General features: G+C 36.7%; 51 protein-coding genes, 5 tRNA genes, 1 rRNA gene, 1 riboswitch and 1 other annotated feature (2 of these 59 cut by a window edge). Of the genes, 11 read left to right on the top strand and 46 right to left on the bottom strand.

Annotated features, from left to right (window positions below; genetic code table 11):
• Nucleotides 1–152, bottom strand: the beginning of a protein-coding gene (locus HZI73_RS10665; RefSeq protein ID WP_212698218.1) for an ABC transporter substrate-binding protein. The gene continues 1,240 nt to the left of window position 1, outside the view; 152 of the gene's 1,392 nt are visible here — the first part of the coding sequence; the start codon lies at nt 150–152; the stop codon falls past the left edge of the window.
• Between the two features lie 425 nt (nt 153–577).
• On the opposite strand from HZI73_RS10665, the gene HZI73_RS10660 reads away from it, so the two are divergent.
• The gene (locus HZI73_RS10660; RefSeq protein WP_212698217.1) at nt 578–1,576 is read left to right on the top strand and encodes a LacI family DNA-binding transcriptional regulator; all 999 of its coding nucleotides are present in this window, start codon (nt 578–580) and stop codon (nt 1,574–1,576) included.
• Between the two features lie 68 nt (nt 1,577–1,644).
• Here the strand turns inward: HZI73_RS10660 and HZI73_RS10655 are convergent, their stop codons facing one another.
• The 13 genes from HZI73_RS10655 to HZI73_RS10595 form a co-directional block, all read right to left on the bottom strand.
• Entirely contained in the window at nt 1,645–3,936 is a 2,292-nt protein-coding gene (locus HZI73_RS10655) for a glycoside hydrolase family 65 protein (protein WP_212698216.1), read from the bottom strand.
• Between the two features lie 751 nt (nt 3,937–4,687).
• Nucleotides 4,688–6,445 (bottom strand): two-component system histidine kinase PnpS, encoded by a 1,758-nt coding sequence (gene pnpS / locus HZI73_RS10650; RefSeq protein ID WP_212698215.1) that lies wholly within the window; start codon nt 6,443–6,445, stop codon nt 4,688–4,690.
• A gap of 86 nt (nt 6,446–6,531) precedes the next feature.
• Nucleotides 6,532–7,236, bottom strand: coding sequence for a response regulator (locus HZI73_RS10645; protein WP_212698214.1), 705 nt, complete (start codon nt 7,234–7,236; stop codon nt 6,532–6,534).
• A 164-nt stretch (nt 7,237–7,400) separates the two neighbouring features.
• Nucleotides 7,401–8,048, bottom strand: coding sequence for a phosphate signaling complex protein PhoU (gene phoU / locus HZI73_RS10640; RefSeq protein ID WP_212698213.1), 648 nt, complete (start codon nt 8,046–8,048; stop codon nt 7,401–7,403).
• 42 nt (nt 8,049–8,090) lie between these two features.
• Nucleotides 8,091–8,849 (bottom strand): phosphate ABC transporter ATP-binding protein PstB, encoded by a 759-nt coding sequence (gene pstB / locus HZI73_RS10635; RefSeq protein WP_212698212.1) that lies wholly within the window; start codon nt 8,847–8,849, stop codon nt 8,091–8,093.
• 13 nt (nt 8,850–8,862) lie between these two features.
• Nucleotides 8,863–9,975, bottom strand: a complete 1,113-nt coding sequence (gene pstA / locus HZI73_RS26670) for a phosphate ABC transporter permease PstA (RefSeq protein WP_212698211.1) — start codon at nt 9,973–9,975, stop codon at nt 8,863–8,865.
• Complete coding sequence (gene pstC, locus HZI73_RS10625; RefSeq protein ID WP_330619724.1) at nt 9,975–10,946, bottom strand: phosphate ABC transporter permease subunit PstC; 972 nt, start codon at nt 10,944–10,946, stop codon at nt 9,975–9,977. The genes pstA and pstC overlap by 1 nt, the downstream gene beginning before the upstream one ends.
• Nucleotides 10,947–11,071: 125 nt before the next feature.
• A complete protein-coding gene (locus tag HZI73_RS10620) occupies nt 11,072–12,016 on the bottom strand; it encodes a phosphate ABC transporter substrate-binding protein (RefSeq protein ID WP_212698210.1) in 945 nt (314 codons plus the stop codon).
• A 302-nt stretch (nt 12,017–12,318) separates the two neighbouring features.
• Nucleotides 12,319–13,770, bottom strand: coding sequence for an IMP dehydrogenase (gene guaB / locus HZI73_RS10615; protein ID WP_212698209.1), 1,452 nt, complete (start codon nt 13,768–13,770; stop codon nt 12,319–12,321).
• 232 nt (nt 13,771–14,002) lie between these two features.
• Nucleotides 14,003–14,512, bottom strand: a complete 510-nt coding sequence (locus HZI73_RS10610; RefSeq protein ID WP_212698208.1) for a DUF6106 family protein — start codon at nt 14,510–14,512, stop codon at nt 14,003–14,005.
• A 333-nt stretch (nt 14,513–14,845) separates the two neighbouring features.
• Nucleotides 14,846–16,474 (bottom strand): chaperonin GroEL, encoded by a 1,629-nt coding sequence (groL, locus tag HZI73_RS10605; RefSeq protein WP_212698207.1) that lies wholly within the window; start codon nt 16,472–16,474, stop codon nt 14,846–14,848.
• Nucleotides 16,475–16,508: 34 nt separating this feature from the next.
• A complete protein-coding gene (groES, locus tag HZI73_RS10600; RefSeq protein ID WP_212698206.1) occupies nt 16,509–16,793 on the bottom strand; it encodes a co-chaperone GroES in 285 nt (94 codons plus the stop codon).
• Nucleotides 16,794–17,105: 312 nt separating this feature from the next.
• On the bottom strand, nt 17,106–18,002 hold the full coding sequence (locus HZI73_RS10595) for a DNA-3-methyladenine glycosylase family protein (protein ID WP_212698205.1): 897 nt from the start codon (nt 18,000–18,002) through the stop codon (nt 17,106–17,108).
• A 145-nt stretch (nt 18,003–18,147) separates the two neighbouring features.
• Between HZI73_RS10595 and HZI73_RS10590 the strand changes: the two genes are divergently transcribed.
• Complete coding sequence (locus HZI73_RS10590; protein WP_212698204.1) at nt 18,148–18,876, top strand: DUF6062 family protein; 729 nt, start codon at nt 18,148–18,150, stop codon at nt 18,874–18,876.
• 111 nt (nt 18,877–18,987) lie between these two features.
• Here HZI73_RS10590 and HZI73_RS10585 read toward each other — a convergent pair whose 3' ends face one another.
• The 16 genes from HZI73_RS10585 to HZI73_RS10510 form a co-directional block, all read right to left on the bottom strand.
• Nucleotides 18,988–19,863: a DUF2225 domain-containing protein gene (locus HZI73_RS10585; protein ID WP_212698203.1), complete on the bottom strand. Its 876-nt coding sequence runs from the start codon at nt 19,861–19,863 to the stop codon at nt 18,988–18,990.
• Between the two features lie 308 nt (nt 19,864–20,171).
• Nucleotides 20,172–21,215: a S66 family peptidase gene (locus HZI73_RS10580; RefSeq protein ID WP_212698202.1), complete on the bottom strand. Its 1,044-nt coding sequence runs from the start codon at nt 21,213–21,215 to the stop codon at nt 20,172–20,174.
• Between the two features lie 47 nt (nt 21,216–21,262).
• Nucleotides 21,263–22,048, bottom strand: coding sequence for a hypothetical protein (locus tag HZI73_RS10575; RefSeq protein ID WP_212698201.1), 786 nt, complete (start codon nt 22,046–22,048; stop codon nt 21,263–21,265).
• Between the two features lie 206 nt (nt 22,049–22,254).
• Nucleotides 22,255–22,680: a GNAT family N-acetyltransferase gene (locus HZI73_RS10570; protein WP_246552448.1), complete on the bottom strand. Its 426-nt coding sequence runs from the start codon at nt 22,678–22,680 to the stop codon at nt 22,255–22,257.
• 36 nt (nt 22,681–22,716) lie between these two features.
• Nucleotides 22,717–24,849, bottom strand: coding sequence for an S-layer homology domain-containing protein (locus tag HZI73_RS10565; RefSeq protein ID WP_212698200.1), 2,133 nt, complete (start codon nt 24,847–24,849; stop codon nt 22,717–22,719).
• 336 nt (nt 24,850–25,185) lie between these two features.
• Nucleotides 25,186–25,259 (bottom strand) — tRNA-Thr (locus HZI73_RS10560).
• Nucleotides 25,260–25,393: 134 nt separating this feature from the next.
• Nucleotides 25,394–26,038, bottom strand: a complete 645-nt coding sequence (gene sigH / locus HZI73_RS10555; protein ID WP_212698199.1) for an RNA polymerase sporulation sigma factor SigH — start codon at nt 26,036–26,038, stop codon at nt 25,394–25,396.
• A gap of 11 nt (nt 26,039–26,049) precedes the next feature.
• Complete coding sequence (locus HZI73_RS10550) at nt 26,050–26,565, bottom strand: NYN domain-containing protein (protein ID WP_212698198.1); 516 nt, start codon at nt 26,563–26,565, stop codon at nt 26,050–26,052.
• A gap of 177 nt (nt 26,566–26,742) precedes the next feature.
• Nucleotides 26,743–27,102 carry a hypothetical protein gene (locus HZI73_RS10545; protein WP_212698197.1) on the bottom strand — a complete coding sequence of 120 codons (360 nt, stop codon included), beginning with the start codon at nt 27,100–27,102 and terminating at the stop codon, nt 26,743–26,745.
• Between the two features lie 30 nt (nt 27,103–27,132).
• Nucleotides 27,133–27,912 (bottom strand): hypothetical protein, encoded by a 780-nt coding sequence (locus tag HZI73_RS10540; RefSeq protein ID WP_212698196.1) that lies wholly within the window; start codon nt 27,910–27,912, stop codon nt 27,133–27,135.
• A 105-nt stretch (nt 27,913–28,017) separates the two neighbouring features.
• A riboswitch (cyclic di-GMP riboswitch) is annotated at nt 28,018–28,102 on the bottom strand.
• A 230-nt stretch (nt 28,103–28,332) separates the two neighbouring features.
• Complete coding sequence (gene rlmB / locus HZI73_RS10535) at nt 28,333–29,076, bottom strand: 23S rRNA (guanosine(2251)-2'-O)-methyltransferase RlmB (RefSeq protein ID WP_212698757.1); 744 nt, start codon at nt 29,074–29,076, stop codon at nt 28,333–28,335.
• A gap of 49 nt (nt 29,077–29,125) precedes the next feature.
• On the bottom strand, nt 29,126–30,730 hold the full coding sequence (locus tag HZI73_RS10530; RefSeq protein WP_212698195.1) for a putative polysaccharide biosynthesis protein: 1,605 nt from the start codon (nt 30,728–30,730) through the stop codon (nt 29,126–29,128).
• Nucleotides 30,727–31,143, bottom strand: a complete 417-nt coding sequence (locus tag HZI73_RS10525) for a Mini-ribonuclease 3 (RefSeq protein ID WP_212698194.1) — start codon at nt 31,141–31,143, stop codon at nt 30,727–30,729. The genes HZI73_RS10530 and HZI73_RS10525 overlap by 4 nt, the downstream gene beginning before the upstream one ends.
• A gap of 74 nt (nt 31,144–31,217) precedes the next feature.
• A complete protein-coding gene (cysS, locus tag HZI73_RS10520) occupies nt 31,218–32,621 on the bottom strand; it encodes a cysteine--tRNA ligase (protein WP_212698193.1) in 1,404 nt (467 codons plus the stop codon).
• Complete coding sequence (cysE, locus tag HZI73_RS10515) at nt 32,608–33,315, bottom strand: serine O-acetyltransferase (RefSeq protein ID WP_212698192.1); 708 nt, start codon at nt 33,313–33,315, stop codon at nt 32,608–32,610. The genes cysS and cysE overlap by 14 nt, the downstream gene beginning before the upstream one ends.
• A 152-nt stretch (nt 33,316–33,467) precedes the next feature.
• Nucleotides 33,468–33,694: a binding site (T-box leader), on the bottom strand.
• 196 nt (nt 33,695–33,890) lie between these two features.
• A complete protein-coding gene (locus HZI73_RS10510) occupies nt 33,891–34,103 on the bottom strand; it encodes a hypothetical protein (protein WP_212698191.1) in 213 nt (70 codons plus the stop codon).
• Between the two features lie 285 nt (nt 34,104–34,388).
• On the opposite strand from HZI73_RS10510, the gene HZI73_RS10505 reads away from it, so the two are divergent.
• Nucleotides 34,389–37,061: a beta-galactosidase gene (locus HZI73_RS10505; RefSeq protein WP_212698190.1), complete on the top strand. Its 2,673-nt coding sequence runs from the start codon at nt 34,389–34,391 to the stop codon at nt 37,059–37,061.
• A 154-nt stretch (nt 37,062–37,215) separates the two neighbouring features.
• Here the strand turns inward: HZI73_RS10505 and HZI73_RS10500 are convergent, their stop codons facing one another.
• The 10 genes from HZI73_RS10500 to HZI73_RS10455 form a co-directional block, all read right to left on the bottom strand.
• Nucleotides 37,216–39,447, bottom strand: coding sequence for an acetate--CoA ligase family protein (locus HZI73_RS10500; RefSeq protein WP_212698189.1), 2,232 nt, complete (start codon nt 39,445–39,447; stop codon nt 37,216–37,218).
• 154 nt (nt 39,448–39,601) lie between these two features.
• Entirely contained in the window at nt 39,602–40,852 is a 1,251-nt protein-coding gene (locus HZI73_RS10495) for an EAL domain-containing protein (RefSeq protein WP_212698188.1), read from the bottom strand.
• Between the two features lie 228 nt (nt 40,853–41,080).
• Nucleotides 41,081–41,533, bottom strand: coding sequence for a DUF134 domain-containing protein (locus tag HZI73_RS10490; RefSeq protein ID WP_212698187.1), 453 nt, complete (start codon nt 41,531–41,533; stop codon nt 41,081–41,083).
• Nucleotides 41,534–41,553: 20 nt separating this feature from the next.
• Nucleotides 41,554–42,378: an Mrp/NBP35 family ATP-binding protein gene (locus tag HZI73_RS10485; RefSeq protein WP_212698186.1), complete on the bottom strand. Its 825-nt coding sequence runs from the start codon at nt 42,376–42,378 to the stop codon at nt 41,554–41,556.
• Nucleotides 42,379–42,507: 129 nt separating this feature from the next.
• Nucleotides 42,508–42,987, bottom strand: a complete 480-nt coding sequence (gene ispF, locus HZI73_RS10480; protein ID WP_212698185.1) for a 2-C-methyl-D-erythritol 2,4-cyclodiphosphate synthase — start codon at nt 42,985–42,987, stop codon at nt 42,508–42,510.
• A 13-nt stretch (nt 42,988–43,000) separates the two neighbouring features.
• A complete protein-coding gene (locus tag HZI73_RS10475) occupies nt 43,001–44,971 on the bottom strand; it encodes a fructose-1,6-bisphosphatase (protein ID WP_212698184.1) in 1,971 nt (656 codons plus the stop codon).
• 185 nt (nt 44,972–45,156) lie between these two features.
• On the bottom strand, nt 45,157–45,549 hold the full coding sequence (locus HZI73_RS10470; protein ID WP_212698183.1) for a DUF1667 domain-containing protein: 393 nt from the start codon (nt 45,547–45,549) through the stop codon (nt 45,157–45,159).
• A gap of 30 nt (nt 45,550–45,579) precedes the next feature.
• Nucleotides 45,580–46,842 carry an NAD(P)/FAD-dependent oxidoreductase gene (locus tag HZI73_RS10465; RefSeq protein WP_212698182.1) on the bottom strand — a complete coding sequence of 421 codons (1,263 nt, stop codon included), beginning with the start codon at nt 46,840–46,842 and terminating at the stop codon, nt 45,580–45,582.
• 15 nt (nt 46,843–46,857) lie between these two features.
• Entirely contained in the window at nt 46,858–48,291 is a 1,434-nt protein-coding gene (locus HZI73_RS10460; protein ID WP_212698181.1) for an NAD(P)/FAD-dependent oxidoreductase, read from the bottom strand.
• A gap of 514 nt (nt 48,292–48,805) precedes the next feature.
• Nucleotides 48,806–49,369 carry a glycerol-3-phosphate responsive antiterminator gene (locus HZI73_RS10455; RefSeq protein ID WP_212698180.1) on the bottom strand — a complete coding sequence of 188 codons (564 nt, stop codon included), beginning with the start codon at nt 49,367–49,369 and terminating at the stop codon, nt 48,806–48,808.
• 214 nt (nt 49,370–49,583) lie between these two features.
• Here HZI73_RS10455 and HZI73_RS10450 point away from each other — a divergent pair, with 214 nt between their 5' ends.
• The 8 genes from HZI73_RS10450 to HZI73_RS10415 are packed head-to-tail and all read left to right on the top strand — an operon-like array spanning nt 49,584 to nt 53,794.
• Nucleotides 49,584–50,063, top strand: a complete 480-nt coding sequence (locus HZI73_RS10450; RefSeq protein ID WP_212698179.1) for a Na+/H+ antiporter subunit E — start codon at nt 49,584–49,586, stop codon at nt 50,061–50,063.
• 56 nt (nt 50,064–50,119) lie between these two features.
• Entirely contained in the window at nt 50,120–50,314 is a 195-nt protein-coding gene (locus HZI73_RS10445) for a monovalent cation/H+ antiporter complex subunit F (protein WP_212698178.1), read from the top strand.
• The gene (gene mnhG / locus HZI73_RS10440; RefSeq protein ID WP_212698177.1) at nt 50,314–50,610 is read left to right on the top strand and encodes a monovalent cation/H(+) antiporter subunit G; all 297 of its coding nucleotides are present in this window, start codon (nt 50,314–50,316) and stop codon (nt 50,608–50,610) included. The genes HZI73_RS10445 and mnhG overlap by 1 nt, the downstream gene beginning before the upstream one ends.
• Entirely contained in the window at nt 50,607–51,143 is a 537-nt protein-coding gene (locus tag HZI73_RS10435) for a Na(+)/H(+) antiporter subunit B (RefSeq protein WP_212698176.1), read from the top strand. Before mnhG ends, HZI73_RS10435 begins: the two co-directional genes overlap by 4 nt.
• On the top strand, nt 51,140–51,397 hold the full coding sequence (gene mbhE, locus HZI73_RS10430) for a hydrogen gas-evolving membrane-bound hydrogenase subunit E (RefSeq protein WP_212698175.1): 258 nt from the start codon (nt 51,140–51,142) through the stop codon (nt 51,395–51,397). The genes HZI73_RS10435 and mbhE overlap by 4 nt, the downstream gene beginning before the upstream one ends.
• Before the next feature lie 12 nt (nt 51,398–51,409).
• The gene (locus tag HZI73_RS10425; RefSeq protein WP_212698174.1) at nt 51,410–51,796 is read left to right on the top strand and encodes an MnhB domain-containing protein; all 387 of its coding nucleotides are present in this window, start codon (nt 51,410–51,412) and stop codon (nt 51,794–51,796) included.
• 49 nt (nt 51,797–51,845) lie between these two features.
• A complete protein-coding gene (locus HZI73_RS10420; protein ID WP_212698173.1) occupies nt 51,846–52,199 on the top strand; it encodes a cation:proton antiporter subunit C in 354 nt (117 codons plus the stop codon).
• Nucleotides 52,196–53,794, top strand: coding sequence for a complex I subunit 5 family protein (locus HZI73_RS10415; RefSeq protein WP_212698172.1), 1,599 nt, complete (start codon nt 52,196–52,198; stop codon nt 53,792–53,794). The genes HZI73_RS10420 and HZI73_RS10415 overlap by 4 nt, the downstream gene beginning before the upstream one ends.
• Before the next feature lie 2 nt (nt 53,795–53,796).
• Here HZI73_RS10415 and HZI73_RS10410 read toward each other — a convergent pair whose 3' ends face one another.
• The 6 genes from HZI73_RS10410 to HZI73_RS10385 all read right to left on the bottom strand — a co-directional run.
• Nucleotides 53,797–54,348 (bottom strand): DUF421 domain-containing protein, encoded by a 552-nt coding sequence (locus HZI73_RS10410; RefSeq protein WP_212698171.1) that lies wholly within the window; start codon nt 54,346–54,348, stop codon nt 53,797–53,799.
• 128 nt (nt 54,349–54,476) lie between these two features.
• A tRNA-Met gene (locus tag HZI73_RS10405) sits at nt 54,477–54,550 on the bottom strand.
• A 63-nt stretch (nt 54,551–54,613) separates the two neighbouring features.
• Nucleotides 54,614–54,686, bottom strand: a tRNA-Val gene (locus tag HZI73_RS10400).
• A 38-nt stretch (nt 54,687–54,724) separates the two neighbouring features.
• Nucleotides 54,725–54,798 (bottom strand) — tRNA-Asp (locus tag HZI73_RS10395).
• Between the two features lie 76 nt (nt 54,799–54,874).
• Nucleotides 54,875–54,947 (bottom strand) — tRNA-Trp (locus HZI73_RS10390).
• 195 nt (nt 54,948–55,142) lie between these two features.
• A 23S ribosomal RNA gene (locus HZI73_RS10385) occupies nt 55,143–57,671 on the bottom strand; it runs 376 nt beyond the window's last position.

The raw sequence follows: 57,671 nt of genomic DNA, 5'->3' as shown, positions 1-57,671 counted from the left end.
TCTTTATCGTTATTATCTTCTTTATCTGCTTGACTAGAATCTGCATTGGTTGCTGGTTTGTCTGTATCTTCATTTTTCTCTGCGCCACATGCTGTCAATAAGAATACGGCTGTTAATAATAAAGCTAAGGATTTAAAGATTTTGTTTTTCATGTTATCTACCCCTTTTCTTATTAGCGCAATCGCTTGCGCGTTTGATATAAAAGTTAATTATAGGCTTACCTATAATTATAAAACTATACTTTTTTCTCTGAGTTCTTTATCGGATGGAATCCTTATTTAGTCATGATTATCAAATAAATAATTTATCATTTGCCGATGTAAGGATGACATATGCCATCGTGATTCTGTATGATAAATCACTCATTGATAAATTTTATGCAACCGTTTGCGTCACAATTGCAGTATATCACGTTCATTATAAATTGTCAACAAAAAAATCATGTTAAACCAAGCTTTAATTTATTAACTGTCCACAAATGTTGTTATAATGGAAGCTTGGCAAGCATTTTCCTTGCTTTTGTTTCTTTAGTACGCTATAATGTTTGTACAAAATGAAATAAAAAGGATGTGTACTCATGCCTGTGACAATCAAAGATGTTGCCAACCGTGCAAACGTTTCCCCCTCGACTGTATCACGTGTTATCTCAGATAACTCTCGCATCAGCGATGCTACCAAGGAACGTGTTCGTGCAGCAATGGCAGAACTCAATTACCAACCAAATCTTATTGCACGTAGTCTAACAAACCAAACAACACATACGATCGGGCTTTTATTACCTGGTTCAGATTCAGATCTCTTACTTAACCCATTTTTTGTTCAAGCCATGCGTGGCATTAGCGCATACGCTAAGAAAAAAGGCTATTACATTCTCTTTACGCACGCTGAAATAGAGGAAGATGAGGTGGATGTATTAACGGACCTTGTAGGGAGTAAATGGGTAGACGGTATTATACTGACTACGGTAAAAGATAATGATAAGCGTATTGCTTTTTTACAAGAAAAAAAGCATCCCTTTGTTGTGATAGGTCGACCAGATGACGAAAAACTTACCTATTGGGTAGATAATGATAATGTGAATGCCATGTTTGATGTTGTGGATATGCTGATTAAAAAAGGGAAGAAAACCATTGGTTTTATTGGCGGTTCTCATGAGTTTAAAGTAACCAAATACCGCTTGCTAGGCTATCTCAAAGCTTTAAAATCCAATGGTATAGACATGGACCTTAACCTCATATATGAGAAAGATTATACAGAAGAAGCAGCTTACGAAGCCACAATGGATATACTGGGTTATAAACAACCAGATGCCATTGTAACAACCGATGATTTAATTGCATTTGGTGTCCAGCGTGCTCTTCATGAAAAAAATCTTGACCAAGTTTCTTTAGTTGGATTTAACAATACGTTGTTATCTCAATATAAAACCCCTAGTATAACTTCTGTTGATATTAATGCTGAAAAGTTGGGTATGTTTGCCTCTAAGCTCCTTATATCACAGATTGAAAAAGAAGCCATTGAAACAAATAACTATATCATTAATACGAAATTAGTTGAACGGGATTCCACTAAATAAAAAGCGCGTATCAAAACGCTACCCTCGCTACCTAAGAGGAATTGGCTAAAGTTTTGATACGCGTTATTTTATAATGTGATGGCTTGGTCCCTTGTCACCTCAATATGTTGGTCATATACCATAATGGAGAGTGCTTCTCCATCCTCTAAGCAGATGGTTACACGGTCATCTACCGTTACTTTTATCAAACAATCTCTAAAGACAACTCTAAAAGAGTATTTCTTCCATAATTGAGGTAGAAATGGTGCTAGATGCAAGGTGTTATTCACCACTTTAAGCCCGCCAAAACCATGGACAACAGACATCCATGTTCCTGCCATACTTGTAATATGAAGGCCGTCTTCCGTGTCATGATTATAATTATCCAAATCAAGTCTTGCTGTTCTTAAGTATAACCCATAAGCTTTTTCCTCATAGCCTAATTGACTTGCGATAATGCCATAGATACAAGGTGATAGGGATGATTCATGTACTGTTCTTGGCTCATAAAAATCAAAATTACGTTTGATGGTCTCTAAATCATAACGCTCATTGAAGAAATAGATCCCTTGTAATACATCTGCTTGCTTAATAAAGCAAGACCTCAAAATACGATCCCATGACCATTTTTGATTAAGAGGTAAATGCCTTTTGTCTAACTCTTCAACAAGTATCTGTTCTTTATCCATATAACCATCTTGTTGAGCAAAAACACCTTCATCTTCAATAATAGGATAATACATCTTCTGGATAATATCTTGCCATTTTTTTATCTCTTCATCCTTCAGTGCAAGGCGTTTTATGGCATCCTCACAGGTCTCAGGATGTTCTTCTTTCAGATAAGCAAGAGCTTCTTGCGTATATTCCATTGTCCAAGAGGCAATGGTATTGGTGTACCAGTTATTGTTAACGTTGTTTTCATATTCATTAGGACCCGTTACCCCTAGAATCATGTATTGCTCTTTTCGAGGGTTATACGTCACACGATCTGCCCAAAACCTGCTTATTTCCACTAAGACATCGATGCCATACTCTGCTAAATAACCTTTATCACCTGTATAGTTAATATAGTTATAGATGGCGTAAGCAATGGCGCCGTTTCTATGAATTTCTTCAAAGGTAATCTCCCATTCATTATGACACTCTTCTCCATTCATGGTCACCATGGGATAAAGTGCCCCTTTCAAGCCTAAACGAGCAGCATTTTCTTTTGCTTTTTCTAAGTGATTGTAACGGTATATAAGTAAATTCCTAGCAATGTGACTAGGCGCTGTACTTAAGTAGAATGGCAAGCAATAAGCTTCTGTATCCCAGTATGTACTGCCGCCATACTTTTCACCTGTAAAACCTTTAGGTCCAATATTCAACCGCTGATCCTCACCTGTATAGGTTTGATTCAAATGGAAAATATTAAATCGAATCCCTTGCTGGGCTTCGGCATCACCTGTGATGGTAATATCATTCTTATGCCATTTCTCCTCCCATGTGGCTACATGCGCATCAAATAGCTTTTCATAGCCAGATGTATGGGCTCTATTCACTGCTTCTACGGCTTTCATAGCAAGCTTTTCATTGTCATAATCTCTATTAGAAACAGCTGAAAAATATTTTAGAAGGGTTAATGTCTCATCTTTTCCTACCACTTTTTCAATGACATAGCCTACATAATTATCTTTGGATTGGGTCCCATATTGGCATGCAGACCTTTGTCCATTAATTAAGATATCATAGGTCATTGCACATGATAACTGAAACCCTAGCTTTTTGGTTCCCATGGTTAAATAACAGCTGTTATCGTCAACTTTTTTCTCTACTTCTTCCCAGAAAAACTCATCATAATTGGAATCCTCATTGACAACTTTACCATCTAAATAAGGTGTTAGCTTAATGGTTCCTGTGTAGTTTAAAGGTTTAACTGAATAAGCAATAGCACCTATCTCTGAATCCGCCATACTCAAAAACCTTTTGCTACTTACCTGTGTTTTATGATTATTCTTATCAACTGCAATAAAACTTCTTTCTAAATAGCCATGCTGCATGTTAAGCACACGTTTAAAATCATAGACTTCGCATGTTGCCAAATCCAGTTCTAATCCATTAATGTGCACACCAATTCCCAGAACATTGGTACCATTAAGTACCTTTGCAAACCATTCTGGATAGCCATTTTTCCACCATCCCACTTTGGTTTTATCTGGATAATAGATACCAGCATAATAAGTTCCTCTAAGGCTATCACCGGAGTATGTTTCTTCAAAGTTACCACGCATACCCATGTGTCCATTACCAAGGCTCATTGCGCTCTCTGCAACGCGGTTATAGTCAGGGTCAAATCCATCTTCTATAATAAGCCATTCATCAATTTTAAAATACTCTTTCACGTCTTTCACCCACCTAATTATTACTTGTTGTGCAAACGGTTGCGTCAATGTCTAAAATTATAGTATACTTTTGATATAAAATCAAGTATTATTTTATTTTCAAGAATTAATTTACTAAGATTTAAAATTGATTTTACTTACATGGATATAGTTTGATGTTTGGATGTATTAGTTTTTTTCTTGTCATATTGCCGTAGGTGTATGACATACTGGAAACACGTTCATATTAAAGCATTAAAGAAACACTAAATTCATACTAAGTTAATTACCTAAAACTTAAGAACTCCCTACGGTCAGACACTTAAGTTTCTTAACGGTAATTCACTTAGCATTCATTAAGTGTTTCTATTTAATGCTTTAAAAATCACGTATTTCCAGTATGTCATACATCTACTAGGCTAGTACATAAGATAAGCTATATTTTTTCTTTAAGAGCGTACCTATAAACCTATAGTGAGTACTTATCATCTATATATCCCAAAGAAACTATTGGCACCACACTAGTAGATGGATAGGTATTAATTAATAGCGACTTTTAAATAATGACTAGACATTCTTAGCCCATAGCTAGGTCCATTGCGTTAAGAAACTTAAGTGTCTGACCGTAGGGAGTTCTTAAGTTTTAGCTATGGACCTAGCTATGGGCTTAGTATGTCTTACATTATTTAACGGAAGTCTATTAATTAATACCTATCCATCTACGAACGTCTTGCACATAACCTATCACTTATCACAATCTAACATAAATCTTTTATTCATTCACCTCACCATACGGCAAAAAAATAACAAACCGACTACCTTCCCCCACACGACTAACCACATCTATACGCCCCTTATACAACTCCACAATATGCTTCACAATGGATAAACCTAATCCTGTTCCACCCATGTTCCTTGAACGTCCCTTATCCACACGATAAAACCGCTCAAAAAGACGAGGAATATGTTCTTCTTCAATGCCTATACCTGTGTCCCATATATCAATCTTCAACCCTTGTTCATCACGAGAACACGTTATGCCGACTTGCCCTTTTTCCGTATATTTAATGGCATTATCTAATAAATTAATAAACAATTGCTTAATACGATCACGATTACACCTGTAGGTCAACCCTTGATTAATATCATTAATGATCTCAATATTCTTCTTTTTTATTTTGGGCTCTAAAATATCAAGGACTTCATCAATAATCTCTTTAATATCATATTCATCAACCCGCTTATCCTGATCCGTGCTTTCGATAGCAGATAGGGATAATATATCTTGAATTAATAACGATAAACGTTCCGTTTCAATATCAATAATATCTAGGAATCGATTTGCAATCTTTTCATCACTGATTGCACCATGCTTTAAGGTATCCACAAAGCCTCTAATGGATGTTAAAGGTGTATTCAGTTCATGGGTAACATTGGACACAAAATCCTTTCGCATGGTCTCAAGCTTGCGTATATCGGTAACATCTTGGATGACTAATAAGGTTCCTAAAGTTCTGCTGGCACTTTTGTGTTTATAGATGGGGTTAGCATAGACCCGAATAACCCTCTCTTTTTCATCTGCAATAATGGTATCATCAACAATGTATTCTTGTTGTTCTATGGATTTTTCTAGTACATGGTAGATGGTTGTATTACGGATGACTTCATATATGGATTTATCAAGTAACGAACCCTCAACACCTAATATGGCTTTAGCCTGTTCGTTGGCAAGAAAAACATGATATTGCTCATCGACAGCAATTAGACCGTTAATCATACTGCTTAAAACCGCTTCAAACTCCTCATTTCTTTTTCTTAGATTCCACATATTTAACTTTAACTTAATGGTCATTTCATTGAAAGCATGAGCCAGTTTTCCTCGCTCATCGTTATGACGCATGTAAATTTTATTATCATAATCACCTTCAGATATACGTGTTGCAGCATCTGTTAACTCTTTTAGAGGTTCCATAAATCGCCTTGTTACAAGAAAAGCAACGACAATAGCAATAATTGCTCCAATCAAAATACCATATAATACATAACGTACCATTTCCATCGCACTATTTTTAACGGTTGTTAAGGGAACAGATATACGTAAAACACCATCAAAATTTGCTAAATCCATGGGCATGGCTGTATAGAGATAAGGGATTCCAATGGTTTTGCTATAGCGAATCCGTGAGACTGTTCTTCCCTTTAGAGCCTCAGCTACTTCATCTCGATATGCATGGTTATCCATTACTTGATAATCTTCATCGGAATCAGCAACCACGGTTCCCTCCTTATCTATAATCGTGAGCCGTACATTTGCTTGTTCTGCATACCAGTTTGCATAAGCTTGAAAATCAATGGCTTCACCTTCTGGCTCTTTCTTTAGCAATTCTAATAGAAGGATACCCTGTACCTGCGTATCCTTTTGTATGGTTTCTTGTATATGTTCATTACCTTTGTGCCATGATATAATGATTGCAACAACCATGGTAACAGATATAATGAATAAATAGGTGGTCATGAGTTTTTTTTGCATGCATTCACATCCTTTGCTTAGCATTAAGGGTATACCCGTTACCAAGCTATGACAGATACATCATCACTTGGTAAAATCATACCAATCTACTTATATTTATAACCTACACCTCTGACGGTTTTTATATGCTTTGGATTCTTATCATCTAACTCTAATTTCTTTCTAAGACTTCGAATATGAACATCCACTGTACGTGTTTCACCATAATAATCATAACCCCATATTTTTTCCAGCAGATACTCTCGGTCAAATACCCGACCTCGATTACTGGCTAATAAAGTTAATAGCTCAAATTCTTTAAGGGGTAACTCTAGATGTTCACCTCTAATGATGACTTCATGAGTGGATTTATTAATGGTTAGATCATCTATTTCTAAGGTATCATCTTGCCCTGATTCTTTTGGCGCAGCTACTTCTTTTGCCCTACGCCTAACAGCTTTTATTCTAGCTAATAATTCATGCACACCAAAAGGTTTCCCTATATAATCATCAGCACCTAATTCAAGGCCAATCACTGTATCAAACTCTTTATTTTTAGCTGTAAGCATGATCACAGGTAAATGGGTTAATTCTTCAGATTGCCTAATTTTCCTAAGGACTTCCAAACCATCTATACCTGGAAGCATTAAGTCCAAAAGCACAAGTTCCACATGTGTATGCTCTAATATGGCTAGAGCGCTTTCGCCTGTATCCGCTTCTACCACCTGATAACCATTACTTTCTAGATTGTAGCGTAATAACTCTAAAATATGGACTTCGTCATCAACAATAAGTATTCTTCCTTTGCCCATAGAATACACCTCCTTTGTTCATTCCCTATCTGGTCATGTGATTATTGATAGTATAACATAATTTTCCAAAATCATCATTATGCAATCTATCGAACATCTCTTTATAGCATAAATAATTGCTAAAAATTTAGCAATTATTTATGAGGGGGGAAAATCCAATGTTTCTATATATGTTCTCCAGTAACTGTGAAAATTATCCATTCTGCGATGTTGGTGGCATGGTCTCCCATACGTTCAAGGTACTTGACAATGAACAAGAAATCCGTACATTGCTTAACCACATCTGGATTAGATGCCATAATGGTTGTAAGCTCCTCAACTATGGTATCAAAATAATTATCAATACGGTCATCTCTAGCACATACATCTTTTGCAAGTTCAATGTCTTTATTAACACAACTATCAATGGTATCTTTAATCATCTTCTTCACTTCTTCAGCCATCTCAGGTATGTGCACTAATGGTTTAACATACTTTTCATTGGCTAATCTAATGGTATACTCTGAAATATCTGTACAGTGATCACCTATTCGCTCAAGATCTGTAATAATCTTAAGTACCGCTGCAATATCTCTAAGGTCTGCCGCCATGGGCTGCTGTCTAACAATAAGTAATAGACATTCCTTCTCCAAGACTAACTCCATCCGGTCAATCTCATCATCTCGCTTAATAACTTCTTTAGCAAGCTCAACATCCTGTTTTTTCAATGCTTTAATAGCATCATCTAAGGATCTTTCAACAACTGCCTCCATCTTGATTAAATCTTGATGTAACTGTTGTAATTTCTGCTCAAAAACAAATCTCGCTGGCATCTAACACTTCACCCTTTCACTATTCTTAAAAATGTACGTCTATCAACCAAAACGCCCTGTGATGTACGCTTCTGTCTTCTCATTCACCGGATTACTAAACAATTTATCCGTTTCACCATATTCAAGTAACTCGCCTAACAAGAAGAAAGCTGTCTTATCGGATATACGTGCAGCTTGCTGCATATTGTGTGTTACGATAATAATGGAATAATCCTTCTTCAATTCAGTAGCCAAGTCTTCTATCTTTAATGTGGATATGGGATCAAGAGCTGAGGTAGGTTCATCCATAAGTAATACTTCTGGTTCCACAGCTAATGCTCTAGCTATACAGATTCTCTGTTGTTGACCACCAGATAATCCAAGAGCATTTCTTTTAAGCCGGTCCTTTACTTCATCCCATATAGCCGCTCTGCGTAAACTTTTTTCAACGATTTCATTTAATTGACTTTTTTTCTTAATCCCATGAGCCCGTGGTCCATAAGCAATATTATCAAAGATACTCATAGGAAAAGGATTAGGTTTTTGAAAAACCATGCCTACTCTTGAGCGTAATTTAATCACATCGATATCACCATATATATCTTCATCATCTAATCGGATAGAACCTTCTACACGCACACCTTCAATTAAGTCATTCATGCGGTTTAATGTACGTAAGAATGTTGATTTACCACATCCAGATGGACCGATTAGAGCTGTAATTTCCTTTTCATTAATCGCCATATTAACGGCTTTAAGGGCTTTGAAGTCACCATAATAGAGATCCAAATCCTTTACATCAAATTTTGTATTATTTTTCATTCTTCCACCTCTATTAAGCATTTGCTTTTTTTAGTTTCTTAGATACAAGTTTTGATAATGTGTTCAGTACAAGGATTAATACAATAATAATCGTACCGATAGCACAAGCCATGCCTATATCCCCTTCTTCTTCAGCAACAGCATAAGCCTTTACGGTTAAGGTTGCCCCTGATGATAATAGACCGTTGGGTATTTTTGCTATGGTACCTGCCGTTAATAGAAGAGCTGCCGATTCACCCACAATTCTACCTATACTAAGGATAATGGCTACGACAATGCCTGACAAAGCATTAGGCAGTACCACTTTTCGTATGGTTTGTAACTTACTAGCACCAAGACCTAACGAACCTTCACGGTAGGACTGTGGTATGGCTTTTAGTGATTCCTCTGTCTGTCTTACAATAACCGGAAGTAATATAATACTTAATGTTAAAGCTCCTGCTAACAAAGAGTAATCCATTTTTAAGTAGAGCACAAAAAAAATCATACCAAATAAACCGTATATAATTGATGGTATACCCGCCAAGCTTTCTGTAGCAAACCGTATTATACGTACAAGCTTTCCAGGTTTAGCATACTCTGTTAAGTAAATAGCAGCAAAGATACCAATAGGACATGCCACTGCTAAGGCAACTAAAATAACTAATATTGTGGTCATAAGCATAGGGTATATACCCCTGCCTTTTTTTGTAATTTTCACTTGGACCTCTTGACCCTCAAGTTCATCTATGCTGGCTAATATACTCTCTAAGCTTTGATTTTCTGTGGATTTTTTGCCAATCCTTTTAATCAAATTACCTTTTTGGATTTTGTAAACACGACCGCCTTTATCTCTGATTTCTCCGGAAGGAAACCCTGATTCCTTGCTAACGATTACTGGATAAGTACTATCTTCATAATCCACAACATCTAGCTCAAGACCTAATTTATTTGTATTATTCTCTAGAAGGGGCATGGTCACATAGGATGTCTGAGAATCATAATTGGAGGTAATAAAATCCCAGTTAATGTGTCCAATACCGTTCATAACAACAAAACCAATAATCCATAATAAAACACCAACTGTAAAAGCTGTAGCTAAACCAATCATGCCATACATTATTTTATCTTTTACACGTCTATGCATTAATGCTCACCTGCCTTTGCTGTTATTCGATTAAGTATAAGGTTCAATATAATAATAAAGATAAATAAAACCACGCCAGTAGAAAAAAGCAATTCTTGATGGATACCAAAGGCATAACCCATTTCCATAGCAATATTCGTGGTTAATGGTCGTATAGGATCCCATAAACTTGTTGGTATACCTGCAATAGGGTTACCTGCTACCAGCATAACGGCCATGGTCTCACCGATAGCCCTGCCAATCCCCAATACAACACCAGCCAGGATACCTGACTTGGCTGCTGGTATGACAACTTTAAATATGGTCTGTATTTTAGACGCCCCCAGACCGTAAGACCCTTCTATATAAGACCTTGGCACAGCATTAATGGCACTTTCTGATATGGTAATAACTGTGGGTAATATCATAATGGCTAATACGATAACAACAGCCAATAAGGATTGACCCTGAGCTCGTGGGGATATTTGCATGATCTTAGGTACAATGATACCTAATCCAAATACACCATAGATAACTGATGGTATACCTGCTAATAATTCAACAGCTGGCTGAATAACCCTCTTAACACCTTTCGGAGCAATTTCAGCAATAAAAACAGCTGTCAAGATACCAATAGGCACCCCAACAATAATGGCTCCAATCGTAGCCAATAAAGAACCCGCTATCATATAAAATATACCAAATAATGCTTGGCTTAAATCATCATTAGGTCGCCACTCCATACCAGTCAAAAACTCTACGAGAGAGTAAGTACCCTCTGCATTTCCTGAGAAAAAGGGCTGTAGCCCCTTAAAAAATACAAAGAAGGTAATCGCAGCAACACTAATAACGGCAATACAAGCATTCAATAAAAACATTTTTCTCGCCACATACTCCAGTACCTGACGTTTTTTATCTACCTGCATGCCCTTCACAATCCCTTGATGACTACTTTCTTTCTTCGATTGTATGATGTTAACGTTCATATCCATATCAAGTTCTCCTCACCAAACTCTGATTTTCTTCTATATGTTGTCTAGATCACGCTTACTTTTTTAGACACACTTATGTTGCACTGTTTAATAACAGTGCAACATTAAGCAAAAAGGATTTTTATTTAGTCAACGCGGATACCGCCTTTTTCTTCTACAATGTTTTGTCCTTCTGTGCTAAGTGCAAATTTTTCAAATGCTTCCCCAGCCTTTGTCATATTATCACTTTTGTAAAGCATTAAGAATGGTCTTGAAATACCGTATTCACCTGCAATAACTTTTTCTGATAAAGGTTCTACACCATCAATCTTCATAGGCTTAACTGTTTCATTAATGTAAGTAAAAGATACATAACCGATGGATTTTGGATTTTTAGCAACTGTTGTTTGAACGTTTCCATTACCTTTAGCAATGATAGCATCTGATGTTAATGCACCTTCAAAATCAACAATCTCTTCAAATGCACCTCTTGTACCAGAACCATCTTCTCTAGACACAACAACGATTTCCTCATCTTTACCGCCTACTTCATTCCAGTTCTTAATTTCACCTTTGTAGATTGCCATCACTTGGTCCTTTGTGAGACCTTCAATGGTATTATCTGGATGGGTAATAACTGCAACACCATCAAATGCAAGTGTTACTTCTGTAAGTCCCCAATCTTTTTCCTTTGTTTTTAAATTACGTGATGCTGTACCAAATATTGTCACACCATCTTTTGCATTTTTAACACCATTTGATGAGCCAATGGATTCATATGTTACAACCACATCAGGATTAAGTGCCATGAACTCTTCTGCAAGTGCATTACCAATCTTTTCAACAGATGTTGATCCTGAGATAGTAACTTCACCACTTATTGCTTCTTCCTCGCTGCCACTATTTTGATCTTCTGTTTCACTTCCGCTATCTGCTTCTGTGTTATTATCATTTGTCTGCTCTTGTGCTGTATCATTGTTATTTTGATCATTACTTGCTGTGTCTTCTTCTTTATTGCTTCCACATCCGCTAAAAGCAAAGATCATCATTATGGTTAACATTAATGCCACTATTTTTTTACTTGTTTTCATTTCTAAATAGCCTCCCGTTATCTTCTTTCATTATTTTTCTCTTGTTTTAATGTAGAAACTTCTTTTTTTTTATAGATAAGTTTTTCTTCTGACATTCATCTTCCCAGTGGGAAGACATGACGAAGTCGCTTGCTGATTACATATATAATGTAACATGAGCCTGTAAAAGTAATATGAGCCTAATGTAAAGTCTGTGTAAAGTCTAATTTTACATACAACAATAAAAAAGGCCACCATGTTGGATGTACTGATTCATCATCAGTGTTCTCATCCATTATGGTAGCCTGTTTCTTCCTATTATATTATTGTACGCTATAGTTTGGTGCTTCTTTTGTTATTTGAATGTCATGTGGATGACTTTCTTTAAGAGATGCACTTGATATCTTCGTGAACCTGCCATTCTCTCTAAGAGCATCAATGGAGTCTGTTCCACAATAACCCATACCTGCTCGAAGACCACCAAGCATTTGGAATATGGTATCTTCGACAGATCCTTTGAATGCAACACGACCTTCTACCCCTTCTGGTACCAGTTTCTTAGCATCTTGTTGGAAGTAACGGTCTTTACTGCCTTTTTCCATAGCACCTACTGATCCCATACCCCGATAGACTTTATACTTTCTACCTTGATACAATTCTGTATCGCCAGGGCTCTCTTCACAACCTGCAAATAGACTTCCCATCATACATACAGAACCACCTGCTGCAATGGCTTTAACCACATCACCTGAATATTTAATACCGCCATCTGCAATGACAGGTACATCATATTTCTTGGCAACTTCAGAACAATCATAGATTGCGGTGATTTGGGGAACCCCTACACCTGCTACAACACGTGTTGTACAGATTGAACCTGGTCCTATACCCACTTTAACTGCATCAGCTCCTGCTTCAATAAGGGCTTTCGTTGCTGCCCCTGTAGCAACATTACCAGCAATAACTTGTAGGTCGGGATGCTTTTCTTTTACAGCTTTTACTGCATTAAGTACACCTTCTGAATGTCCATGAGCTGTATCGATAACGATCACATCAACAGAAGCTTCTACTAAAGCATCAACACGGTCCATGATATCATTTGTTACGCCAACAGCTGCTCCAACAAGTAAACGTCCTTGACTGTCTTTTGCTGATTGGGGGTATTTAATTGCTTTCTCAATGTCTTTGATGGTAATAAGTCCGGATAGGTTGCCATTTTCGTCTACAAGTGGCAGTTTTTCGATACGATGCCCGCCCATGATTTCTTTTGCTTCGTTAAGGGTTGTACCAACTGGGGCTGTTATAAGATTCTCACTGGTCATAACTTCTTTTATCTTCTTATTATAGTCTGTTTCAAATCGAAGGTCACGATTGGTTAAGATACCAACTAATTTTTTCCCTTCTGTAATGGGCACTCCAGAGATTCTGAATTTCGCCATTAATTCATTCGCTTCATATACATAGTGTTCTGGGGATAAGAAAAAAGGATCGGTAATAACACCGTTTTCTGAACGTTTTACTTTATCAACTTCATCTGCTTGTTGTAGGGTTGACATATTTTTGTGAATGATACCAATACCACCTTGTCGAGCCATTGCTATAGCCATCCTTGATTCGGTTACGGTATCCATACCTGCACTCATAAATGGTATACTTAACTGTATTTTTTTAGTCAATCGTGTTGATACGGTTACTTGATTAGGTAACACCTTGGAATGTGCTGGTATTAATAAAACGTCATCAAATGTTATCCCTTCACTTACAATCTTATGCATTGTAAATTTCCTCACTTTCTAATTTCTTGATTAATGTGCAAATGTATATCATTACGGTTAAACCACAATAAGTAATAGCCCTACTTCTTGTGGTTTAATCATATTATTAAAGATTAGGAACACCTGTCCCTAACCTCTATCATGATGTGTATATATATTTTGAGAGTTTAACAAAATTCCTTCTGTTTGTCAACAGAAAAATGAATTTTTAATATAGCTTGTTCTCCTTAGATTAAGATGCCATGACTTTTCTCGGAATATATTTTTTAATAGCACTTAACATCTTTTCATTGGGTTCCAATATAAGCTTTTCTCTTTTACCATTTCTAACAACCATAGCTGCGTAGGTATTATCTTTCTTAATGCCGCTGCTACAGTCAACAACCTTTTGATAGTTGGATAGTGCTCTTGCATGTTCCTTACTGTCTATTGGCGCCATGATCTCAAATTTCCTCACATCAACAGTTATAAAACGCTTACGCTTATTTTTATTAAATATCTTATCAATATCTAAATCACCACTTGTAAAAACATACTCAAACTCAATATTCAACCGTCTCATTAAAAAAACAGCTCCAAAAATGACAACAAGTGTAATTGGCATGATAAAGCCTACTAAAAATTTAATCATGGAACTCACTAAAATAACCAATAAGGCACCAACAATAATACCTGCTTTTATCATATTATCTTTAAGTGTGTTCTTTTTTTCTACCAACTGCTCATTAAAAATATCACCCATATTATTCCTCCTAGTTCTCTGTATGGTAAAAGCACGTTTGTCACCATTACCTTATAGGAATATACCTACATATTCACTAATTATATACATTATATAACAACCTTCTCTAGGATACAACACCAAACCTAAAATCCAACCTATCAGACATATAGAAATTTCCCCTCGCTTTCATCACAATCTTTGTTGAAAATTACAACCCAAAAAAGGATTTTCCGTCCCTTTTCCCAAATGGACGGATGTTAATTAGAGTGAAAGTTCTTATACTTTTATTAATAAAAAAGATGGGTTCAAAAAAAGAGGGCATTGCATACCCTCTTTTCAATCAATTTATGATTACATCATGCCCATTCCTGGTGCTCCGCCCATTGGAGGCATAGCTGGTTCGTCTTCTTTTATATCTGCTACAACAGACTCTGTTGTTAATAATGTTGAAGCCACGGAAGTTGCATTTTGAAGAGCGCTTCTTGTCACTTTTGTTGGGTCAATAATACCCGTAGCAACCATGTCAACATATTCTTCTGTAAGGGCATCGAAACCAACTTTTTCTGCTGCTTCTTTTACTTTATTAACCACTACTGAACCTTCAAGTCCTGCGTTAACAACAATTTGACGAAGTGGAGATTCAAGAGCCTTAAGGATAATCTTAACTCCTGTTTTCTCATCGCCTTCTAATTGATCAAGTAATTCAGCTACCTTCTTAGATGCGTGGATGTAAGATGCGCCACCACCTGCAACGATACCTTCTTCAACTGCCGCTCTTGTTGCTGCAAGTGCATCTTCCATACGAAGTTTCTTCTCTTGCATTTCAGTCTCTGTCGCTGCACCTACTTTAATCACAGCAACACCGCCTGCTAACTTCGCTAATCTTTCTTGAAGTTTTTCTTTATCAAACTCAGAAGTTGTTTCTTCAATCTGTGTTCTGATTTGAGCCACACGTGCATCAATGTCGCCTTTTGAACCGGAACCATCAACAATGATTGTATTTTCTTTTTGAACTTTTACAGATTTTGCTTGACCTAACATATCCATTGTAGCTTCTTTTAAGTCAAGACCTACTTCTTCAGAAATCACTGTTCCACCTGTTAAAATAGCGATATCTTGAAGCATTGCTTTTCTTCTATCACCAAATCCTGGCGCTTTTACAGCAACCACATTGAATGTACCTCTTAAACGGTTGAGTACTAATGTAGCAAGTGCTTCACCTTCAACATCTTCAGCGATAATAAGTAATTTAGCACCTGATTGAATGATTTGCTCAAGAATAGGTAGAATCTCTTGGATATTACTGATTTTTTTATCTGTGATTAACACATATGGGTTATCAAGGTCTGCCACCATTTTATCCATATCAGTAGCCATATAAGGTGATAAATATCCTCTATCAAATTGCATACCTTCTACAAGATCAAGCTCTGTTTCCATGGATTTGGATTCTTCAATGGTAATAACACCGTCGTTCGATACTTTTTCCATTGCGTCTGCAATTAATTGACCAACTGCTTCATCACCAGCAGAGATTGCTGCAACTTTTGCAATTTGATCTTTTCCTGTTAATGTACTGCTTTCACTTTTAATGGCTTCAACAGCAGTTGTTGTTGCCACTTTCATACCTCGACGAAGAATGATTGGGTTAGCACCAGCAGCAATGTTCTTGATACCTTCTTGAATCATGGATTGTGCAAGTAGCGTTGCTGTTGTTGTACCATCACCTGCTACGTCATTGGTTTTTGTAGCAACCTCTTTTACAAGTTGTGCGCCCATGTTTTCAAAGGCATCTTCTAATTCAACTTCTTTTGCAATGGTTACACCATCATTGGTAATAAGTGGTGTACCAAATTTTTTATCTAAAACAACATTTCTTCCTTTTGGTCCCAGTGTTACACGTACTGTATTTGCTAACTGGTTCACACCAGCTTCTAATGCTGCTCTTGCTTCTGCTCCGAATTTAATTTCTTTAGCCATTATGTAGCCTCCTTATATTTAATTTATCTCCAATTTATTCTACAACTGCTAAGATGTCGTTTTGCTTAACAATGATGTAATCGTTATTTTCAAGCTTTACTTCTGTTCCTGCATATTTTGAATAGATCACTTTATCGCCAACTTTTACTTCCATGGCTACTTCTTTACCATCCACTATGCCGCCTGGTCCAACTGCTATAACTTCTGCTTCTTGTGGTTTCTCTTTTGCGCCGCTAGGTAATACGATACCTGATTTTGTCACTTGCTCAGCTTCTAATTGTTTTAAAACTACTCTGTCTCCTAAAGGTACTAATTTCATGTGTTTACCTCCTTATAATAAACTTATTTTTTTCATTCATTTTTTGATTGTTAGCACTCTCTCGAATCGAGTGCTAATCTCAAGGTATATCTTATTAAAATAGGCCGCTAAATGCAAATGTCAATTTCCACCATTATCATGGATTAACTTTCATTTGCTCATGAATACTCATTTTTACTTCCATTTTCTCCAATTTACTCTTTTTTTCATTTTTTTTACCTTGATTTATGTTCTATCCATTACATGGCGAAACCTTAAGCAGCACTTCGTGTCAAGCCTTTCTATATTCTCACCACCAATGTTTTAAATTATTCACGTTTCCATACTATTTTTTCTTTTTCCAATCTGAAAATCTCGAGCATAGTAAAAAAGATACTGCTGAGCAAATCCAGCCAAGTCACCATACGCTTTCATCGCATAATCATGAATCAGGTTTATTTTCGTTTCTTCATTAAAATAGAAATGCTCCATAACACGTTTCACCCATACATCAACGGGAAACACTTCATAACGCATGGCACCAAATAAGAGCACACAATCAGCCACTTTCGGTCCTACCCCTTTAATTGTCATCAAATCTCTTTTGGCATCATCTATAGGCCGATCACCCAAGGCATTCAGATCAACTTCTCCTTTTAAGACCTTCTCACGAGCATCAATGATATATGGTGCACGAAAGCCTACTTTAAGGGCTCTTAAGTCTTTTTCTTTAGCAGATGATAATTGCATAGCTGTTGGAAAGGTATAATAGTTCACGCCATCAACAGTGGCTATGTAAGTGCCATATGCTTTGGATAAGTCTTCAATCAACTGCTTAATATGGGTTATGTGTTTATTCTGAGATATAATAAAAGAAATTAATGTTTCCCACGTATCTTGCTGCAACAATCGTATACCAGATTTTTCGGTTACTGCACATTGAAGATGCTGATTCATCTTACCTAGCTTCTGCTTAATGGCACTATAGTCTCGCTTTAAATCAAAGTAAGTCCGCCATATATGAAGGAAGTCTTCTTCCGTTGTATGGTGAAGGATGACTTTCTTATGCATCTGTGTTACTTCTAAGATGCGACTCTGAGCAATCACACGATAATTCTTCTCTCCTATTTTATAAAAGCGAAAACATTGACCGCATTCTAAAATATGTTCTATATCAAAATCTGAGGCACTATGTATAACAATATTACCCCTATCGACTATATATTCCATGAATAATCAGACCTCCTGCCTTTGTTCATCAAAATAACTCTATCACTAAATGTCTGCATATGCTATACTCAATATATTCCATAGGGTACTAACTAAGGCATGAACCAACAACTTAATTAATCACATGATAGAGGTAGGTGAAACCATGAAAGAAACAATCTACACAATCCCTGTTATGGATGCATTTAAAGAATCAAATGAATGTCCATTCTGCTATATGTACCATACATTAGAAACCCAAGCAATTAACTTTGTTCTAGGACCTTCCTACATGGAAACGGATGTTCGTGAGAAGACCAATGAATTGGGTTTCTGTAAAGAACATCTCACCAAATTATACAGTCAAAAGAACCGATTAGGTTTAGCTTTGATGCTACATAGCCATATGGACGTTACCAAGCATTCACTTGAAAAACTTCTTACTGACCCCGTAAAAAAACCGAAAAAAAGCTTCCTAAAAAAAGAAGCATCTGAGCAAAAATTAACCACTTATCTAAAGGAACAATCCTCTAAGTGTTATATTTGTGATAAGGTTCAAGATACATTTAACCGCTATGTAGATACCTTTTTCTATCTTTGGAAAAAAGATAAAACATTTGTGGATTTGGTTAAAACATGTAAGGGCTTTTGCCTTGAACATTTTGCAGATATTTACCAAGAAGGTCCAAAACATCTGAATGATCACGCACTAAAAAGCTTCTTAGATACGATAGTGCCTATACAACTGGACAACCTTCAGCGTGTTCAAGATGACCTTGATTGGTTTATAAAAAAATCCGATTATCGTTTTGCAGATGAACCTTGGAAAAACTCACGAGATGCCCTTGTAAGGTCCATGGTGAAATCGAATAGTCTTATAACGGATGAGGATTAACAATAGGGGCTGTCTTATAAAAAGCAATTTTGTTGGCTAGAAGTTTTTGGCAACTATAAGAGGTTAAGCTTTTATAGTTGCCTACGATATTGACGTTATTTTGCGCCCTTTTTAAGCTTCTTTCTGCTTATCGTTATGGGCTTCTTTTTGTGCTTTCTTAATGAGTTCTTTTACTTGTCTTGCCTTTTCTTTTAGGCGATTATTGGCATCATTCGTGATAATAACCCGTGAAATCCATTTGGATGCTTCTGTGAGATACCCAAGCCTTCGCGCTAAATCGCCTATGAGATACATGATGGTTATTTCTTCCATACCACAAGCTGGAAAGGATTCATTTTCATAAGTCCCTATAAAACCTTCATAAGCTTTCTCAATAAACGCATACTCATTTTTATGACATGTTTCTATAAGTTTGTAATTATCGCTACTTGACATTTTCACTAAATCTTCTATGTACGACCGATAGAGCCATGATATCTTTAGACAGATATAAGCTTTTTCACTGGTTTTTGATTTTTTAATGACAGCATTCAATAATGCTAATTTGTACCGTTCTATAGCCATCTCAAAGGTATATTCATCAGGATACATCTTACCCCGATAATGATTCGATATATGTGTTTTTATCCATTCTGACTGCCTAGGTGTGATTTTTTTAAAAAAACGATTTAAAGCGGTATATCCGCAGCCATTGCATAGAATAACATCATAAGCATAGGGTGTAATAATATCATACTTAGGTCTTAGGTCAGTATCCACAGATAGTAGTTTGGATTTACCGGCTCGCACCGACCGTGTGACAAAGTACTCACCACATACGGGACACATTACTTTTCGGTCATACAGAATGTCGGCGACTTTTAATTTGGGTGTTTCTTTTATAACAAAATTTCCTCTTTTCTTCTCTACCTTTTTCTTTTTTTCGTATATATCTATATTTTTTACATCAAAACCTAATTTATCAAGTCCAGAAAATATATTACTCATCTAAATACACCTTTTTCTTGAGGTTTTATAAGCTTTTTTGATATAATGCTTTTTAATTTATGTTTATTTAACATATTTCTTTCAATTCATCATAACATAATCTAACCTTTTTTCAAAGGTTTATTTATAACCAAAAGGACATTTATAAACATAACGCCATTTTAATTTTTACTATCCATATATAGTTATCGACAGAACTGAAAAATAGGATTATATGTTTATCGAAATTTATCAAACTTTATCCTAATTTCTTGTTATTTCCGTGGTATCCCAGAAAATCATAGAGCGTATTATCAAAAAAAAGAGAATCATCCAAAAGGATGTTCCTCTAATGTAATACTTTTTTCTATGGCATTGATACGTATTTGGCATCCAAGGGGTATAATCCATTTGGGATCTGTATGCCCAATATCCACGTCTACCATAACAGGTATATCCGTTACACCAAATTCTATCTCCAATATATTTTTTATTATACCATGTAATGCTTTATTTTCTTCATCAGAATAATCCTTGGGCCTGCCAAATAGGATGCCCTTGATTTGATGTAACACGCCCATAATACCATAATTACGTAACATATAACCTACATTTGTAGGTGATGGTTTTTCTTCTGATGTTTCAAAGAAGAGGATTTTATCCTGAAAAAAGCTGGTCTCAGGCCAATAGCTGGTACCTTTTAAGAATTCTAATACTTCTATGCAGCCACCCCATAGATACCCTTTTACATCTCCTGGCTTACCTTGTTGAAGAAATGCCATAGGGTGTTCGTTCTTATAGAACGTGGTGCACTGGCCCAACGTTTCCATAACGGACCAGTCTTTATAACCATGGCTCCACGCTGTGTAAGGTGTATAGGTATATGGTACTTGCCTATGGATAAGCATATCTTCAATATGCCGTTTATAAGCATCATCAATATGTTTTAACTGAGCCAATCCAGCCATAACTGCAGGCCCATAGAAAGTGACTAAGCCCTCTTGATTAAGGTACGTTAAAAAGGTCGTGGCATCTGAGAATCCCATGATCATCTTGGGATGTTTTAATATGACATCCAGATCCAAGTATTTAAGTATTCTCACAGACTCGTAACCACCTATGGAGCAGATGATGCCATCAATGGTGTCATCACCAAAGGCTTTATTGATATCTTCCGCTCGTTGCTTAGGTGAATGATAAAGTTCTTCTGATGGCATCCTTGCTGTAGGATATTCTACCACTTGAAAACCAAACAATTCTTCTAAATTCTGAAGTCCCAATTCATAGATATCTGGCAGTATGGCTGGCAAACCATTACTTGGCGATATGATAGCTATTTTTGACCCTCTCTTTAGTGGTTTCGCTTTAATCAATATAAGCCCTCCTTTTCTTCTATTGGTTTTTATGATTAGTTATGCTTTTACTCTCCAAAAAGAGCATCCCAGTTTTCTTCTTGACTAACCTTACCAACTAATTCCTTCATGTCCATCACTTCAATGTATTCTTTATCGTTAAAAGGTCGTCTTTCCATCATGGAATCGTATTTCTTTTTCGGTATCTCATACAAATACTCTTTAATGAATGTTGGATTCCATGTTTCACTATGAATCTTTATTTTATAAGTATCGTCTACTTTTTCAAATATATATTTGGCCGTGCCATAAACCATATGCGTTTTACTTTGAACTTTCTTTTGAACAAATACGGTAGTCCATTCATCTTTGCTGTAATCCTTATAAACATCACTTATTTTTACCTGATGCATTAAGTCATCTTCATCTTCTAATACCTTTTCATAGGATTCTAATGAAAGACCTAAGCTTTCCAAATATTCTTTGGTTTCTTCCATATCCTTCCCAATAAAGTCTTTCATTGTAACGGTTTCATCTAACATACCCATAATACCCGTATACAAAAACTTATCATCCATATCTGTATCCATGAAATATTTCATGTGTGCTTCACGATACGCATCATAAGGTATTTTAAGTTTTCTAAATTGGTACTTTTTTTGTTCAATGAGCTTCACAATGTCCGTTTGCGTCAAAGCCTTTTCATCTGTTTCATCATCATTATGATTATCTGTTTCATCATTTGTCTGGCGATTGGTATCATTCACATCATCTGAACCTTTATATGTATTCATAAACCATACAGATAATATGAGCACAACAACTAGACCCAATATTACACTTAACTTTTTCATATGTCCACTCCCTCATCGTTTAAATAGTCTTACTGTAGACTAGTTACAATACAATCATTCTATGTGTAGATTACCTCCACTAGACCCCTTGACTAATAGATTAAGAATGATTAATACACATTATATAATAAACAGTACAATATGTAAATAGAGTCTTTCATATAGATAAAACCCCTTGTAAAAAGGGTTTTATCTATATATTTCATTTATAATTGTTTGATTAAGATAATCTCTAGTGCTTGAGTTTCAAGAACTAAACATCCACTATCATTATATGCCAATTTCCTATAGAAATGTTGAGCATGCTCATCTGCCTGTGTCGATGTCATCACTTGCTCATAGCTTTGCTTTCTCATTTCTTCTTCCCAAAACTTAACTAAAGCTTTACCAATCTTCTTACCTCTATAGGGTTGTTCTAGAAACAGCATATTCATCATGGGTATGTTATCCCAAAAATAATTGAATCTAAGCCAACCAATTACATTATCCTTATCCTTCACAACGATAACTTCGTTGTCCTTAATCTTCTTATATAACCTATCCTTGTTAATATGCTTATCCATACTCTCTAAATAATCTTTACAATTCATATCTGCGTATTGGAATTCTAACTCTCTATTGAATGTTACCATTCTTCTATACCTCCCTCCAAACGCATATCTTGAATACTATTCCTTTTTACTGTCTAATAAATCATAATTTGTTTTATAAGCTACATTCACCATTTTTATTGCTTGTTCCTTGGTAGCATTTGATATTGGAGCAAAGTTTCCATCTCCCATACCATTCATTATGCCATATTTTGTTAGGAATTGTATTGGTTTAAGGGCCCATTCTTTTGCAATATTACTTTTATCTGAAAAACCATTAACAATATTATCACTCCCACTTAGATCTATATCTGGATTAGATACAGCAATCGTTCTAAACATCATAGCTGCTAGCTCTTGTCTTGTAATAAAAGCATTTGGCTCAAACTGACCTTTACCATTGCCATTAACAATCTTCAGACCATACGCTATTCTAACCATTTCATTATCTGTATCGCTAAATGTCTGTACAGGAGCAGGTATTGGATTATTATCTTTTGAAATTGCTTTGTATAGTTGTACTGCAACTTCACAAAATTCTTCCCTTGTTATATTGCTTGTATAATCATTTTTTACATTATCTGTAAGCAATCCATTGTCTTGAGAATTTATGATGTATGGTATTGCCCAATCTGACGGTTTGCTAGCTGTGTTAAATACAATTGATTCATTATAGGTTTTACCATTTGGTAAATCCATTTCTACTACAATTTCATAGTTACTATCATATAAAAGATCCTGTGTAGAGATTGTATAATTAGAATTTATAATACCTTTTTGAAATAATTCTTTTACCCCATTTGCATATACATAAACGTTTATTGGAATTAATTCATCATTACTCCAATTCAAAGTAATGGACTTATGGGTCACTTTATCTAGTATTTTATTTGTATCAAAATTTGCCTTTATATTCAATGAAGGCGTTTTCATATTACCTTTCTTAAAATTAGTTGTCGATACTCCTGCTTCCCATGCTTCTTTATGAGCATATAATTCGATATAATACTTTTCTCCATCTATAAGATGTGAGATATCCACGTTACTTGATTTTATCATCATTTCGTTTTCATTTAATACTTTTTCATAAAAAACTTTTTCTCTATTCTTATCGTAAATAAAAACTTCATAGAAATCAGGTGTTCCATTTCTAGAAGCAACCCACTTTATTTGAATTTCATTTTTGCTTTCAATATAATCTGATTGAGATAAAATTATTTCTGGGGGCAATAATTGATTGTCTTCAACATTTATTTGAATCTCTCCAACCATTATACTTTCACGGTTGTAATTTTTTGCCCATATTTGAATCCAGTATTTTCCTGAGTTTTTAATCCATGTCTCACCAATTTTAAATGATGAGTTTGTAAAATAAGAGGTATGTTGAGTTTCATATTCTTGTTGAAGGTTTTTGTTATCTGGACCATTAATGTAAATTGTTAATTTCTCAATTGATCCATCATTTGAAGCTATTGATCCTTCTATAGATAAAGTATCTCCTATCTTAAAATCTGTTTGATCGGATAAGAAGGATGTAACATCTCCATCAAATGTCGTCTTACCTAATGAAAAAAACTTCATAACTGGGTCAGGTTTTGGAGCCCTCATGATAGTTATATCTCTCTTTGTGTTATTAACAATATCCACAGTCTCCTGAACTGTTGTATATTCAGGATACATAAACGTTAACTCGTGTAAACCTTTTTCTACCTCATTGAATTCATAATATCCTTTAGAATCTGTAATCGTCTCTAAATTATTATCTAGCAGTACCTTTACACCTGCCATTAACAAATACCCATTATCACTAACATACCCTGATAATTTGTAGTGAGTAATTAATTGGTTAATACTGAACGTTATTTCCTGTATACCTGATTCATTTCCATCACTATCACATGCATTTACAGCTACCCTTATCATATGTCCTGGTGTTATTTTATCTGCTGTTAATAAGTATGATTCACCATCTATTTTAGTGCTATTTTCTATATAATTACCACTTGTCAAATCTTCAATAAGAACATGATAATAATCTGCTTCAACAATCTTTGTCCACGCTATATTTATATCGCTCCACTCAATCATGTCACCATCATAAGGATATGTTATTTCCGGTGTTTGTACAGTTGCCATACATGTTTGCATCGTTAAAAAATAGATAATTGTGCATGTAGTTAATCCTACAAGTGAAAGCATTGTTCTTTTCATTTTAGTTAGTCTCCTTCATGTTAATATATTAGGTCCATACAACTTGCATAACATGTTTAGTTACCATTGTTGTTATATTTTTACAAATTATGCAACATTATCATAATAATAACAGATAGCTAATTGTTAAGCAATAAAAAAACTATCAATCAATTTATGGATGAGGGTTACATGAAAGTATTAACTGATTAATGGTTCATACACAATTATTAAGACCACTAAAAAAAGCGCCAGCAAAACGCTGACGATTATTAAAATGTAATTTATTTATTATGTATCATTTAAATAATATAATATACATCAAAAAAAAGCCCTTCAATTTGAAAGACTTCTGCAAGCTCCAAGCCGGATTTGAACCGGCGGTCTCGGCCTTACCATGGCCGCGCTCTAACCACCTGAGCCATTGGAGCATTTTCAGCACCTATACTATTATAGCACAAATTTTTATTTTGACAAGTAGTTAAATCATTTATTTTATTGTTAATGTATAGGATGGCTCATCTTATCAAAAAACCTGTCCTTATTAAGCATATAAAAGGATTGGTTATACATTTTTTTCAATGAGTATAGCCTCAACCTTCTTCTTAATACGTTGTAAGGCATTATCAATGGATTTAACTGGGCGTATCAAATATTCTGCTATTTCCACATAGCTTTTACCGTCAATATAGCATCGTAAAACTTCTTTTTCAAGTTTACTTAACCTTGCGGAGAGTTCATGTTCAATGATGCTTAGATTTTCCTGACCAATTAACAAATCTTCTGGGTTAATGATTTTTTGGGACGGCATTTTATCAATAAGTGTTGCTTTATCATTTTCCTCTTCATAGGATGGTTTGTTAAGTGATATGTATGAATTAAGAGGCAGGTGTTTTTGTCTTGTTGACGCTTTTACTGCTGATATGATTTGTCTTGTGACACATAAATCGGCGAAGGAATAAAAAGAAGCTGTTTTTTCTTCCTTAAAATCTCGGATAGCTTTAAACAGTCCAATCATGCCTTCCTGAATAATATCGTCTCGACTTGCGCCGATTAAGAAATAAGATTTTGCTTTCTTTTCTACCAGTATCTTATATTTATTCATGAGATAATCAAGAGCTTCATTATCCCCATCTCTTACAATCGCTACCAATTCTTCGTCTGAGTTTGTAAGGTATGAATCGTACCAAGTTGCTTGATCCAACTGCATCAACCTCCGTATTATTTTCTACGCATCTTTTCCATCCACTCTAACACACCTGAGTCCAAATGCCCTTCTAATCGGTTACTATGATCTAATTGTTTCTTCTCAATGAACTTCTTGCGCATGTTTTTTTCCACTTGTTTTACTTCGGTGTAGAGTTCTCTAGCGGACATACGGCTTGCACCTTTTCCTAATATAATAATCTGTTCAAGCCCGTCGGAAGTTGCTACACGTACACGGTAATCACGACCAATTTGGTGAACCACTTTTTCAATATAGTGGTCCGCCGTTTCTACTTCTTTCGTAAATACCACATTAATATTATGATATGTTATCACTTTTCGAGTGCCTTTTACACGATGAGCATCAAATACAACGATAACGTCAATCTTCTTATAGCCTTGATAATTGGATAGAATCTCCAGTAATCTGCTTCTGGCTATTTCAAGGTTTTGCTCATTCACAATTCTTCTTAGCTCGTCCCAAGCATGAATCACATTGTAACCATCTACTAATAAGAATTCTCTTGCCAAATTTCATCGCCTTCCAATCTGTTTTGAAAGCATTTTAAGTATACTACACTATTAACTGTTTGTAAACGTTATATAACTTAAAAATTCAATACAAAAAGAGGCTGTTATCATGAAATACCACATTGTACTTGGCATGACCATGAAACCGCCTCTTTTATAGGGATTTTTATATGAATACTATAGACTATTAATCACTTCTTCAGGTGTATTAACTACGGTGAATATTTGATCAAAATCAGCTCCACACAAACGCTTTACTTGTGACATGGCAATAACAGAATCCAGTTTAACAAGATAACGTTTTTTAAAGGGAGCTTCTTTGTATATATTAAGCACTTCTGCTAGTATTTGCCCTACTTCTGGAGTTGAAGTGGTTTGCTTTCTTCCATCTGCTAAAAAGCTATACTCTCTAGGGTTAATACTGTTTAATTTAGCAACAAAATCATCTTTATACTTTTTTGCCTCGTCAAGATTAAACATACCTTCTGCCACGATACTTAAGAGCTTTTTACTTGTGTTAATATCAATTTTATACATGTGTCGCTTCCTCCTCAAATATTGGTCTTATTAAATATTATATTCTGAGTCTAAAGCTCTATAAAAGATTCTACAGTCGCAAGAAACGTCCTCTGGAATACTTTTGAAATGCTCTGTTTCGGAATATTTAGTTAAGATGGGCATATTATTTTCATCATAGACTAAGGAATATTTTAGATATTTATCAAAGATTACCGCTGACTTATAATTGGTTGCTTCAAGAAAAATACCTTTGTAGTTTCTAGCTATGGCATCCTTCTCACATATATCAATTAAATCCATGGCGATATCTTTTCTAAACTTTTCTAATTTGATACCTATCATAAACATGTGTACAAATTGGCTCTTCTCGATTAGAATATTCTTCTTGTTATACAACGTTTCCAAAAATCGCTTATCAAGATCATCAAGCAATTTACATATGATATTCATGGGCTCAAGATTACCAGTAAAAGCTGGCGTTTCTTCTGCAGGGTCGTAATCCTCGTTGGCAAAAACCCCAATTATTTTCTTATTTCTTTTGTTAATGGCTATGTAGCATAGACCATGGTGAACAACACTCTTGATGTACTCATGAACAAATATTGTGAAATCAGCTACTGACAGACCTACTGCTTTAACCATTGGCTCTGATATAGTGGCTCCTTTGACTGTGACACCGGCAAATGTCTGTGCAAGACATCTGGATGCTTCTTCGACTAGAGCATGATCATGACAATCTAATCGTTTATACTCAAGCTCTAAATCTATTTCGTCAAAATATCGTTCTGCAATGATTTCTTCAAAATTTACATTAATGGTTTTTTCCATTAAATCCCCTCTTTCGACGACTTTTTTTGTTTAGCACATCTTTTTCCTTACTCGAGAATTGCATAACAAAACAGCTCCTTCAACAAAGTAGCTGCCTGGTGGATAATAGGCAACCTGGCAATCATAGGATGTTTCCCTTAGACCCATAGCTTTGCGTCCCTATCTTTCGATAGGTTTGCTATTAACTATAAAATATGATATTTAATATAATGGAATTATACCATATTTATCCAATTTATTCAATTTAATTTTACATACTATGACAAAAAATGATATAATTGCTTTAATTCATTTTATTTGTTCATAAAAATACTAAGAACCTTGTGTAAGTGTATTTATACAAAGTTGTAAGAAAACAGCCTTATATACCCATAAAAAAACCGCTATATCACTAAGGAATAGCGGTTTTCTACTTTTTCTCTATTTATAATCTCTTTGTCTAAGCGCCTCATAAGTCAAAATACCTGCTGCAACAGACGCATTTAAAGAGGTAATGTTACCCTTCATAGGCACTTTTACCATAAAATCGCATTTTTCTTTTACATGGTGGGACACCCCATCACCTTCATTACCTATAACGATACCTAAAGACCCTTTTAAGTCTATATCGTACATGATATCACCATCCATGTCCGCACATGCTATCCACATACCTTGTTTTTTTAACTCATCAATGGTTCTTGCAACATTAGTTACCCGAGCCACTGGTGTATGTTCAATAGCGCCAGCCGACGTCTTAGCTACAGTTGCTGTTAGACCTACAGCCCTTCGTTTGGGTATGATAACCCCATGTACACCTGCGATATTTGCAGTCCTTAGTATGGCTCCTAAATTATGGGGGTCTTCTATACTATCCAGAATAAGTAGAAAAGGTGATTCGTCCTTCTCTTTGGCATCATTGAGTATGTCTTGTACGTCCACATAATCATAAGCTGCTGCATAAGCAACAACCCCTTGATGTTTCGTTGTGCCTGTTATGTCATGTAATTTATCTTTGCCCACAAACTGCAAGAAAATACTTCGCTTTCTCGCCTCTGCTACAATTTTTTTAAGTGGTCCATCATGTTTACCATCAATGACAAACAATTTGTCAATGCTGCGCTCTGCCTTAAGTGCTTCTAATACGGCATTTCTGCCAATAAGTATCAAATCCTTATTATCCATTACTTTATCCTTCCTTATGTGTGTCATCTATGTGAAAACATTATACCTATTATTTTTTTATAAGCCCTAATTTCTTTAATTTTGCAATAACCTTCGTATGATTGGGCAGGAAGCTGAGGTCCTCTTCCTGTAACGCTTTTGTAGCAAATAACACGATAAAATAGATGATCATACCACTTATAATGGTCAACACTGTGGCGATGAGATTACTATGAAGAATACCTATGGTCCCTTTATAGATAAAAAACACACTAATTCCCATAATAACCGATGCTAATATCGGTTTCACAAACACACTCGTCTTATCCAGTATGACACCCGTTTCTTTTTTTAATTTCCAATAATTGAGGCTTACAAACACAACATAGTAACAGATGGAACCGATTATAGCACCTCTTAACTGAAAGTCACTTGCAATCAGATGATAGTTAATGGCGTATTTAATGCCAACACTAACGAGAAGAGCCATAGCGGGATACAAATATTTGCCCATGCCTTGTAATATGCCAGCTAAAGTCTGCCCAATAATCATGAGTACAAGACAGATACCAAATAATTGTAAATAGTCATTGGCCTTAACCCTAAAGATCATTGTCATAATGGGATTTGCTAAAATTATAATACCCGTAGCAGCTGGTAGACCTAATAATAAACTTAGTCGAATACCTAATGAAATCTTATTGCGCACTTCCTGTTTATTCTTCTGTACCATGGCTGTGGATATGGCAGGAAGAATACTAATCATGAGGGCTAGACTAATGGTCAATGGCACATTAATAATGGTTAATGCTTTTCCCATAAAACCATACATATGGCTTACTTGTTCTTTACTAAATCCGATGGCTTGCATCCTTTTAAATATGGTTATTGTATCGATGAAATTCATGACAGAATAAGCAGCCGTAGCCAGAGATATTGGAATGGCCAGTTTAGCTAACTGCTTCCCAACTTGTCCAAAAGTAACTTCTTTATAACGCTTTGCTACCTTTGATTCTTCTGTATGAATTTTTTTTGTATGCTTCATATAATACCTTACAATATAGAGTGTAGATAAGATAAAAGCTAATGAAACGCCAAAAGCAGCTCCCCCTATAACAATAGCAGAATCTTGTTCTAGTTTAATGAGAAGGTAGATAATACCCAATCCAAAAATAGCTTTTGAAATATTCTCAATGATTTGTGTTAATGCAGTTGGCACCATTATTTCTCGACCTTGAAAATAACTCTTATACACACCTGCAATTGCTATAAACATAACGGATACGGAAAAACCATATATCATGTAGCGGTTACTGGAAGGCCACTCTGTGGTAGCAATAATCCAATCCACGCCTAATATCATAAATAAAGATATTAGGAAGCCTAAACACCCTAATATAACCATAGCATGACGATATATTTTATGGGCATTATCATAGTCATTTACAGCAATTCTTTCCGAAACCATCTTGGTCAAAGCATTAGGAATCCCTACTAAAACAGGTGATATCAAAAGCCCATAAATCCCATATACAGCCGTATAATCACCAAAAACATCATTGCCTACTAAATAGGATAACGGTATACGGTATATGGCACTAAAAACCTTAGCTATTAAACCTGCAATGGAAAGAATCATAGCCCCCTTAACAAATTTTGTTGATTGTGAGTTCATTCTAATACCCCTTTTTTCATTAGTTCTATGATTCTCTCGTATTGATGATCTAAATATAAAAAACCAATTAAAGCTTCAAAACCCGTAGCGGTTTTATAATCCATAAGGTCTGCATTCTTGGGAACCGTCCCTGACTTTGCATTTCTCCCCCTTTTGAACACAGCCATTTCATCTTCTGTTAAAAAATGCTCTATCTTACGAAACGTATTGGCTTGTGCAGAAGCTTTTACATATTGGCTTGTTGCCTGATGCAATTTGTTAACAGGTGCATTGCCTTTTGCAACTACTTTGTGCTTAATGATTAAATCAAAAACACTATCACCAATATAAGCTAGAACCAAGGGTGAGTACTGTCTTGGATTCACATCATGTATATCAAGACTTTCTTTAAAAAAGTCCATAAATGCTTCCATGTACGTCAATTCCTTTCTTCCTTATCATAAGCGTGAGTATCTGTAACACCCTGCTTATCTATCATGAAGGATGCCTATGAGCGATGCCACCTGACACCTTCACGTGTATCTTCTAATAAGATACCTTTATCCTTTAATGTATCTCTAATATGATCTGCTAGGGCAAAATCTCTGTTCTTGCGGGCATCTTGACGTTTTTGTATCAACGCATCAATCTCTTCATCCAGAAGTGTCTCTGCTCGCTTTGCCTCAATACCTAGTATACCACATAATGCATCAATCTCATCTAACAATATGGTAACAAATGCTTTTGATGATGCCGTACTTGTATTTTTATTAGCAAACTTCACCAGTTCAAAGATGGCTGAAATAGCATCTGCCGTATTAAAATCATCTTCCATAGATGCTTCAAATTTGTCTCGGAAAGCTTTCACTTTACCATCTGCCACCATCTGATTTTCTGTCTCAGTTAATGCTTCTAGTGATACGCACTCAATCAGATAAGCCAGGTTACTTCTTGCTGTTTGAATTCTTTCTAATCCACTAACAGCCGCTTGCATAAGATCATGACTAAAGTTAATGGGACTACGATAATGAGCGCTTAACATAAAAAATCGAATATCTGCATATGAAAAATCTTGCTCTACATCTCTAACTGTAAAAAAGTTACCTTGAGATTTTGACATTTTTTTATTATCAATGTTTAAAAAACGATTATGCATCCAGTATTTAACAAAATCCTTACCATTTGCTGCTTCACTCTGTGCAATTTCATTTTCATGATGAGGAAATACAAGGTCTTCTCCACCACCGTGAATATCAATGGTATCCCCTAAAAATTTCTTGGACATCACGGAGCACTCGATATGCCACCCAGGACGACCTTCGCCCCATGGTGATTTCCACGCGGGCTCCCCTTCTTTCTTAGGTTTCCATAGAATAAAATCCATTGGGTTGCGTTTCTCATCATCTACTGCAATACGTGCTCCAGCTTCCAAATCATCTTGATTTTTATTGGATAGCTTACCATAAGGCTTATATTTTTTGGTTTCAAAATACACACTGCCATTGACCTCATAGGCATAACCTTTTTGAATTAACGCCTCAATCATCTGAATCATACCTTCAACTTCTTCTGTGGCTTTAGGTGTATGTGTTGCTGCTTTTACATTAAGTCCTTGGCTGTCCACAAGAAACTCCTTTATAAAGCGTTCAGATATAACCTTGTAATCCACACCTTCTTCATTAGCCTTCTTAATGATTTTATCATCAATATCCGTAAAATTCGTCACAAAGGTCACATCGTAACCTTTGTATTCAAAATATCGCCGAATGGTATCAAAAACAATGACTGGGCGAGCATTACCAATATGAATATAGTTATAAACCGTTGGTCCACATACATACATTTTGACCTTTCCATCTTCAATGGACTTGAATGTTTCCTTTTGATTTGTCAATGTATTATAGATCTTCATGAGCTTGTTTTCCTTTCTTCTTATCTTCTTTGCATCTAAATAAATTAAAATAGTCTTCTGGTGGAATGGATGAAATGGAATCTTCTAATCGTTCAATACGCCTTAACAATTTACATAATTCCATCCTAATGGGGTCAGGTAAATGGACTTGATCCAAGGTATCACATGGACGCACCTTCTGATTATTTCGCTTAACCACTCTGCCAGGAATACCAACAACGGTGCAATTATCTGGTATTTCATTCAGCACCACTGATCCTGCGCCTATACGACAATTATCCCCTACTTTAAAAGAACCAAGTATTTTGGCACCTGCGCTAATTAAGACATTATTACCAATGGTTGGATGTCGTTTTCCACTTTCTTTACCTGTACCACCAAGGGTAACGCCCTGATAAATGGTCACATTATCCCCTATTTCACATGTTTCACCAATCACCACACCATGACCATGGTCAATAAACAGATTCTTACCAATGGTTGCACCGGGATGAATCTCAATGCCCGTTTTTCTAGCTGAACGCTGGGATACCCATCGGGCTAAAAAATAGTGCTTACGCTTGAAGAGCCAGCTGGCCAATCGATAACTCATGATGGCACGAAAACTGCCATATAAAAACACTTCAGAAGTTGATTTGATAGCAGGGTCTCTTTCCTTGATGACTCTTATTTCTTCTTTAATGAACTTAAACATTTTATATCACTCTCCCACATATGAGCCGGTAATTTCCTCATATTAAGTCTTGCATGTTGTCTAGATTACTACGCGCTAGTAGAACCCTTAGCTATATGCTCATAACAGATGTATCAAAATTTATAAACAATAAAAAACTCCATCTCTAATCATAAAGAGACGAAGTTAAATCCGCGGTTCCACTCTCATTGGATAAGACATTACATGACCTATCCCAACTTGATCTGTATAACGGTCTGTACCGTGTTAAGCTACTTATGTTCACCTAACAAGCTCAAGGATGCACTTCATTATACGTTGCTTAAGGCATGCTTTCAGCCGGTGACACGCCATCTCTACTAAGCTCGAATACAATTACTCTTCCCGTCTTAGCCTTTTCTTATAAATAAAACATGTGTCATGAGTTACTTATTATTAGTATATGCACATGTTGTGGATATGTTAATTTAATCATATATTACCTTCTATGAATAGTCAAGAAAAATTTATATCCATATAAAAGTTAAAAAGCTGTCTCATCACCTCATTTTGCAGAAACGTTCAAAATGAATGAAACAGCTCTTGATGTTAAGCATCTAGTCAATATCCTCTCCATAATAAGCATCGCAAAAATGCTCTGACATAAGCATCCAATCTTTTTTATTGGCTTTGTTTGCATGATTATATTTCACGGCTTGTGTACCCTTCATATGGCTTCTGTATTTAACACCTTGGTTTTTCTTAATCTCTGTATACTGTGTGTCACTCATTTCCCCAAACTCACAAAACCGAATATCTGGATCATGCATACCCGTTATCCTCCCGCTTATTAATTTAAATATCAAATAGTTTGACTATCAAAGTTTATATTTATTATATACCAATCAATGGCATATTGCAACTCATAATTAGTGTGAGCTGCATATTGTTTTAATAATTGTTAACAATTAACATTTAACTATTGACATGATTGGCAATCTTGTTTAAAATGAACAATATAAATTATTTATTTATATTATTTATAAAAAAGACTGACTAAATGACCTCAAGTGTACAGCGTTTTTTGTCCATTAATAATAAAAAGGAGGAAATTTATGAAACAAAAGCAATTACTCATTCTATTATTATCTTTTATCACACTCATTGCCAGTTCAAAGCTGTCAATGGCAGATACGACGCCTATGGTTACAGGTCACTGGTCTGACAAAGAGTCTGTCTATTGGATTACCCAAGGGCTAATCAATAAGGACCACTACAACCCCGATGAGGAGATAACAAAAGCAGAATTTATGACCCTCATGGGCCATGTTATACAGCTACAAGATGAACATAAAAATATATTGGATACCGTAGATGACATGAAATGGTTTGCTGAATATTCCAAAAGGGATTTTGATATCCATTACTTGGAAAGTTTACCCAACAAGAGTATTACCCGTGAAGAAGCAGCTGCTCTATTCTTTAAACTGATGCAATATGATGATGCGAAAGATCAGACTGTACTTAATCAGTATTCAGATGGTGAATCTGTATCCCATTGGGCAAAAAACATGTTCGCAGCAATGATAGAAAATCAAATCATAATAGGTAGTGAGCATGTATTACGGCCACTAGACCCTATGACACAGGCTGAAGCTATTGTGATATTAAATCGTATACGATCTTTGAATCCTTTTGAAAAAATATCATTTGAGGAAGGTATACCATCCTTTATCACCAATGGTGACGGGGGTTGCAAAATTGACATAACCCATGAAGGTGCAACTGATGGGGAATATGCTCTCCAAGCTACATATGGTATAGCTGATTTTCCAAGTGTTGTTTTCATACCTAATATTCCTTGGGATTGGGGAAAAGACACATGCTTGACACTGGATGTAACCAATCCAACAGATCATGTTCAAACATTCTATATCCGAGTGGATGATGACGTATCAGCTGACGGTGGTAATCATTCAACAGTAAGTATCGCTTCCATTCAACCCCACACCACAGAGAAAATATACATGGGTTTTAACCCTAATTCATTGGATTTAGGTATGCGAAATTTCCCACCAACTGGTGCTGGTCGTAATATTGGCTATGGATGGGGTGAAAAGAGCCTTAATCTCAATCACATCACAAAGGTTGTTTTCTGGATGATGTACAATAAAGCAGAAGCTACCCTTATTTTTGATAATATCCAAGTTCTTCCTGACCCTAGTGTGGATACATCCCACTTGGATGGTATTATGAATGCTTTTGGCCAATATGCCAAAGAAGATTGGGATGGGAAAGTTAAAAGTGTCGACGATTTACTCGAAAGCAAAAACAAAGAATTAGAAGCCCTTGAAGCAGGCAATGACAACCTGCCTCCTACATCTCAATACGGAGGATGGCTAGATGGGCCTAACTTGGGAGGAACAGGTTACTTTAGAACAGAAAAATATGATGGTAAGTGGTCCATAGTCGACCCTGAAGGCTACCTCTTTTTTGCTACTGGATTAGATATTGTTCGGTTTGCAGATATGGATACATGGATTGATGGTAGACGCAACATGTTTAACCCTGTACCCGACCCAGAAGGTCCTTTAAAGCAACACTATCGTAAAGTAGGCAAAGTGTCCCGTCCACCACTTGGTCTTGAAGAAGGCTGGGTTTATAACTACTACACAGCTAACTTAGAACAAAAATACGGAGAAAACTATGAAGAAGAATGGAAAGATATCACCATTAAACGTTTTAAAAATTGGGGTTTCAGTACCATTGGCAACTGGTCGGAACCTAGACTTTTCTTTGGTAAAGGGGAAGAAAATAAATTCCCTTATGTGGCAAATGGTTGGATTACAGGTGATCACGCTCGCTTAAGCAGCGGCAACATTTTTTGGGCTCCAGTGGCAGATGCTTTCGACCCTACTTTTAAAACAAGTGTCCATAACATGGTGGATAAATTGGCAGCATATGGCATTGGAAATGACCCATGGTGTATGGGTATCTACGTGGATAATGAAATTGCATGGGGAAGCCCTAATCAACCCCACACCAAATATGCTGTCATAAGCAGCGCTTTTCAAAAGGATGCAAACGATAAAGACAGTTATGCAAAAAGGGCATTCATTGAAAAACTCAAGGAAACCTACGAGAACATTGACGCATTAAATGCATCATGGAAAACTTCATTTGAATCATGGTCATCCTTAGAAGCCCCTTATGAATTTTCTAATGATTTGAATGAGGGTATGATAGGTGATTTATCTGTGTTATTAACCATGTTGGCAGATAAATATTTTGCTATTGTGGATGAAGCATTACATGGAAGTATGCCAAATATGTTAAATTTGGGTTGTCGTCTTGCTCAATGGGGGACTTCCCTTGAAGTGCAAGAGGCTTGTGCAAAATATGTGGATATTGTGAGCTTCAACGTGTATAAAAAAGGCGTTAAAGGTGAAAATTGGATTTATGCTGATGTATTCGATAAGCCATGTATCGTCGGGGAATTTACATTTTCAACCACTGCAAGAGGTATGATAGCTACAGGTGTGACTGCTTCTGTAGACCATGCTGACAGAGGTAAACAGTATCAAGATTATTTAAGAACTGTCCTCGAGAATCCTTACTTTGTAGGTTGCCACTGGTTCCAATATGTGGATCAGCCATTAACAGGTAGAGCATGGGATGGGGAAAACTATAATGCAGGATTTGTGGATATGACAGATATACCTTATCCGAAGTTAATAGAAGCGGCAAAAGAAATACATAGTCAGGTCTATGACATCAGGTATCGTTAAACCATTCGTGATGCATTAACTTGTCTTAATCGATAAAAAGGCATAATAGGGCTGTCCCAAAAAGCATGTTAATTTTGCTTTTATGAGACAGCTCTTATGTTATACATAATCAAAAGACCGCTTCTTCTATAGAAATCACATCATTTTATTCACATCATTGTGTATAGTAGGAAACAAACGTATCCAAAGCCTTAACCGATGAACGAATATCACTGTATACGGCTACACCGCCTTCTTCCATAATGGACACAAACTCCGTATAGAACTTGCCTCCATTAACGGATACAGCTATTGGTTTATCATACTTTTTAACAATGTCCACTAAAAGATTTGCCAAGCTATCGTCATCATAACACTCAGGTGGAATAGCTCTTAGATCATCTGCATGAGGCACGATACTCACAAACATGGCATCTACCGCATCATCCTTTATAATGGTTTCAATATACTGTGCATACAGCACATCTTCTGTCATGGGTGTTACGTCAATAATAGAAGATGATGTATCAATCAAACCATGGAAATTAAGTTCTTTTAATTTGGCTTTCGTTGTCTCACTAAGCTCGGCTAATTCTAGATTGCCTAATTCATCTGCAGCTACTGTTGCTTCAAACCCTGCATTAACAACACCTGCTACCCGCTTGCCACTTGGCTTCTTATGGGATAGTAATGAGAATGCTTTAATGCAGTCATAATAATCTTTGATATCTTCAATAAGGATCACACCAGCTTGTTCACATACGGCTTTGAACACGTCATAATCACCTGTCATAGCCGCCGTATGGGATGCAGCTGCTTTAGCTCCTGCATCGGTCTTACCTGATTTATAGATAATGACTGGCTTATTAATTTCCTTAGCTAATTCATAGAACTTACGCCCTTCACCTTCATCAAAGCCTTCTACATATAGAGCAATGTTCTCAATGGCGTCTTTTGTGGCAAAGTATTTCATTAAGTCCACAATCTTCACATCATATTTATTACCAAAACTAACCACTGATTTGAATATTTCTAAGTGACTAAATGTATCAATCAATGTAATGGCAACGCCACCGCTTTGGGTTAATAAAACCGTATTACTGTCTTTTGAAGCATTCAGTTCAAGTCTTTCCTCATCAATGAACAGGGTATTAACACCTTTATTATCACCGTCTTGGCCATAGAACACACCCATGCAATTTGGTCCGATGATACGAACGCCTTCAGGAACAACTTTTGATAAGTGTTCTTTAAACGCACTGTATTTCATATCAGTAGGAATACCGGGTATAAGAACAACGGATTGAGGAATATTGACTTTCATCTCATCAAAAAACGAGAATACAAATTTAGCTTTGGCCACATACACAGCTAACTCTACAGGTACTGGAATCTCATCAATACTCTTATAAAGTGGATATTCTTGATCACCAATAACGGTGGTACCGCCTTTTATATTCACAAGATAGAGATCATCTCTACCTAAATCATGCAATAATTCTGCTATTTCGCGACCCATGCTGTATTTATCCACATTTGCTGATACACCAATGACTGCTATACCTTTAGGATTAAAAAATGGATCAATATGGCTTGTATCCGCTTCTTTCATCTTCATCCTATGTGCATCTGTTTTTTCAAATTGAGCAAACCCATCAACAGCGATAATACGGTTATCTTTCGTGATGACAAAAGGATTAATATCAAGGGCCTTCAAGGTATATTTGGGTTGATTACCTGATGCACTGGAATAATGATATGCAAAAGCACTTAACAAACTAGCAACTTTAGCCATGAGTTCTATATATTCTTCTTGATCATTATTTCTAAACTTATGGCTGATATTCAAACCATTTACCAGCTCCATAGCTTTATCGTAGCTAAATGGTGGAAGAAACAGGTTAGCAGGATCATAATATTTTGCAAAAAATTCGGCATCATCCCCACCTTTTGAGAATGTAAGGATCGGACCAAAGGATGGGTCATCTTTTGAGCCAATTAACACTTCATAACCGATACTCTGGGTATGAGGTACAAACTCAACAATTAAGAAACCTTCTATTTTAGGTTCCTCTTCAAAATGGGATAATACCTCTTTCTTCATTTTATCCAGGACATAAGAAATGTAAAGGGTTTCCCCATTTTGAACCACCTTTACACCACCTAGTTTTTGCTTATGGGATATTTCTGAGGACACAATTTTTACGACAATATCATGTCCAAAACGTTCTAACATCTTATCTGTCAATGCATCTACATCTTGAATAAATTCAAATTTTGGTACATCAAGACCAATGCTCTCAAGGGCCATATAAATTTCGTGCTCATATAAGGTCTGGCGACCTTCCCCATATGCTTGATCCATAATCGCATCAATCTTACCTATTGCTTCTGTAGAAATATGCATGTGTTTTCACCCCATCTAAAATATTTTGACTATTTTCATCCAATGTGTAACTAAACGTTATTATAACAAAAAACAATGCATAATAAAAGGTTGGCAAAAATTAATTTTATATTATTAAGATATATAAGCATAAGTCCATATAATATTAAGAATTTCACCCAATGGATTGATTAATAAATTCAAGAGAAAAATCAAGACATATAAAATAGTTTCTTCGATTACTGGCACCAAAATTCGAAGAAATTGTGACGCACTTATTCCCTGTTGCCATGGAGATGTATTCATCTGATACACAGGTCTTCTGGCCGGTTTTTACCAATTGATAGTAGTAAGACTGTAAAGACAAATCCGCTCCCTTTTTAAAAGGGTTATAGATAATATTCCAGTTAACTTTATCAACCCCTTGATTACATTCTGTATCCGTAATCTGAATACCTCGCTCGTCTAATATATAAGCACTTTCAACATCGGCGTATTTGCCTATAATGCGTTTCAATATGCCCTTAAAAGAGTATATATCACTATGCTCTAATTCATTTAATGACTGCATAAGCACCTTATGAATATACGCATACTTTTCTTTTTGGAGCTTCAAGCGATCGTTAATATAATGTTTATGCCGATAGCGTATGGTATTTGTGGTTTTAACAAATGCCTGAAACACTTCTTCTGAGATAGGTATGGGCTCTGATATATAGTAGCCTTGTAACAGCTGTTCCCCATACTCTAAAATCGTTAAGATGTCATCAATATTCTCCACACCCTCTGCTACAATCACTGCACCTACTTTTTTGGCTAATTTTATAATCATCTCCACCACTTGCTGTTTATAATAATTCTTACTTATATGGATTACCAGTTCTTTATCAATCTTGATGATATCGGGCTTAATAAGGGCAATCCGGTCAAGATTAGCATGTCCAGCACCAACATCATCTAAGCAGACCATAATACCATGCTGTTTACATTGCATGGCAAATTCATGTATGCTTTGTATATTTTCAGCTTCCAGTTCACTGATTTCAAGAATCATACTTTCTGGTTTGATTCCGTACGCACGAAGCCAACCCATTAACGTGTTTAGCTCAAAATCCTCATGTACAATGGTTGAATGATCAATATTCAAAAATAAAAAAATATCTTGATGCGTTCTATAGATGGTATGAAATGCTTTGATGGCTTTTCGTAGACATAGAAGGTCTAAAGCATATGTTACTTGATGCTCTCTAGCCTCTTGAAATAACTTAGCAGGACTTATTAGTTGGTCCGATTGAGGTATAATCCCCCTGACAAGTGCTTCTAGTCCAATAACGCTGTTTTTAAATGTGGATATAAGGGGTTGAAACATCATGACAATGCTTTCTTCTTGAATAATTTGTTCGATAGTATAGCTATTTTCATCCATTACCACTTAACCTCCAAAACCCAGAATTCCTATGTTGCCGCTAACGCTATTTATAGTCAATAGATTAATAGAAAACGAGGGCTATCTCAAAATTCAATTTAACGTCAACGCTTATTCGGGAAGTTTCCCCATCAGTCGTTAGCTCTCAGAAAATCAAATTTTGAGACAGCCCTATTAAGCTATATTTATTATACATGATGATACCATTATATGTCAACTTATCAAGGTTTAGCGTGTTTTAGATGCATCACTTTTCTGAACACGGCGATTACATACATTATCTTTTTTATAGCAATAGATGTTGGTGGATTGACATTTTGGACATGCTCTTTTATGTGCTACTTCAAACGTATACTCGTGATGACAATCCACACATTTTACCTTACATTCTTTTGAAGCATATATGCCCCCTGTAATGTGAATAGCTTTACCTTGTGTTAAAGCTTCTGCTACTTTTTGGCGTGCACTGTCAATGATATTCTGAAAGGTTTGCCTGGATACTTGCATACGCACTGCACATTGTTCTTGGTTCAACCCTTCAATGTCTTTTAAGCGCATTGCTTCAAGCTCCTCAAGATTAAGTATCATTTCTTCAATATCTTCCATGGGTATACCCCTTGGTTTAAAGTAAGTATGCTCTGGAAAAAAATCCACACGCCTACATTTTTTAGGTCTTGGCATAATAACTCACTCCTGCTGGTTTATTCGAGTTCTTTAATGATTTTATTGGTAATTGGTTCAAATAGTGTCATGGCTTCATCTGAATGGTTGATTCCTTGACTTGCTACATTAATGATGGATTTTGTCATGGGCAATTCTCCCAGAAGAGGTATATGAGCCGTATCTAAGAAGGTCTTAATGTCACCATCAAACATCTTAATCTGTGTATCACAATCTGGACATTGAATATAGCTCATGTTTTCAATAACACCGAGAACATCCACATTCATTTTCTTAGCCATATTAATGGCCTTAGCTACAATCATGGATACCATGTCTTGTGGTACAGATACCATGACAACGCCTGTTAGAGGCATGACTTGCATGACTGTAAGCGCCACGTCACCTGTTCCAGGTGGCAGGTCAACGATTAAATAGTCTAATTCTTCCCATAACACATCCGTCCAGAACTGTTTTACCGTTCCAGCAATGATGGGACCTCTCCAAATGACAGGTGTATTCTCTTCATCTACTAAGAAGTTAAGTGACATAACTTTTAACCCGTTATCTGCAAACACAGGTATGATACCTGTTTCTAAAATTGTAGCTCTCTTATCTTGTAAACCTAATAAACGGGGTATACTTGGCCCTGTTATATCTGCATCTAAAATCCCAACTTTATAACCCTTCTTCATTAAATCATGAGCGAGCAAAACAGATACCGTTGATTTACCAACACCACCTTTTCCGCTCATGACACCAATAATATGCTTTACATCATTTATTGGGTTATTTTCTATCATACAGTTATCTCTGTCTTTATCACCGCATTTGTCCTTAGATGGACATGACTCACATGATGCCATTCTTATCACTCCTACTTTTTTGTTGTGGCATATGCCAATAAAAATATACACCTTTTTAGGTGAACTGTCAACGTCAAATCACATTTTATAAGCTTTATTTGGCATATGGTTTATTTATTCTGTCAGATGTTATGATCTCATTTTTTCTAATAAGCATACAGCTTGAGAAGCAATGCCTAAACCCTGTCCTGTAAACCCCATACCTTCTTCTGTCGTTGCTTTGATATTTAAGTGATGCTTAGGGATACCAAGAACCTCTGCAATGTTACTGCGCATTTCTTCTATAAAAGGTGCCATCTTAGGTTTTTGTGCAATAATGGTGGAATCAATGTTCGCTATGCCATAACCTTCTTTTAATAAGGTATTGTTTACTTCCTGTAATAGGGCTAAGCTGGATGCCCCTGCATATTTTTCATCTGTATCTGGAAAATGTTTACCAATATCACCTTTTGCCATAGCTCCTAATAGTGCATCCATGATGGCATGCACCAATACATCTGCATCCGAATGTCCTAATAAACCTTTTTCATAGGGGATATGCACACCACCTAATATTAACGGTCGATTCTCAACAAGCTTGTGTACATCATAACCCATTCCTATTCTCATTGGTTAACACTCCTTATTTTTCTTTAATAATACCTTTATAATAAGCTCTAAGCAGCATCTTTAAGCCTTTTATCTCTTCCTTTAATTCTTCACCTATATCTGTATTTTTAACCCGTAATCGCACATTGTTTTTTTCAAGGATTTTATACGAAGAGACAATGTCTTTTTCTTCATCAATGGCCTTTTTCTTTGTCTCAAACTTTTCATGGGCCACTAAAAGCAACCCAAAAGAGTTATAGATCAATGTATAACCTGCAATACCTGTGATATGCCTATACGCTTCTGATAAGCCACCATCGATGACCAGCAACTTGCCATTAGCCTTAATGGGACTTTCTCCCTTTTTCACTTCTACAGGTACATGACCATTAATAATATGTGCTCCTTCTTCAACTATACCAAATTCTTGCAAAATTGCAATGCATTTTTCTTCTTGATTACGATGTTCATAATAACTATTTTTAAGCTCTTTCTTAATATGACTATCTTCCAAAAAATAGCGTTCAAAAGTAGCCATCTTCTTCTTACCAAATAGGGGCGAGTGAGGTCCAGCCCAAAGATACCAGAAATAATCCACATTATTTAACCGATTATCCTGATTAAAATAATAATCACGAATGAGTATCTCAATCCGGTCTATCAGTCGCTTACCATCATAAGACGCATCACCAATGGTCAATGCTGCAAATGAACCTTTCTCATCCATGGGGATGCAACCGTGAAATAGCAGATTCGAATTATACTTCAGGTACATACTTCCTTTTGAGAAGAGAAACCTGGTGTGTTTTTGCAGCTTTTCATTGTTAAGGTAGGATTGAGTAAGTTTTTTCATAACGTCTTGTTCTTCCGAGGTGAGGGCATAGGGGTGGTCTGGGTGAATGGTTGGAAAATATGTATCTAAAAGCGGATAGTCTTTTCCTTCTATATGTATGGTTCCTTCTTCTCTATTTATTTTATCAAGCAATAAGCGCTCTTTCATGTGGAAGTTGGGATTTCTAAGAATCAACTGACCTTCTAGTTTGAATTGAATAACCGTAATGGCTTTATGAATTTTTCGAATAAGAGCAGACTCTTTATGGGAGAAGTTATTCCTCTTGGTTAAGACCATGTTGAATTGCTCACATGGGTCATCTTTATAATATTCCATAGCAAAGGTTGCTAAAGGTAGAAGATTAATACCATAGCCTTCTTCAATGGTACTTAAGTTACCGTACCTTGCCGATACACGGATTGTATTAGCGATACATGCTGGTGATCCAGCTGCTGCCCCCATCCATACAATATCATGGTTGCCCCACTGAATATCGATGGCGTGATGTTTTCTCAGTTTATCTAAAATAATATGAGCGCCTGGTCCACGGTCATAGATATCGCCTATAATATGTAATCGATCGATGGCTAGACGTTTAATAACGCCACAGATAGCAAGCATAAAATGCTCTGCTTGATTAATATGGATGATGGTGTTAATAATGCCATCATAATACTCCTGCTTATTCACTTCTCGTTGTTGTTCGTGTAAGAGTTCCTCAATAATGTATTCGAAATCTTTCGGCAGTGCTTTTCTGACTTTTGACCGGGTATATTTTGATGATATTTCACGACATACCAATATCAGTCGATGCAAGGTAATTTCATACCATTCCATCAAATTCTTTTCTTCATTTTTCACTTTCTCCAAAATCTGTTCAGGGTAATAAATGAGCATAGCAAGTCGCCTTTTTTCATGTTCTCTGATGGTGTTATCAAAAATATGATCAATTTTTCGACGTATAACACCAGATGCGTTGCTCAGTACATGAATAAAGGCTTCATATTCACCATGTATATCCGATAAAAAGTGTTCGGTTCCTTTTGGTAAATTTAATATTGCTTCTAAATTAATGACTTCTGTACATGCTGCATGTATCGTTGGGTATTGTTTGGCTAACTGTTTAATGTATGGCATGTTATTGTGGGTGGTTTCATCCCAATTATTATTCATTAGACACCTGCTTTTTATTATTTTACCTTTATATTATATAGTAAAAAGTAGGATTTATCCATGTAAATTTAAGTGAATGGTGGGGCTTTACTTAAGTTGTATAGACCACTGTAAAACCCCTCTTACTTTCCTTATGCTTTAACTAGAAGGATTATTCATGAAAAAACATGCAGTCACCATCAAGCCTACACAGCAGCTGCTTTCTTTTGCGTAGCTGTAAGAGCGTCTCGTGTTAATACAATATCAATACCTGTATCACATATATTTTTAACAGCCACATCACCAATAGACATAGGTGCTTGAAGCTGAACACCATTAATGACTTTCATGCACTCAAAAAGCTTTCCTTTTGGTAAAGGTTCTGCTGATTTAACGGAAACAAGAGGGTATTTACCTCCTATTACGCGCATGGTTGTTGTAAGAATACGTGTGGGGTTGGTACATTCTGCTTTGGCATAGACCACACCTCTTTTACAAGAGTTACCTTCTACTTTCACCACTTCATTGTTTTCTAATGTTACTTTCATATGACAGCCTATGGGACAGGCTATACAGACCATTTTTCTTATATCACTCATGGAAACATACCTCCTTTTCTATGTGATTGCTTAAGACTCTATACGAATAACCAAATCTTTTCCACTCTTTATCTGTGCCATTAATTTCTCGGTTAAAGGAATACTTTCCATTTCACCAGGTGCCACCTTGGGACGCTTTTTGGAATAGATCTCATCGTCTCCAGATGTGACAACCACTTTTGCTTTTTTAACCACGTCTGTTACACGGAAGTATAATTTATTTTCATCCTGTACCAGGTCTTTGTGAATCACATGAGGGACGATATAACGTACACCTTCCCCTGGAACTGTTTTAATGACGTCCTGATCAGAAATATGACGTTCACCTTTTATATACCGTGCAGCACAACGACCTGCTAATCGACTTTCTTGTGTTACAAAATCCACTAAATCATGGACATGAACCACATTTCCACAAGCAAATACACCATCTACAGATGTTTCCATGGACTCTGTCACAATGGGTCCAGATGTAATGCTGTCCATACGAACACCTAGGTCATGAGACAGTTCATTTTCAGGAATCAAACCAACGGATAAGAGCAGTGTGTCACAGGCTACATATTCATACGTTTCTTTGATGGGTTTTCTATTCTCATCTACTTGAGCAATGGTAATGCCTTCAAGCCGTTCTTTACCGTGAATATCAACAACTGTATGACTAAGTTTTAGTGGAATGTCATAATCATCAAGACATTGAACAATATTTCTTGTTAATCCACCTGAATAAGGCAGAAGTTCACAGACCATTTTAACTTTGGCACCTTCCAAGGTCATTCGCCTTGCCATAATCAAACCAATATCACCAGAGCCTAAGATAACAACCTCTTTTCCTGGCAAGTAACCTTCCATATTAACAAACCGTTGAGCAGCACCTGCCGTATAGATACCTGCTGGGCGATAGCCTGGAATATTAAGTGCACCTCTTGTCCTCTCTCGACAACCCATGGCAAATACAATGGCTTTTGCTTGAATGGTGATTAAGCCTTCCCCACTATTCACAGCCGTGATGACTTTATCTTCTGATATACTAAGGACCATGGTTTCCAATTTAAATTGTAATCCTAATCCAACCATTTCCTTTGCGAATCGGTCCGCATATTCTGGACCCGTTAATTCCTCTCCAAAAATATGTAGACCAAAACCGTTATGAATACATTGTTGTAAGATGCCACCAAGTTCTTTATCCCGTTCGATTACAATGATATCGTCTATTCCATTTTTATAAGCTTCTATGGCCGCAGCCATACCTGCTGGACCTCCACCAATAACGACTAAATCTGTTGTTTGCATGACCATCACCTCTCTTTATTTTGTTTTGCCTACTAGTATATTTGATTGACCACCCATTTTCGTTACTTCTTCTTTGGGTATCTTAAGTTCTCTTGCTAATATATCCACCACACGTGGGGCACAGAAGCCACCTTGACATCTTCCCATACCAGCTCTTGTTCGACGTTTCACACCATCTACGTTTATAGCACCTGCTGGTCGATGAATAGCATCTACAATCTCACCTTCTGTCACCGTTTCACAGCGACATATGATGTTCCCATATAGCGGATTTTCTTTAATCACCTTTGCTTGTTCTAAGCGACTTAGTTCTCTAAAACGGACAACAGGCTTACGGATAGGATCATGGTTTTCTTTCTTAATGAGGGGCACTTCTATATCTTTTAAAATCTCAATAACATATTCAGCAATTGCTGGTGCTGCTGATAGACCAGGTGATTCAATACCAGCCGCGTGAATAAATCCTTTTGCCACTTTGGATTCCTCAATGATAAAATCACCACGAGATGATGTGGCACGAAGTCCAGCGAAGGACGTTATAACGTCTCGTGTGTTAAAAGATGGTACGGATTTTCTTGCACCTTCAATCACAGCATTTAATCCCATGTTGGTTGTAGCAATGTCATCTTTATCTTCTATGTTTTCAGCAGTAGGACCAATCAGTAAATTACCATCTACAGTAGGTGTAACAAGAATACCTTTACCCATGACTGATGGGGGTTGGAAGATAACGGTATTCACAACATTACCTTGACGTTTATCTAATAAAAGATACTCACCTTTTCTCGGTGTAATATTTATTTCTTGATCCCCTACCATCTTTGCCAAAGTATCACTATACACACCTGCTGCATTAATCACATAACGACTTTTAATCTGGCCTTTTGACGTTTCTAGCAGATACCCATTATCTTGTTTTTTAATGCCTTCAATGTTACATTCTAGGATAAGCTCTACACCATTAGCTACTGCATTCTCCGTAGCTGCCAAAGTGAGTTCATAGGGACAGACAATACCTGCTGTCGGCGCATAAAGTGCTGCCATGACATCTTCAGAAATATGAGGTTCCATTTCTCGAATGGCTTTCTGATCTAGAATTTCCATATCCGGTACTTTATTCTGAATACCATAATCATGGAGCTTATGAATCTGTTGTTGATCTTCTTCATTAAAAGCTAGCACCAAAGAACCTATACGTTTAAAAGGTACATCCAGTTCACGGGCAACATCATCCATTAATGCATTTCCTCTTACATTAAGTTGTGCTTTTAAGCTCCCTGGTGCAGCATCATAACCAGCATGCACGATGGCACTGTTTGCTTTACTTGTTCCCATGGCTACATCTGCATCTTTGTCAAGGATACACACTTTCATATCAAACTTGGATAACTCTCTTGCAATGAGTGCACCCGTTACGCCTGCACCAATAATACTGATATCATATTCCATATCACTACCTCCTATATTTGTCTATTTGCTAATCCTTTTTAGAATTTACTTTATATCATGAATTTTACTTATTAAAGTGTTCTTACCTATTTTTACATAATTCTTATACCCTTATCCATTTCTGTACGAGAATATGGTTTTTTATTTTACTCAACCCTATTTAAACTGCTGAACGCACCGTTCGTCTGTGGCTCCCAGCTCCATATTCCCCATTACTATTTCCACTCGGTAGTTTCATCATACCTTGTATATGCATATCATGGGCGTTTTTTTATAAAATAAAAAATCGCATCCAAATAGAGTTAATACTCTATTTAAATGCGACTCCTATTCTCCTACATTTAAATAACATATTGTTAGAACTTTCAAGGGAAAATCCCATATCTTATTAAAATACTTACTTATATTATACTATAAGACTTTATAAAAAGAAAGTGCCTAATCTTACAATTCATTGCAAAGGATTCTGCAAAAATAAATGGTTTAGACCATCATAATTGCCATAGGGGCTACCTTATAGTGCCCACAAACTTTTTTTACCTACGGATACACCCAATGCACCAACTTTAAGAACAGCTATAATATCTTCTTTTACTTCAATCAAGCCACCTGCAATGATAGGTACCGACAGTTGTTTCGTTAACTTTTCAATGGTATGAGGAAGGACCCCTGGCATGACCTCGATCATATCAGGTTTTACACTTTTCACCGTTTTCACAGTGGTTTCATAGGATTTACTATCAATGAGAAAAAATCGCTGAATGGTAAATAAACCTATTTCTTTTGCATACTTAATATGATTACTGCGTGTACTTATAATACCATCTGGCTGAATCATCTTATGGATATAGTCAATGGCCTTCTGATCTCTTCCTAGACCTTCTATGAAATCCATATGCAGAAATGCTTTTTTCCCCTGTTTTTTTATCCGTGTCACCTGATCACGAATTTGAAAAATATCGCCCCATAATATAAAAACAGTTGTCACAGGAGACTTAACTACTTGTTGTAAGTCCTCCTCACTACGAATAGCTGCAATAATTGGATTTTCTTCAATTGCTCCAATAATATCTTTCATACAATCACCTATTATCCTATCTTATCTAACGGTTATTGGGCATGACTAAAATATATCATATACACCTTACTCCGTAAAGATATTTGTTAAGAAATGTGACTTTACCTTCTGTATTTCATATCATTGTTTATCCAATAAAAAAAGATATATGATTGAAAATTATCACACTTTTTGTTATGATAGGTATAACTAAAAAGATCCTTTGGAGGTGTCCATGAAGTATATTATAAGGCATGTTGCTTTTATCTTATTTTTAACACTTATATGGTGTATATTAAACAATCGGTTTACGCCCTTTACACTTATAACAGGCTTCATTCTTTCCTCTATTTCCATTATCATGAGTTGTCGTATTCATGGTGGAGAACCTTTTATGCATCGATTAAATATCTCACTATTTGGCTTTATCAAATTCTTTTTGTTGCTGGTATATCATATATACTTGTCAACCTTTCGCATGATACGATTGATTTTTACTTCAAATGTTCATCTACGGTTAGTTCATATCGATACAACATTAAAAGACGATTGGTCTATCTTCTTCTTGGCAAATGCTATAACCCTTACACCCGGCACGGTAACTGTTAATCGCCACGACCATCATTTATTAATTCTAACAGTCTATCCAAAATCTGAAGACCCCCTTGTGGATCCCAAACTAATCAAAGCACTTAGAAAGGGCGTGAAACATTGATTAGATACTTGTTTATCTGCTTATTAGCTTTATCATTATTTAGTATCATTATTATTATGAGAGGTCCGACGATATGGGACAGACTCCTTGGTTTAAACCTTTTTTCAGCTAAAATCATATTGCTCATTTTACTGCTGGCTATCATCTATGATCTGCCTTATCTTATGGACATTGCCATTGTCTATACCCTACTTGGTTTTATAGGCATTATCTTTATATCACGATTTGTTAAAGGAAAGGGTGAGATATAATGGAAATACTGGGTTATATACTCATTTCAATTGGTTTAGTCTTGATTTTAATTGGCTATATTGGTGTATTACGCTTTAAGAATTTTTATACCCGTATCGTTGTATCTTCTGTTATGGATACCGCAGCTTTTGATACCATCATTATTGGTATTCTATGTATCAAAGGATTTAGTTATTTTAGCCTTAAAATTCTGCTTATTTTACTACTCATGATGTTCCTTAATCCCCTAGCAACCCATACCATTGTTAGAGGTGCTTATACCAGCGGTCTTAGAATAGGAGAGGGTAAACCATGATAGAAATTACGTTAGTATTAGTCATCATACTCGCTATTTTGGCCATTCAAACCAATACTTTAAGACGGGCTATTGTTTATTTATGTGTTTTCTCCTTATTATGTTCCTTCTGCTACTTACTGTATCAAGCACCTGATGTGGCTATCGCTGAGGCTGTTATTGGATGTACACTAGCAACGATTATTTATCTGGTAGCATTAAATAAATATAAAGTATTCAGAGTCTATTACTTAACCCATGAAAAAACGGCGGAAAGTAAACAAATGCGCACCACACTGAATAAAACGCTAAGCAGTTTTTCCATTGAAAAAGAACTCGAACTGGATATGGTTTTATCGGATAAAACCATTGAGGATATAACCGCTGATTACCCTTATGATGTGATTATCCAATATGACAAGGGTCAAGTGACCATCTATGGCGATCAATCCAATTATCATTTTGATGATTTAGTGGCTTACATGCATGACAAGAGTGCTGTCATCATACAACATGCGTATCTATATGAAGATGAAGGTGATACCCTATTATGAGAAGGAAATTCATTGCTCTATACATGTTTATTGTGTTTTTACTGTGTGTAACCATTCATGTGGTACCCCTTGAAGAGGCTACGGATTATTTAACCTATTATGTAAAAAACAGTTTTAGCCAAACGGGCGGTGTTAACGTGGTTACATCCATCTATCTGAATTACCGTGTTTTTGATACGTTATTTGAAACATTATTACTGCTGATTAGTATCATTGCCATCATCTATTTTTCCAGACATGAGGGAGATTATTAGGAGGGTTGTTCCATGCAAAATCGTTCAAGTTTACTTGCAAAATCATTAGGCGTATTGTATCCCATTATCTTTCTCTTTGGCTTATACATCACCATCAATGGTCATAACACACCTGGTGGCGGTTTCCAAGGTGGCGCTATTATTAGTTCTACGTTTATTATTCAATACATTATTAGTCCCCATGAGAAAATATCCCTATATACATTTCAACGGATAGAAAAATTATTGTTTACATGCATATTACTCATTCCAACACTTTACGTGATTCACATGTATGGCAGCAACAACTTACTCATTAACCAAGTGTACCTTATTATCATGAATGTCCTCATTGCCATAAAAGTCTATTGTGGCTTAAGTATTATATTCTTTCGATTTGTACTCTTTGAAAGCAGGTAATGCTACCGTTATTGGGTATAGCAGTTTTTAGAAAAAGGAGAAAACGCTTATGGATAAATTTATTAACGGCGAAACCGTTGGTCTTGCTCTATTTATCATTGGTCTATATGGTCTCATTGCAAGACGTAACATTATAAAAACCATTATTTCTATGGGTATCATCCAATCGGGTATTATATTGTTTTTTCTTACCATTAATTATCAAAGTGGTGCCATACCACCTATTGGTAAAGACTTAGTGAAGGCAACCTCTGATCCATTACCTCAAGCCTTGATGATTACTGCTGTTGTAATTGGTATTTCCATTACTGCTGTCAGTTTAACCATGTTTATTACACTCTATCATCGCTATGGGACAACGAATTGGTACAAAGCTACGAAAAAAAGAGGAGAGAATATATGATACCTATTGATACGTTTATATTTTTCCCTATTATCATCGCATCCGTTACATATTTGGTACGCACCCGGTATAATAAATTCATCCTACTTATATTGCAATTCATTCTCTTCATAGGGAGTATAATCCAATTTATTTATGTAAAATATCATGGTACCATTACATTGACTTTAGGGGATTACCCACGAGGTATTGGTATTACCTTAAGTGTTGATTTGATGACGGCTGTCTTTGTTATGTTAGCTGTCTTTCTATTTACGTGTATGTTTCTATATAATTTCAAAAAAAACTATATGAACCATTTATTCCTCTTTCTATTTCTTATATTACAGGGCTTAATTAATGGTATTTTTATGTCTACAGATTTATTTGACCTCTATATTCTCATCGAAGTTTCTACCATTGTTGTCAGTATTTTAATTATGTTTAAAAAAGATAGCCGTTCCATCTATGATGGTATGCTCTATCTATTAATTAACATGGTTGCCATGGCCTTCTTCTTAATTGGTACGGGTTATATTTATAAAATATTTGGTTCAGTGGATATGGATGTTATATTTGGCCTTATGGGTAAGGTTGAGGATCCACGGACACTTATTCTTCCTTACTGTTTAATCATTACAGCTGTTAGTCTAAAATCTGCTGTCATGCCTTTATTTAGTTGGCTGCCAAGAGCTCATGGTACATATTCTTCACCCTCTATTATTTCTGCTATTTTGTCAAGCCTCTATGTGAAGTGTGGCGTCTATTTGTATATTCGTATTCAACATACTTTTTCTCCCATTTTTGATACTTCCACTATATTCTTAGTGATGGGATTCTTGACGGCTGTTGTTGGGTTCCTATTCGCTCTGTCTCAAACAGATATTAAACTTATTTTATCCTATCATACCATTAGTCAGATAGGTTTAATTATCTTTGGGCTCAATCTCAATAATACCTATAGCTATTGGGGCAGTATCTATCATATCATTAACCATGCCATATTCAAGTCTGTACTCTTTCTAACTGCTGGTATCATTATAGAAAACTATGAAACACGGGATATACGTCAGATTCGAGGTGTCTTTCGACGGATGCCTTTCGTTAGTATTTTTACCTTTATGGCTATATTGGGAATCACAGGAGCACCTTTCTTTAATGGCAGTATTTCCAAATACCTCATACAAAAAGGCAGTTATGTAAGTTTACTGGACTATGCGCTTATTTTTATTAACCTAGGTACCATTTTATCCTTTGTTAAGTATATGAGTATGTTTAGAGGCCATAATCCTGGTAATTCTCATCGTCCACCTATTAATCAGAGAATTGTCATCATGACCTTAGGTACGTTTTGTTTACTTGGTGGTATTTTAGGCAAACAATTTATTTCCTTACTCTTCAACATCAACATACATATACCTTTTGAAAAATACCTTATTAAAAGCTTACTCTACATTGGCAGTATTGTTATTGGACTTGTCTTTTACATCTTCTTATATCATCGTATAAAGTTTTTCAAACCCATACGAGAAGTGAATCTTAGTTTTAACCAGATTTGCTTATCCATTACTTTATTTTTTACAGGTTTACTTAGTTTGATGTTATTCATGTATTAAATTTATAACTGTTGTTTCTCTAATTCCTCAACTAATTGAATGGGCTCATCAATGATCTGTTTTTCCAGTAAGATTTTATTTAATATATATTCCATATCTTGAACGCGTAGAGGCTCTGCTCCTCTTTTCAGTTTAAAGCCAAATTCTCCATTTGGTTCTAGTGTTCCTTTTTCAATATAAGTAAGCTTAGGTATGCCTTCTTGGCGAACACGTGTCATGACTTCACTTTCTGTTAATTTAAGCTTTTTTAAATTTTTCCGTAAGAAATTACCCTCATGAATGATATCCATCACTTTTCCAACAGCTATTTTTTCAAAGCCTGGAGCATAGAATTCAAAGAACTCAAATATTAAGAGCAACCCAATATAGATTGCAGCTGCAGTAACCGTCTTTAACACATCTTTATCAGCAAAGGGTTCTACAATAATTGCGCCTATGGATATAATCATCACGGTTTGCGGAATCGTCATCTGTGCTAACGATCTTCTGCCTGTTATTCTCAATAACGTCACAGCAACAACAAAAAGGACAATAGGTTTTAATAGAAAAGGCATAATAAAACACTCCTGACTAACATTTTTCTCTTTTTCTCTCTTTTTCTATGGTAGAATATGTCATTATTATATCCTAATTTCACAATAACATACCAAAAAAGCAATCCATAAGGATTGCTTTTTGTTAGTAGCGGAGAACGGAATCGAACCGCCGACACTACGGGTATGAACCGTATGCTCTAGCCATCTGAGCTACTCCGCCATATGAAATGACATAAAAAATAGGAAAGAGTTGATTCTGCTATCGCAAAAGCCGACTCTTTAATGGGCGCAACAGGGCTCGAACCTGTGACCCCCTGCTTGTAAGGCAGGTGCTCTCCCAGCTGAGCTATGCGCCCTGGGAATGAAATTGTATCGCCATAAGTCTTTCGACCAACGACCCAGAAGGGACTCGAACCCTCGACCTCCGGCGTGACAGGCCGGCGTTCTAACCAACTGAACCACTGGGCCAAATTAGATTTGGCTTCAATACATCACATAAAATTCCCGTATTGAGAATCTTAATGTTGATCGTATTTTATGGACACAGGGGCAGCAGGACTTGAACCCACGACATTCGGTTTTGGAGACCGACGTTCTACCAACTGAACTATGCCCCTATAATGTTTATTAAACATTCAAAACCACACATTGAAATATGTTCTTTAGTCTTTAGCCTTCTGATCCGTAGTGAGAAGCTCTATCATGTTGTCCTAAAGCTAAATCACAAGTATACACATCATTTATCTAATCCTAATATTAACCAAAACAAGTACTTTATAACTTATACATCTTAACCCTTAGCCAATCATAGCTAGGTCAAGCCCTCGACCTATTAGTATCGGTCAGCTGAACATGTTACCATGCTTACACCTCCGACCTATCAACCTTGTCGTCTTCAAGGGGTCTTACTACCTTACGGTATGGGATATCTTATCTTGAGGGGGGCTTCACGCTTAGATGCCTTCAGCGTTTATCCCTTCCAAACTTGGCTACTCTGCTATGCACTTGGTAATACAACAGATACACCAGCGGTTCGTCCATCCCGGTCCTCTCGTACTAAGGACAGCTCCTCTCAAATATCCTGCGCCCACGACGGATAGGGACCGAACTGTCTCACGACGTTCTGAACCCAGCTCGCGTACCGCTTTAATGGGCGAACAGCCCAACCCTTGGAACCTGCTACAGCTCCAGGATGCGATGAGCCGACATCGAGGTGCCAAACCACTCCGTCGATGTGAACTCTTGGGAGTGATAAGCCTGTTATCCCCGGGGTAGCTTTTATCCGTTGAGCGATGGCAATCCCACTTTCATACCACCGGATCACTAAGTCCTACTTTCGTACCTGCTCCACCCGTCGGTGTCACAGTCAAGCCATCTTATGCCTTTGCACTCTGCGAATGGTTTCCAACCATTCTGAGATGACCTTTGAGCGCCTCCGATACCTTTTCGGAGGCGACCGCCCCAGTCAAACTCCCCACCTGACATTGTCCCCACACCCGTTTAGGGTGCTAGGTTAGAAATCCAGTACTACAAGGGAGGTATCCCAACAGCGACTCCACAAAGACTGGCGTCCTTGCTTCTACGTCTCCCTCCTATCCTGTACATGTAATACCGAATCCCAGTATCAAGCTGGAGTAAAGCTCCACGGGGTCTTTCCGTCCTGTCGCGGGTAACCGGCATCTTCACCGGTACTACAATTTCACCGGGCGCGTTGTCGAGACAGTGCCCAAATCGTTACGCCTTTCGTGCGGGTCGGAACTTACCCGACAAGGAATTTCGCTACCTTAGGACCGTTATAGTTACGGCCGCCGTTTACTGGGGCTTAAATTCAGAGCTTCGCTTACGCTAACCCCTCCTCTTAACCTTCCAGCACCGGGCAGGCGTCAGCCCCTATACTTCACCTTTCGGTTTTGCAGAGACCTGTGTTTTTGCTAAACAGTCGCTTGGGCCTATTCTCTGCGGCCTCTCTAAAGAGGCACTCCTTATCCCTAAGTTACGGAGTCATTTTGCCGAGTTCCTTAACAACGCTTCTCCCGTCGGCCTTAGGATTCTCTCCTCATCTACCTGTGTCGGTTTACGGTACGGGCACATACAAAACAATAGCGGCTTTTCTCGACAGTTTGGATTCAGAAACTTCCCTACTTATATTTCGGTCCTCATCGTACTTCAGAAACGGATGACGGATTTGCCTGTCTTCCTATCCTTTGTACTTGAACGGGTTTTTCCATTCCCCGTTTTTCCTATCCTCCTGTGTCCCCACAGTTCTGTTTGCATGCGGTACAGGAATTTCAACCTGTTGTCCATCGACTACGGCTTTCGCCCTCGCCTTAGGTCCCGACTTACCCAGAGAAGATCAGCTTTACTCTGGAAACCTTAGATATTCGGCCGAGAAGATTCTCACTTCTCTCTCGCTACTCATTCCGGCATTCTCTCTTCTTAACAGTCCACTGCTCCTTACAGTACAGCTTCGTCCCAGTTAAGAATGCTCCTCTACCACTGATATTACTATCAATCCACAGCTTCGGTGTCATGTTTTAGCCCCGGACATTTTCGGCGCAAGATCTCTCGACTAGTGAGCTATTACGCACTCTTTGAATGTATGGCTGCTTCTAAGCCAACATCCTAGTTGTCTTCGAAATCTCACATCCTTTTCCACTTAACATGTACTTTGGGACCTTAGCTGGTGGTCTGGGCTCTTTCCCTTTTGACTACCCAACTTATCTCGCGCAGTCTGACTCCTGATGAGCATCTATATGGCATTCGGAGTTTGATATGTTTTGGTAAGCCTCGCGGCCCCCTAGACAATTCAGTGCTCTACCTCCATTAGACTCCATCAAGGCTAGCCCTAAAGCTATTTCGAGGAGAACCAGCTATCTCCGGGTTCGATTGGAATTTCTCCGCTACCCACAGTTCATCCCCACGTTTTTCAACACGTGTGGGTTCGGACCTCCATTACCTTTTACGGTAACTTCATCCTGACCATGGGTAGGTCACCCGGTTTCGGGTCTACGTACTCTGACTTAACGCCCTATTAAGACTTGGCTTCCCTTCGGCTCCAGACCTTTAGTCTTTAACCTTGCCAGTTATACGTAACTCGCCGGACCGTTCTACAAAAAGTACGCCGTCGCTCTGATTTATATACGAGCTTCGACTGCTTGTAAACAAAGGGTTTCAGGTTCTTTTTCACTCCCCTCCCGGGGTTCTTTTCACCGTTCCTTCACAGTACTATACGCTATCGGTCACTAGGGAGTATTTAGCCTTGGGGGGTGGTCCCCCCAGCTTCACACAGGGTTTCTCGTGTCCCGTGCTACTCTGGATACCGCCTGCTCTCTCGGTCTTTC

The sequence above is a fragment of the Vallitalea pronyensis genome (genome assembly GCF_018141445.1).
Classification (GTDB): Bacteria; Bacillota; Clostridia; order Lachnospirales; family Vallitaleaceae; genus Vallitalea; species Vallitalea pronyensis.
The sequence above is the reverse complement of the archived record's forward strand: the minus strand, read 5'-3'. Positions and strand labels throughout refer to the sequence as shown.

What these genes read in the sequence shown, in the direction of transcription:
- HZI73_RS10460 (WP_212698181.1), bottom strand. Translation starts at nt 48,291, where the DNA reads ATGGAATATGATATCAGTATTATTGGTGCAGGCGTAACGGGTGCACTC.
- HZI73_RS10590 (WP_212698204.1), top strand. Translation starts at nt 18,148, where the DNA reads ATGAAAGAAACAATCTACACAATCCCTGTTATGGATGCATTTAAAGAA.
- cysS (WP_212698193.1), bottom strand. Translation starts at nt 32,621, where the DNA reads ATGAAGATCTATAATACATTGACAAATCAAAAGGAAACATTCAAGTCC.
- cysE (WP_212698192.1), bottom strand. Translation starts at nt 33,315, where the DNA reads ATGTTTAAGTTCATTAAAGAAGAAATAAGAGTCATCAAGGAAAGAGAC.
- HZI73_RS10490 (WP_212698187.1), bottom strand. Translation starts at nt 41,533, where the DNA reads ATGCCAAGACCTAAAAAATGTAGGCGTGTGGATTTTTTTCCAGAGCAT.
- ispF (WP_212698185.1), bottom strand. Translation starts at nt 42,987, where the DNA reads ATGAGAATAGGAATGGGTTATGATGTACACAAGCTTGTTGAGAATCGA.
- HZI73_RS10575 (WP_212698201.1), bottom strand. Translation starts at nt 22,048, where the DNA reads ATGAAAAAGTTAAGTGTAATATTGGGTCTAGTTGTTGTGCTCATATTA.
- HZI73_RS10450 (WP_212698179.1), top strand. Translation starts at nt 49,584, where the DNA reads ATGAAGTATATTATAAGGCATGTTGCTTTTATCTTATTTTTAACACTT.
- mbhE (WP_212698175.1), top strand. Translation starts at nt 51,140, where the DNA reads ATGAGAAGGAAATTCATTGCTCTATACATGTTTATTGTGTTTTTACTG.
- HZI73_RS10435 (WP_212698176.1), top strand. Translation starts at nt 50,607, where the DNA reads ATGATAGAAATTACGTTAGTATTAGTCATCATACTCGCTATTTTGGCC.
- groES (WP_212698206.1), bottom strand. Translation starts at nt 16,793, where the DNA reads ATGAAATTAGTACCTTTAGGAGACAGAGTAGTTTTAAAACAATTAGAA.
- HZI73_RS10645 (WP_212698214.1), bottom strand. Translation starts at nt 7,236, where the DNA reads ATGGGCAAAGGAAGAATACTTATTGTTGATGACGAAGTCCATATTTTA.
- mnhG (WP_212698177.1), top strand. Translation starts at nt 50,314, where the DNA reads ATGGAAATACTGGGTTATATACTCATTTCAATTGGTTTAGTCTTGATT.
- HZI73_RS10660 (WP_212698217.1), top strand. Translation starts at nt 578, where the DNA reads ATGCCTGTGACAATCAAAGATGTTGCCAACCGTGCAAACGTTTCCCCC.
- HZI73_RS10425 (WP_212698174.1), top strand. Translation starts at nt 51,410, where the DNA reads ATGCAAAATCGTTCAAGTTTACTTGCAAAATCATTAGGCGTATTGTAT.
- HZI73_RS10530 (WP_212698195.1), bottom strand. Translation starts at nt 30,730, where the DNA reads ATGAACTCACAATCAACAAAATTTGTTAAGGGGGCTATGATTCTTTCC.
- HZI73_RS10505 (WP_212698190.1), top strand. Translation starts at nt 34,389, where the DNA reads ATGAAACAAAAGCAATTACTCATTCTATTATTATCTTTTATCACACTC.
- pstA (WP_212698211.1), bottom strand. Translation starts at nt 9,975, where the DNA reads ATGCATAGACGTGTAAAAGATAAAATAATGTATGGCATGATTGGTTTA.
- HZI73_RS10465 (WP_212698182.1), bottom strand. Translation starts at nt 46,842, where the DNA reads ATGCAAACAACAGATTTAGTCGTTATTGGTGGAGGTCCAGCAGGTATG.
- HZI73_RS10415 (WP_212698172.1), top strand. Translation starts at nt 52,196, where the DNA reads ATGATACCTATTGATACGTTTATATTTTTCCCTATTATCATCGCATCC.
- guaB (WP_212698209.1), bottom strand. Translation starts at nt 13,770, where the DNA reads ATGCATAAGATTGTAAGTGAAGGGATAACATTTGATGACGTTTTATTA.
- HZI73_RS10485 (WP_212698186.1), bottom strand. Translation starts at nt 42,378, where the DNA reads ATGGCATCATGTGAGTCATGTCCATCTAAGGACAAATGCGGTGATAAA.
- HZI73_RS10585 (WP_212698203.1), bottom strand. Translation starts at nt 19,863, where the DNA reads ATGAGTAATATATTTTCTGGACTTGATAAATTAGGTTTTGATGTAAAA.
- HZI73_RS10540 (WP_212698196.1), bottom strand. Translation starts at nt 27,912, where the DNA reads ATGGAAAAAACCATTAATGTAAATTTTGAAGAAATCATTGCAGAACGA.
- HZI73_RS10410 (WP_212698171.1), bottom strand. Translation starts at nt 54,348, where the DNA reads ATGCCTTTTCTATTAAAACCTATTGTCCTTTTTGTTGTTGCTGTGACG.
- HZI73_RS10420 (WP_212698173.1), top strand. Translation starts at nt 51,846, where the DNA reads ATGGATAAATTTATTAACGGCGAAACCGTTGGTCTTGCTCTATTTATC.
- HZI73_RS10525 (WP_212698194.1), bottom strand. Translation starts at nt 31,143, where the DNA reads ATGGAAGCATTTATGGACTTTTTTAAAGAAAGTCTTGATATACATGAT.
- HZI73_RS10595 (WP_212698205.1), bottom strand. Translation starts at nt 18,002, where the DNA reads ATGGAATATATAGTCGATAGGGGTAATATTGTTATACATAGTGCCTCA.
- HZI73_RS10510 (WP_212698191.1), bottom strand. Translation starts at nt 34,103, where the DNA reads ATGCATGATCCAGATATTCGGTTTTGTGAGTTTGGGGAAATGAGTGAC.
- HZI73_RS10445 (WP_212698178.1), top strand. Translation starts at nt 50,120, where the DNA reads ATGAGAGGTCCGACGATATGGGACAGACTCCTTGGTTTAAACCTTTTT.
- sigH (WP_212698199.1), bottom strand. Translation starts at nt 26,038, where the DNA reads ATGCAGTTGGATCAAGCAACTTGGTACGATTCATACCTTACAAACTCA.
- HZI73_RS10455 (WP_212698180.1), bottom strand. Translation starts at nt 49,369, where the DNA reads ATGAAAGATATTATTGGAGCAATTGAAGAAAATCCAATTATTGCAGCT.
- groL (WP_212698207.1), bottom strand. Translation starts at nt 16,474, where the DNA reads ATGGCTAAAGAAATTAAATTCGGAGCAGAAGCAAGAGCAGCATTAGAA.
- HZI73_RS10500 (WP_212698189.1), bottom strand. Translation starts at nt 39,447, where the DNA reads ATGCATATTTCTACAGAAGCAATAGGTAAGATTGATGCGATTATGGAT.
- HZI73_RS10495 (WP_212698188.1), bottom strand. Translation starts at nt 40,852, where the DNA reads ATGGATGAAAATAGCTATACTATCGAACAAATTATTCAAGAAGAAAGC.
- HZI73_RS10570 (WP_246552448.1), bottom strand. Translation starts at nt 22,680, where the DNA reads ATGGTAACATTCAATAGAGAGTTAGAATTCCAATACGCAGATATGAAT.
- HZI73_RS10545 (WP_212698197.1), bottom strand. Translation starts at nt 27,102, where the DNA reads ATGTATAAAATTGATATTAACACAAGTAAAAAGCTCTTAAGTATCGTG.
- pstB (WP_212698212.1), bottom strand. Translation starts at nt 8,849, where the DNA reads ATGAAAAATAATACAAAATTTGATGTAAAGGATTTGGATCTCTATTAT.
- pnpS (WP_212698215.1), bottom strand. Translation starts at nt 6,445, where the DNA reads ATGCAAAAAAAACTCATGACCACCTATTTATTCATTATATCTGTTACC.
- HZI73_RS10620 (WP_212698210.1), bottom strand. Translation starts at nt 12,016, where the DNA reads ATGAAAACAAGTAAAAAAATAGTGGCATTAATGTTAACCATAATGATG.
- HZI73_RS10470 (WP_212698183.1), bottom strand. Translation starts at nt 45,549, where the DNA reads ATGAGTGATATAAGAAAAATGGTCTGTATAGCCTGTCCCATAGGCTGT.
- phoU (WP_212698213.1), bottom strand. Translation starts at nt 8,048, where the DNA reads ATGCCAGCGAGATTTGTTTTTGAGCAGAAATTACAACAGTTACATCAA.
- HZI73_RS10610 (WP_212698208.1), bottom strand. Translation starts at nt 14,512, where the DNA reads ATGGGTGATATTTTTAATGAGCAGTTGGTAGAAAAAAAGAACACACTT.
- rlmB (WP_212698757.1), bottom strand. Translation starts at nt 29,076, where the DNA reads ATGGATAATAAGGATTTGATACTTATTGGCAGAAATGCCGTATTAGAA.
- HZI73_RS10475 (WP_212698184.1), bottom strand. Translation starts at nt 44,971, where the DNA reads ATGAATAATAATTGGGATGAAACCACCCACAATAACATGCCATACATT.
- pstC (WP_330619724.1), bottom strand. Translation starts at nt 10,946, where the DNA reads ATGGATATGAACGTTAACATCATACAATCGAAGAAAGAAAGTAGTCAT.
- HZI73_RS10565 (WP_212698200.1), bottom strand. Translation starts at nt 24,849, where the DNA reads ATGAAAAGAACAATGCTTTCACTTGTAGGATTAACTACATGCACAATT.